The 55,285-nt window shown below is 63.5% G+C and carries 54 protein-coding genes (2 of these 54 cut by a window edge); 22 read left to right on the top strand and 32 right to left on the bottom strand.

Translation table 11 applies throughout. The features are described 5' to 3' along the window. A protein-coding gene (locus KOL99_RS07815; protein WP_216509904.1) for an Lrp/AsnC family transcriptional regulator crosses the window boundary here: on the bottom strand, positions 1–193 show its start. It extends 278 nt beyond the left edge of the window; the window shows 193 of its 471 coding nt (coding positions 1–193); it begins with the start codon at positions 191–193; the stop codon falls past the left edge of the window. A gap of 185 nt (positions 194–378) precedes the next feature. Here KOL99_RS07815 and KOL99_RS07810 point away from each other — a divergent pair, with 185 nt between their 5' ends. Next, entirely contained in the window at positions 379–840 is a 462-nt protein-coding gene (locus KOL99_RS07810) for a cupin domain-containing protein (protein ID WP_216509903.1), read from the top strand. Positions 841–913: 73 nt separating this feature from the next. Here KOL99_RS07810 and KOL99_RS07805 read toward each other — a convergent pair whose 3' ends face one another. Together KOL99_RS07805 and KOL99_RS07800 are read right to left on the bottom strand one after the other, a co-directional pair. Further along, positions 914–1,828 carry a lysophospholipid acyltransferase family protein gene (locus KOL99_RS07805; protein WP_216509902.1) on the bottom strand — a complete coding sequence of 305 codons (915 nt, stop codon included), beginning with the start codon at positions 1,826–1,828 and terminating at the stop codon, positions 914–916. A gap of 47 nt (positions 1,829–1,875) precedes the next feature. Beyond that, positions 1,876–2,034, bottom strand: a complete 159-nt coding sequence (locus tag KOL99_RS07800; protein WP_216509901.1) for a hypothetical protein — start codon at positions 2,032–2,034, stop codon at positions 1,876–1,878. A 356-nt stretch (positions 2,035–2,390) separates the two neighbouring features. Between KOL99_RS07800 and KOL99_RS07795 the strand changes: the two genes are divergently transcribed. Both KOL99_RS07795 and KOL99_RS07790 read left to right on the top strand, forming a co-directional pair. After that, entirely contained in the window at positions 2,391–2,591 is a 201-nt protein-coding gene (locus KOL99_RS07795) for a cold-shock protein (protein ID WP_199397015.1), read from the top strand. Between the two features lie 292 nt (positions 2,592–2,883). After that, entirely contained in the window at positions 2,884–3,153 is a 270-nt protein-coding gene (locus tag KOL99_RS07790) for a DUF3553 domain-containing protein (protein WP_216509900.1), read from the top strand. A gap of 97 nt (positions 3,154–3,250) precedes the next feature. Here the strand turns inward: KOL99_RS07790 and metE are convergent, their stop codons facing one another. Then, the gene (metE, locus tag KOL99_RS07785; protein ID WP_216509899.1) at positions 3,251–5,557 is read right to left on the bottom strand and encodes a 5-methyltetrahydropteroyltriglutamate--homocysteine S-methyltransferase; all 2,307 of its coding nucleotides are present in this window, start codon (positions 5,555–5,557) and stop codon (positions 3,251–3,253) included. A 303-nt stretch (positions 5,558–5,860) separates the two neighbouring features. On the opposite strand from metE, the gene KOL99_RS07780 reads away from it, so the two are divergent. Next, on the top strand, positions 5,861–7,264 hold the full coding sequence (locus tag KOL99_RS07780; protein WP_216509898.1) for a tetrathionate reductase family octaheme c-type cytochrome: 1,404 nt from the start codon (positions 5,861–5,863) through the stop codon (positions 7,262–7,264). A 139-nt stretch (positions 7,265–7,403) separates the two neighbouring features. Here KOL99_RS07780 and KOL99_RS07775 read toward each other — a convergent pair whose 3' ends face one another. Then, positions 7,404–8,039 (bottom strand): YkgJ family cysteine cluster protein, encoded by a 636-nt coding sequence (locus KOL99_RS07775; RefSeq protein WP_236025889.1) that lies wholly within the window; start codon positions 8,037–8,039, stop codon positions 7,404–7,406. 287 nt (positions 8,040–8,326) lie between these two features. Between KOL99_RS07775 and KOL99_RS21600 the strand changes: the two genes are divergently transcribed. Beyond that, positions 8,327–10,327, top strand: coding sequence for an SPOR domain-containing protein (locus KOL99_RS21600; protein WP_236025887.1), 2,001 nt, complete (start codon positions 8,327–8,329; stop codon positions 10,325–10,327). Between the two features lie 149 nt (positions 10,328–10,476). Here the strand turns inward: KOL99_RS21600 and KOL99_RS07760 are convergent, their stop codons facing one another. Together KOL99_RS07760 and KOL99_RS07755 are read right to left on the bottom strand one after the other, a co-directional pair. Next, positions 10,477–10,887: an SseB family protein gene (locus KOL99_RS07760; protein ID WP_216509896.1), complete on the bottom strand. Its 411-nt coding sequence runs from the start codon at positions 10,885–10,887 to the stop codon at positions 10,477–10,479. A 103-nt stretch (positions 10,888–10,990) separates the two neighbouring features. Continuing rightward, entirely contained in the window at positions 10,991–11,344 is a 354-nt protein-coding gene (locus KOL99_RS07755) for a DnaJ family domain-containing protein (protein WP_236025885.1), read from the bottom strand. A gap of 288 nt (positions 11,345–11,632) precedes the next feature. Between KOL99_RS07755 and KOL99_RS07750 the strand changes: the two genes are divergently transcribed. From KOL99_RS07750 to KOL99_RS07740, 3 genes are all read left to right on the top strand, one after another. Further along, the gene (locus KOL99_RS07750; protein ID WP_216509894.1) at positions 11,633–12,577 is read left to right on the top strand and encodes a diacylglycerol/lipid kinase family protein; all 945 of its coding nucleotides are present in this window, start codon (positions 11,633–11,635) and stop codon (positions 12,575–12,577) included. After that, a complete protein-coding gene (locus KOL99_RS07745; RefSeq protein ID WP_216509893.1) occupies positions 12,574–13,383 on the top strand; it encodes a metallophosphoesterase family protein in 810 nt (269 codons plus the stop codon). Before KOL99_RS07750 ends, KOL99_RS07745 begins: the two co-directional genes overlap by 4 nt. Before the next feature lie 124 nt (positions 13,384–13,507). Beyond that, on the top strand, positions 13,508–13,957 hold the full coding sequence (locus KOL99_RS07740) for a YbaN family protein (RefSeq protein WP_216509892.1): 450 nt from the start codon (positions 13,508–13,510) through the stop codon (positions 13,955–13,957). A gap of 18 nt (positions 13,958–13,975) precedes the next feature. On the opposite strand, the gene KOL99_RS21790 is transcribed toward KOL99_RS07740, so the two are convergent. The 5 genes from KOL99_RS21790 to KOL99_RS07720 form a co-directional block, all read right to left on the bottom strand. Further along, a complete protein-coding gene (locus KOL99_RS21790) occupies positions 13,976–14,104 on the bottom strand; it encodes a hypothetical protein (protein WP_268898913.1) in 129 nt (42 codons plus the stop codon). Between the two features lie 130 nt (positions 14,105–14,234). After that, positions 14,235–14,711 (bottom strand): SH3 domain-containing protein, encoded by a 477-nt coding sequence (locus KOL99_RS07735; RefSeq protein WP_216509891.1) that lies wholly within the window; start codon positions 14,709–14,711, stop codon positions 14,235–14,237. A gap of 140 nt (positions 14,712–14,851) precedes the next feature. Further along, positions 14,852–15,169 carry a hypothetical protein gene (locus KOL99_RS07730; protein ID WP_216509890.1) on the bottom strand — a complete coding sequence of 106 codons (318 nt, stop codon included), beginning with the start codon at positions 15,167–15,169 and terminating at the stop codon, positions 14,852–14,854. Positions 15,170–15,320: 151 nt separating this feature from the next. Continuing rightward, on the bottom strand, positions 15,321–18,620 hold the full coding sequence (locus KOL99_RS07725) for a cache domain-containing protein (RefSeq protein WP_216509889.1): 3,300 nt from the start codon (positions 18,618–18,620) through the stop codon (positions 15,321–15,323). 243 nt (positions 18,621–18,863) lie between these two features. Beyond that, positions 18,864–19,346 carry a PaaI family thioesterase gene (locus KOL99_RS07720; protein ID WP_216509888.1) on the bottom strand — a complete coding sequence of 161 codons (483 nt, stop codon included), beginning with the start codon at positions 19,344–19,346 and terminating at the stop codon, positions 18,864–18,866. A 241-nt stretch (positions 19,347–19,587) separates the two neighbouring features. On the opposite strand from KOL99_RS07720, the gene KOL99_RS07715 reads away from it, so the two are divergent. The 8 genes from KOL99_RS07715 (at position 19,588) to rtcA (ending at position 28,714) form a co-directional block, all read left to right on the top strand. Continuing rightward, positions 19,588–21,177 (top strand): sensor histidine kinase, encoded by a 1,590-nt coding sequence (locus KOL99_RS07715; protein WP_216509887.1) that lies wholly within the window; start codon positions 19,588–19,590, stop codon positions 21,175–21,177. A gap of 26 nt (positions 21,178–21,203) precedes the next feature. After that, entirely contained in the window at positions 21,204–22,373 is a 1,170-nt protein-coding gene (locus tag KOL99_RS07710; RefSeq protein ID WP_216509886.1) for a M24 family metallopeptidase, read from the top strand. A 230-nt stretch (positions 22,374–22,603) separates the two neighbouring features. After that, entirely contained in the window at positions 22,604–23,779 is a 1,176-nt protein-coding gene (locus tag KOL99_RS07705; protein ID WP_216509885.1) for a thiolase family protein, read from the top strand. Positions 23,780–23,980: 201 nt separating this feature from the next. Beyond that, entirely contained in the window at positions 23,981–24,451 is a 471-nt protein-coding gene (locus tag KOL99_RS07700; protein ID WP_216509884.1) for a DUF2889 domain-containing protein, read from the top strand. Beyond that, the gene (locus KOL99_RS07695; RefSeq protein ID WP_236025883.1) at positions 24,448–24,747 is read left to right on the top strand and encodes a hypothetical protein; all 300 of its coding nucleotides are present in this window, start codon (positions 24,448–24,450) and stop codon (positions 24,745–24,747) included. Before KOL99_RS07700 ends, KOL99_RS07695 begins: the two co-directional genes overlap by 4 nt. Positions 24,748–24,796: 49 nt before the next feature. Next, on the top strand, positions 24,797–26,392 hold the full coding sequence (locus KOL99_RS07690; protein ID WP_216509883.1) for a putative bifunctional diguanylate cyclase/phosphodiesterase: 1,596 nt from the start codon (positions 24,797–24,799) through the stop codon (positions 26,390–26,392). A gap of 95 nt (positions 26,393–26,487) precedes the next feature. After that, complete coding sequence (locus tag KOL99_RS07685; protein WP_216509882.1) at positions 26,488–27,660, top strand: 6-phosphofructokinase; 1,173 nt, start codon at positions 26,488–26,490, stop codon at positions 27,658–27,660. A gap of 13 nt (positions 27,661–27,673) precedes the next feature. Beyond that, positions 27,674–28,714, top strand: a complete 1,041-nt coding sequence (rtcA, locus tag KOL99_RS07680) for an RNA 3'-terminal phosphate cyclase (RefSeq protein ID WP_216509881.1) — start codon at positions 27,674–27,676, stop codon at positions 28,712–28,714. A 48-nt stretch (positions 28,715–28,762) separates the two neighbouring features. On the opposite strand, the gene KOL99_RS07675 is transcribed toward rtcA, so the two are convergent. The 9 genes from KOL99_RS07675 to KOL99_RS07635 all read right to left on the bottom strand — a co-directional run bounded on the left by KOL99_RS07675 (position 28,763) and on the right by KOL99_RS07635 (position 36,558). Then, positions 28,763–30,937, bottom strand: a complete 2,175-nt coding sequence (locus KOL99_RS07675; protein ID WP_216509880.1) for a HAMP domain-containing methyl-accepting chemotaxis protein — start codon at positions 30,935–30,937, stop codon at positions 28,763–28,765. Between the two features lie 274 nt (positions 30,938–31,211). Continuing rightward, positions 31,212–31,682, bottom strand: coding sequence for an NUDIX domain-containing protein (locus KOL99_RS07670; RefSeq protein WP_216509879.1), 471 nt, complete (start codon positions 31,680–31,682; stop codon positions 31,212–31,214). 3 nt (positions 31,683–31,685) lie between these two features. Beyond that, positions 31,686–32,303, bottom strand: coding sequence for a trimeric intracellular cation channel family protein (locus KOL99_RS07665; protein ID WP_216509878.1), 618 nt, complete (start codon positions 32,301–32,303; stop codon positions 31,686–31,688). A 37-nt stretch (positions 32,304–32,340) separates the two neighbouring features. After that, positions 32,341–34,014: a GTPase HflX gene (gene hflX / locus KOL99_RS07660; protein ID WP_216510290.1), complete on the bottom strand. Its 1,674-nt coding sequence runs from the start codon at positions 34,012–34,014 to the stop codon at positions 32,341–32,343. 42 nt (positions 34,015–34,056) lie between these two features. Next, the gene (locus tag KOL99_RS07655) at positions 34,057–34,827 is read right to left on the bottom strand and encodes an enoyl-ACP reductase FabI (protein WP_216509877.1); all 771 of its coding nucleotides are present in this window, start codon (positions 34,825–34,827) and stop codon (positions 34,057–34,059) included. Positions 34,828–35,022: 195 nt separating this feature from the next. Further along, positions 35,023–35,241: a hypothetical protein gene (locus KOL99_RS07650; protein ID WP_216509876.1), complete on the bottom strand. Its 219-nt coding sequence runs from the start codon at positions 35,239–35,241 to the stop codon at positions 35,023–35,025. Between the two features lie 11 nt (positions 35,242–35,252). Next, positions 35,253–35,510 (bottom strand): TIGR03905 family TSCPD domain-containing protein, encoded by a 258-nt coding sequence (locus tag KOL99_RS07645; protein ID WP_216509875.1) that lies wholly within the window; start codon positions 35,508–35,510, stop codon positions 35,253–35,255. A gap of 127 nt (positions 35,511–35,637) precedes the next feature. Then, the gene (locus tag KOL99_RS07640) at positions 35,638–36,150 is read right to left on the bottom strand and encodes a YkgJ family cysteine cluster protein (RefSeq protein ID WP_216509874.1); all 513 of its coding nucleotides are present in this window, start codon (positions 36,148–36,150) and stop codon (positions 35,638–35,640) included. Continuing rightward, positions 36,151–36,558: a response regulator gene (locus tag KOL99_RS07635; RefSeq protein ID WP_216509873.1), complete on the bottom strand. Its 408-nt coding sequence runs from the start codon at positions 36,556–36,558 to the stop codon at positions 36,151–36,153. Between the two features lie 127 nt (positions 36,559–36,685). Here KOL99_RS07635 and ybaK point away from each other — a divergent pair, with 127 nt between their 5' ends. The 6 genes from ybaK (at position 36,686) to KOL99_RS07605 (ending at position 42,631) form a co-directional block, all read left to right on the top strand. After that, positions 36,686–37,168, top strand: coding sequence for a Cys-tRNA(Pro) deacylase (gene ybaK, locus KOL99_RS07630; RefSeq protein WP_216509872.1), 483 nt, complete (start codon positions 36,686–36,688; stop codon positions 37,166–37,168). A 2-nt stretch (positions 37,169–37,170) separates the two neighbouring features. Next, entirely contained in the window at positions 37,171–38,010 is an 840-nt protein-coding gene (locus KOL99_RS07625) for an SIR2 family NAD-dependent protein deacylase (protein WP_216509871.1), read from the top strand. Positions 38,011–38,249: 239 nt separating this feature from the next. Further along, a complete protein-coding gene (dusB, locus tag KOL99_RS07620; RefSeq protein ID WP_216509870.1) occupies positions 38,250–39,215 on the top strand; it encodes a tRNA dihydrouridine synthase DusB in 966 nt (321 codons plus the stop codon). Beyond that, positions 39,208–40,293, top strand: a complete 1,086-nt coding sequence (locus KOL99_RS07615) for a two-component system sensor histidine kinase NtrB (RefSeq protein WP_216509869.1) — start codon at positions 39,208–39,210, stop codon at positions 40,291–40,293. Before dusB ends, KOL99_RS07615 begins: the two co-directional genes overlap by 8 nt. Positions 40,294–40,459: 166 nt before the next feature. After that, positions 40,460–41,896: a sigma-54-dependent transcriptional regulator gene (locus KOL99_RS07610; RefSeq protein ID WP_216509868.1), complete on the top strand. Its 1,437-nt coding sequence runs from the start codon at positions 40,460–40,462 to the stop codon at positions 41,894–41,896. Positions 41,897–42,067: 171 nt separating this feature from the next. Next, entirely contained in the window at positions 42,068–42,631 is a 564-nt protein-coding gene (locus KOL99_RS07605) for a hydrolase (protein WP_216509867.1), read from the top strand. Here the strand turns inward: KOL99_RS07605 and KOL99_RS07600 are convergent. The 11 genes from KOL99_RS07600 to KOL99_RS07550 form a co-directional block, all read right to left on the bottom strand. Beyond that, positions 42,615–43,325 carry a response regulator gene (locus tag KOL99_RS07600; RefSeq protein ID WP_216509866.1) on the bottom strand — a complete coding sequence of 237 codons (711 nt, stop codon included), beginning with the start codon at positions 43,323–43,325 and terminating at the stop codon, positions 42,615–42,617. The genes KOL99_RS07605 and KOL99_RS07600 overlap by 17 nt on opposite strands. Positions 43,326–43,391: 66 nt before the next feature. Beyond that, positions 43,392–44,675: an enoyl ACP reductase FabMG family protein gene (locus KOL99_RS07595; RefSeq protein WP_216509865.1), complete on the bottom strand. Its 1,284-nt coding sequence runs from the start codon at positions 44,673–44,675 to the stop codon at positions 43,392–43,394. A gap of 151 nt (positions 44,676–44,826) precedes the next feature. Beyond that, positions 44,827–46,176, bottom strand: a complete 1,350-nt coding sequence (gene dnaB / locus KOL99_RS07590; RefSeq protein ID WP_216509864.1) for a replicative DNA helicase — start codon at positions 46,174–46,176, stop codon at positions 44,827–44,829. A gap of 150 nt (positions 46,177–46,326) precedes the next feature. Next, positions 46,327–46,965 carry a DNA repair protein RecO gene (gene recO, locus KOL99_RS07585; RefSeq protein WP_216509863.1) on the bottom strand — a complete coding sequence of 213 codons (639 nt, stop codon included), beginning with the start codon at positions 46,963–46,965 and terminating at the stop codon, positions 46,327–46,329. A gap of 272 nt (positions 46,966–47,237) precedes the next feature. Further along, the gene (locus tag KOL99_RS07580) at positions 47,238–48,161 is read right to left on the bottom strand and encodes a dihydrofolate reductase (protein ID WP_216509862.1); all 924 of its coding nucleotides are present in this window, start codon (positions 48,159–48,161) and stop codon (positions 47,238–47,240) included. Between the two features lie 33 nt (positions 48,162–48,194). Beyond that, the gene (locus KOL99_RS07575; protein ID WP_216509861.1) at positions 48,195–50,540 is read right to left on the bottom strand and encodes an endonuclease MutS2; all 2,346 of its coding nucleotides are present in this window, start codon (positions 50,538–50,540) and stop codon (positions 48,195–48,197) included. A 65-nt stretch (positions 50,541–50,605) separates the two neighbouring features. Next, a complete protein-coding gene (locus KOL99_RS07570; RefSeq protein WP_216509860.1) occupies positions 50,606–51,793 on the bottom strand; it encodes a phospholipase D-like domain-containing protein in 1,188 nt (395 codons plus the stop codon). A gap of 86 nt (positions 51,794–51,879) precedes the next feature. Further along, on the bottom strand, positions 51,880–52,101 hold the full coding sequence (locus KOL99_RS07565) for a NifU family protein (protein WP_199390922.1): 222 nt from the start codon (positions 52,099–52,101) through the stop codon (positions 51,880–51,882). 147 nt (positions 52,102–52,248) lie between these two features. Beyond that, positions 52,249–53,649, bottom strand: coding sequence for an aspartate ammonia-lyase (locus KOL99_RS07560; protein WP_216509859.1), 1,401 nt, complete (start codon positions 53,647–53,649; stop codon positions 52,249–52,251). Positions 53,650–53,794: 145 nt separating this feature from the next. Continuing rightward, positions 53,795–54,403 (bottom strand): HAD family hydrolase, encoded by a 609-nt coding sequence (locus KOL99_RS07555; protein WP_236025881.1) that lies wholly within the window; start codon positions 54,401–54,403, stop codon positions 53,795–53,797. Further along, a protein-coding gene (locus KOL99_RS07550) for a class I SAM-dependent methyltransferase (RefSeq protein ID WP_216509857.1) crosses the window boundary here: on the bottom strand, positions 54,400–55,285 show its 3' portion. It continues 275 nt past the right edge of the window; 886 of the gene's 1,161 nt are visible here — the last part of the coding sequence; its start codon lies off the right edge, out of view — the gene reads right to left on this strand; it ends in the stop codon at positions 54,400–54,402. The genes KOL99_RS07555 and KOL99_RS07550 overlap by 4 nt, the downstream gene beginning before the upstream one ends.

The following is a 55,285-nucleotide window of genomic DNA, read 5'->3' as shown; positions in this document are numbered from 1 at the left end:
AGAGCCCCTGGTGGAAGCAGGCGGGGTTGAGCCTTACCTCGTACCCCTCGATGATGCCCCGCTCCTCGAGCTTGCGGATCCGCTCCAGTACCGCCGAAGGGGCCATGCCCACCTGCCGGGCGACCTCCGCGTTGGGGATCCTCGCCTTCTCCTGAAGAATCTCCAGTATGTGGATGTCTATTTCGTCAAACATTCTCGTTTACACCTTTTGGTGCGAATTTTATTCATATTGTCATACCTTGTAAAGAATTATTTTCGGAATGGTCCGGGGGCGGGAGATCGGGGGGGGATTTGTCTGGCATGGCGCGGCGGCGGGCCGTACAATAGGATACAGGCTGGTTGGAAAACCAGGATTTTTAGGCTGTTGAGGAGGCTGACATGAAAAGGACGATGCTGTTCCTGATGATGGTCTTTTTCTCCATGGCCGCCGTCGGAGTCGCGGCGGAGAAGAAGGTCGCCAAGGCTGCGGTGCAGCAGGTGATTACGGTACCAAACGACATACAGTGGCACGCCGGTCCGCCGGCGATACCCGGCGCGCAGATGGCCGTTTTGGAAGGGGACATGGCCAAGCCGGGCTTTTTCGTGGCGAGGCTCAAGCTCCCCGCCGGCGCCAGGATCGCGCCGCATTTCCATGACAACGTGGAACGGGTGACGGTAATTTCCGGGACCATCAAGCTCGCCATGGGCATGACCCAGGACAACCCGACCGTGCTTCCTGCGGGAAGCTACTTCGCGCTGCCGCCCAAGAAGGTGCATAACGCCTGGGTGGACGAGGAAACCGTGCTGCAGATAGCGACGCGCGGCCCCTGGAGCCTGCACCCCGTGAAGGGTGGCAAGTAGCGGAGCCCGGCATGCGCGGAGCGGGAAACGCAAAGGGACCAGCCCGAAGGCTGGTCCCTTTTTTGTCCCGGTTTCAGGCGCTCGCCTCTCCGGCCCGTTTCCAGCGCCGGTGCATCCAGTACCACTGGGTGGGATGGGCGGCGACGAAGTCCTCCACGTACCGCGAGAGCGCCTGGGTTTCCTTCTGGATGCCGTGGTCGCTCATGTCCCCGCTGAAACGGTGCTCGGGATGAAAGGTGATGACGTGGCTCTCCCCCTCGCGATGGATGAATACGGGGAGCAGCGGAGCCCCGCTTTTGCGGGCGATGAGCACCGGCGCCTTGGTCGCCCAGGCCCTGCGCCCCAGCATGCTGACCAGGACCCCGTCTTCGGGGCCGGCCGCCTGGTCAGCGAGGATGCCGACCAGTTCCCCGGACCTCAGCGCGGAGAGTATCCCCCTAAAGGCCCCCTTCTTGTAGATCACGCGGCTTCGGTAACTCATGCGCATCCGCTCCACCATCTGGTTGAAGAACGGGTTGTTCTGGCGCCTGGCCACCACGACGCCGTCACCGAACAAGCGGCTGAACGCGAGCGCCATCAGCTCCCAGTTGCCGCAGTGACCGCTGAAACAGATGATGCCTTTCCCCTTGGCCCGGGCCTTCTCGTAGTGCTCCAGGCCGCGCACCTCGAGAGCGGCAATGAGGTGGTCGCCGCGGCCATGATAGAGCTGGCAGATCTCGATCAGCGATTTTCCCAGGTTGCCGTAGTTCTCGAGGGCGATCGCCCCTGCTTCACCGTTGGAATTCTGCCAAAGCGGGTGTCCCTTCAGGTAGGGGAGGGCCTGCCGCAGGTTGTCGATCACGACGGCCCGGCGGGAGGGGAGCAGGCGCCAAAGGACGTGTCCTACCATGCCCCCGCAGCGCTTGAACAACGTGCTCGGTATCAGGGCGCCGGCCAGGGTGAGGCAGTAGAAGACCGCCGCCTGCAGCCTCCAGAATACTTGTCGCATAAGATACCTTATTTAACCTTGTCGCATCTGTCGCGCTCCGGGGGGAGCTACGGCTCGATCTCGCCGGACTGAGCATCCTGGCCGTCGGCCTCGTCGGCGAGGGGTTGGTCCGATTTTTCCTGTTTGCGCAGGGCCTTCTCCTGCTGTTTCTTTATGCGGTCCAGTTCCTTCTGGCGCTTTTGAAATTTGAAATTGGGTTGTGCCATCAGATCTCCTTGACAAAAAGCCGGCTTACTCGATGAGGTTCACGCGGCGTTACTTTTTTCGTTGGGTCGAAAATTCTACCAATGCTGAACCTCCACCATTTAAATAGCAACAATAATCCTCGAGCTTGGGGATTTATAATATTATTGTCGGGTAAGTAACTGAACATGTTACATAAACTCCATTTTCTAAAAGCTTGTTTCTTGCCACCAGTGACGCATAAAAAGCTAAAAAACGGGCATTGAAAGTATGTGGACCTTATTTAAATAGCTTGCTTTGTGAATACTAACCTGTTACCGTGGAAAAAGTTCCGGATTTCCGGACATATTCGCAACACACTTTTGGAGATTGAAAAGACATGGCAAACGGTACTGTAAAATGGTTCAACGACAGCAAGGGTTTTGGTTTTCTCGAGCAGGAGAACGGTGAGGACGTATTCTGCCACTTCTCCGCCATTAGCGGCGACGGCTTCAAATCCTTGGCTGAAGGTGATAGCGTGACTTTCGACGTGGTCAAAGGGCCCAAAGGCCTCCAGGCTGCCAACGTAAAAAGGGTGTAACTAGAAGCACCCGGCGGAGCGGCGGGTTCCGCCCGACGCGCCCCGAACAGTTTTACCTAAGGACGTGGCCCCCTTGAACCAACCTCGGGGGCCACATCTTTATCGACCCTCCCTGCCGATCACTGTTGCACCCGCACAACCCCGCTTCAAACGGCGCTGACCGCTAGGTTCGCCTGGCGCCGTACCTCCCGGCCTACGCCCTGGCAGGCTTGCGGGACCCTGTCCTGTCGCCCGCCCACCCGGTCATGCCGGTGTGCCACCTTTCATGTTGCCAACCAAGCAAGGGGATCATATGTCCATCAAACGAGGTGATGTAGTTAGCCACTGTGGAGCGAGCCAATGGGGTGTCGGTAAAGTCAACGAGATTTGCCCGACCTGGGTTGCCATTCATTTCAACGACGGGATCGTCAGGAAGATCGCCAGTTCCCACCTGGGTGACCTGCACCCGGCGGACCCTCGCGCGTTCCTGCCGGTAGCCGCTGTCGAGCAGAAGCCGGCGCAAAGGACGACCCTTCCCAAAGAGAAGAAGGCGCCCCGCAAGCGTGCGGTCAAAGCCGCGTAGCAACTGCCGCGGCCCGCGCCGCGTCCGCGCAAAAAAAGAGGGATGAGCCGAAGTCGGCTGATCCCTCTTTTGCGTTGGTGCCGGCGCCGCCGGAAAGCTAGCCGGGAGAACGTTGGCGCCTGACCTGCCGCGCCGCCTGCACCATGTTGGCCAGGGACGCCTCGATCTCGGGCCAGCCTCGGGTTTTCAGGCCGCAGTCAGGGTTCACCCAGAGCCGCTCCACCGGCAGGACCTCGGCCGCCAGCTGCAGGAGCGTCGTCATCTCCTCGACGGTGGGCACCCGCGGCGAGTGGATGTCGTAGATGCCGGGGCCGACGTCGTTGGGGTAGCCGTGCTGCCGGAAGTGGGACAGAAGCTCCATGCGCGAGCGCGAGGATTCTATGGAGAGGACGTCGGCGTCCATGGCGACGATCGCGGGGAGGATGTCGCCGAACTCCGAGTAGCACATGTGGGTGTGGATCTGGGTCTCGTCGGTCACCCCTGCGGTGGCCAGGCAGAAGGAGGCGACCGCCCATTCCAGGTACTCCGGCCAGTCGCGGCGACGCAGCGGCAGCCCCTCCCGGATCGCCGGCTCGTCCACCTGGATCATGGCGATGCCGGCCCGCTCCAGGTCGGCCACCTCGTCGCGCAGCGCGAGCGCGATCTGCCGGCAGGTCTCGGAGCGAGGCTGGTCGTTGCGGACGAAGGACCATTGCAGGATGGTGACCGGGCCGGTGAGCATCCCCTTCACCGGGCGCTTGCTGAGCGATTGGGCGAAGCCGCTCCATTCGACGGTCATGGGACGGGGACGGGTCACGTCGCCGTAGAGAACAGGAGGTTTGACGCAGCGCGACCCGTAGCTTTGCACCCAGCCGTTCTGGGTGAAGGCGAATCCCTCCAGTTGCTCCCCAAAATACTCCACCATGTCGGTGCGCTCGAATTCGCCGTGCACCAGCACGTCGAGACCGAGTTGCTCCTGCTTCTCGATGCAGCGCCTGATCTCGCCCTGCAGGAAGCCTTGATACCCTTCGCCGTCGAGCGTGCCGCCGCGCCACTTGGAACGCGCTTCGCGTACCTCCCTTGACTGCGGGAAGGAGCCGATGGTGGTGGTCGGCAGCAGGGGGAGGTCGAAACGCCGCTTCTGCTTGGCGCTTCGCTCGGCGAAGGGGGCGCCGCGCCTGGTCATGGCGTTGGTCACCTGTTCCGCGCGGCGCCGGACCAAGGGGTTCGCGACGGCCGCGGCCGCCCTGCGGCGGGCGAGCGCGGCGGCGGCCTGGTCGAACGCCGCACCTTGCGGTTCTTCCTGCTCAGCGGCGTCGGCCAGCAGGCGCACCTCGGCGACTTTCTGCGCCGCGAATGCCATCCAGCTCTTCAACTCCGGGTCGAGCCTGGTCTCGGCGTCGAGGTCGACGGGTACGTGCAGCAGCGAGCAGGAACTGGCGACCATGACCCGCTCGGCCCCCAAGGCGGTTACGGCCCGGCGCACCATGCGGTGGGTCTGCTCGAGGTCGGAGCGCCAGACGTTGCGTCCATCCACCACCCCGAGCGACAGCTTCATCCCCGCCGGCAGCGCCGCCAGCACGGCCTCGAGGTCCCCCGGGGCGCGCACCAGGTCCAGGTGCAACGCCTCGCAGCCGGAATCGGTGACCAGGCGCTGGTTGTCGCCGATCGAGCCGAAGTAGGCCGCGACCAGCAGGGTGGGGCGTTTAGCCGCATGCCCAAGGCGCGACAGGGCTTCGCGGTAGGCCTCCTCGCTGCGTGCATCGAGGTCGAAGCAGAGGCAGGGCTCGTCGAGCTGCAAAGAGGTGACGCCGTGGCCGGCGAGAAGCGCCAGCAACTCCTCGTAGACCGGTAGCAGGCGCGGCAGCAGCTCCAGGGGGTCCGTCCCGGCGGGGACGTCGTCGGCGTACTTGGACAGTTTCAGGAAGGTGACCGGCCCGGGGAACACCGGTCGAGGCGCGATGCCGAGGGCCTGCGCCTCGGCCAGTTCCGCCGCTATCTTGGTGGGGTTAAGGACGAACGACTGGTCGGCGCTCAATTCCGGGACGATGTAGTGGTAGTTGGTGTCGAACCACTTGGTCATTTCCAGGGGGGAGAGGTCTATGCCGGCGCCCCGGTCCTGGACGCCGCGAGCCATGGCGAAGTAGCGGTTCAGCGGATCGGCGATCCGCTGGAAGCGCGACGGTATGGCTCCTACCGTGACCGCCATGTCCAGCATGTGGTCGTAGAGGGAGAAGTCGTTGCAGGGGATCTGGTCCAGCCCCGCCTCCTTCATCATGGACCAGTGCCGGCTGCGGATCTCCTGCGCCGTCGCCAGAAGCGACTCGGCGGAGGTTGCGCCGCTCCAGTACGCCTCGAGTGCCTTCTTCAGATCTCTCGCGATACCAATTCGGGGGTGGCCTAATACTGTGGCAAGGACTGGCATAGTGCATCTCCTCCGCATGCTGTGGACGCCTGGAAACAAGTACGACACGCCGCTACGACAAGTTGACAATTGTAGCAGCTTCGATGGGATGTGCAGCAGATCCGTCACTTTAAGCACGCAGCCTTGCGCATGGTAAACGCCGTTCACTCCGGGGGCGTTAACCGTACGCAATTTGTCATTGACTAGACCAACCATCAAATATAATGTGTTGCCGGTGAAAAAGGGCCGGGTGCCCCGGCTGACATGCCGATCCCGCTCTGCACTGAACGTCTGCCCAAACATCCAGATCGCGAGGTCTCACACATGAGGAAATACCTGCTGTTATTTCTCGCCTTGGCCTGCGCCTCCACCTCGGACGCCGCCCTCAAGGGGACCCACCGTTTCATCACGGGGCCCTTTCAGAACGGGCCGGAGGTGACCAAGGCGTGTGCCGGGTGCCATGAGAAGCTGACCAACCAGATCACCCAGACCGTGCACTGGAACTGGGGCAAAAAACAGACGGTGAACGGCAAGATCGTCGACTACGGCAAGAAGAACGCGCTGGGCAACTCCTTTTGTCTCGCCGTCCCCTCCAATCTCCCCGGCTGCACCAGTTGCCACGCCGGTTACGGCTGGCAGGACGGTTCCTTCGATTTCACCAAGACCGAGAACATCGACTGCCTGGTCTGCCACGATACCAGCGGCACGTACAAGAAATTTCCCCTCGGGGCGGGCCACCCGGTTTACCCCGGGGAGCACAAGGAATACCCGGCCGGCAAGGTATGGGAGCCGGTGGACCTGGTCTTCGCCGCGCAGTCCATCTCGCGGCCGTCCCGCGCCGCCTGCGGCAACTGTCATTTCTACAGCGGCGGCGGCGAAAACTACAAGCACGGCGATCTCGACGCCAACCTTGCCAATCCTACCGGTGACTTCGACGTCCACATGGGAGCCAAGGGGCTCACCTGCGAGTCCTGCCACAAGGCGGCCAACCACGACGTGAAGGGGGAGGCGATCTCCGTGTCCCCCGGTTCCGGTCCGCGCGCCATGGGATGCACCGACTGCCATAAGGGGAACCTGCACAAGATCGCCATCCTCAACAAGCACATGAAAAGGGTCGCCTGCCAGACCTGCCACATCCCGACCTACGCCAAGGGAAGCCCCACCGTGCTCTCCTGGGACTGGTCCACGGCGGGCAGAGACCAGAAAGCCGAGGCGGCCAAACCGGACGCGCTGAAAATCTACGACAAGGCGCGGGGAGACCTGGTGCTCGGTAAGGACCTGGCGCCGACCTTGATGTGGTACAACGGCACCGTGGAACGCGTCCTCATGGGGGACAAGATAGACCCGACCAAGGTGGTCCGGCTTTCGGCCCCGCGCGGGGAGCGCGGCGACCCCGATGCGAGGATCTTCCCCTTCAAGGTGATGCAGGCCAAGCAGCCTTACGACCTGGAGAACCTTACCGTTGCCGTCCCCAACATCATCGGCCCCGCCGAAAGCGACAGCGCCTACTCCGTCAAGTTCGACTGGGACAAGGCCATCGCGGCGGGCATGAAGGCCGCCGGGCTTCCCTACAGCGGCAAGTACGGCTGGATCGAAACCACCACGGTATGGTCGCTGAACCACATGGTGGTGCCCATGGACAAGGCGTTGCGGTGCCAGAACTGCCACGGCGAGAACAGTCGCATCGACTGGAAGGGCCTTGGCTACACCAAGGACCCCCGGGGTTAGCCCAGGATCTGACAACTAGAAAAGGGATAAGCCAAAGAAAAGGGATCAGCCGCCAAGCTGATCCCTTCTTTTTTGAATCTATGGGAGGGCCGGAATACAGTTGCTTTCTCTCGCGAAGGAAGAGCCGACGCTATTACAACTACAACCAGAGCGCTTGTGGCAGCTTCTCGCCGGACAGGAAGCGCTCCACGAACTCGGGGTGTTCGAGGAAGGCGAGTACTCCGGTGCCGAGTTCGATGCTGCGGTCATCGAGGCCGACACGGCGCAGCGCCGAGGCGAGGGCGGTGAAGGTTGCGTCGAAGACCGCCTTACGGAGCAGGTCGATTGGCACCAGTCGATCATCATCCGTCACGGTGGGGGTGAGGGCTTCCCGGCAACTCTGGCTGTTCAGCGAGGTTATGGCGTGGCAGGCGAGGGGGCGCACGGGATGGACGCTGCAGCCGCCGTAAGCGTCAAGCAACGGGCAGGACATCTGCTTCAGGATTCGCTCCTCGTCATCCATCCAGCGGGCCCAGGAACGATGCGCGGCGAGGCACTTTTGCAACCCAGCCAGGTCGGCACCGTTAAGCTTTTCCCGCAGCCATAGCGCGATGGTCATCGCCTCGGGGAGCAGCGCGGCGACGTTGAGCACGCAACAATGAGCGCAACCTGGGCCGCAGGCGAAGGGACGATCCACACAGAACTCTTCCGCTGCATCCGCGCAGGTCCTTACGCTCCGTGCCACGATGGCGGCATCGGGGTTTGTGCCCAAGATCTCAAGTACCGTGGACGTCATCAGCGAGCGGTATTGCTCTTCATGCCAGGAATCGATGCTGTTCATACTGCAAGATTGTACTCAATGAAATGCGACTGTCACGTGGCGGAATTGCGCGGAGCAGCCGTGACGTCTTCGAGACTGTCATAGGGACATCGTGACACCATCCTTTCACTGAGATTTTCCTTAAATTATTCTTTGACATTGACCTTCATGTACACTAATCTTGCGACAATTTTAGAAAAGCTCTTCTCTACTGTCTCAAGCGCACCAATACTGTAGACTCTATTGAACATGTGAGGTTTTGAATGAGCACCATACGCATGCTGTTAGTGGCAATCGTACTGGCCTGTCTGATTGTTCCTTCCGTCTCATTCGCAGACTCCGACGAGGCGTCGATGTTTGCGCAGGCCAAAAACCACTACAAGGAGAACAGTTACTACTTCGCATCCACGTGGCTGGAAAGGATCCTGAAGAAGTTCCCGACCACGCCTCAGCGTGAGGAAGTGCTGGTGATGCTGGCCAAGTGCTATGCGGCGACATCGAGGGACGAGAAGGCGGTACGGACTCTTAAGACGCTGCTGAAGGATTTCCCGAAAGCGACCGAAAAGCTGGAGCCGGGCCTGCTGAAGCTGGTGCAGGATCCGACTCAGCAGGCGCCGCAGCTTGCTGAGCCTGAGGCCGCCGCACCCGCCGTGGCCGCACCCGCAGCTGTCGCACCCACTGTTGCCGCTTCGGTGGCTGTTGCCGATAAGGCTGAGAAAGTCGCTGCTGAACCAGCTGCCGCAGAGAAGGCCGCCGCTGAGAAGGCTGCCGCTGAGAAGGCTGCCGCTGAGAAGGCCGCCGCTGAGAAGGCTGCCGCAGAGAAGGCTGCCGCAGAGAAGGCTGCCGCAGAGAAGGCTGCCGCAGAGAAAGCTGCCGCTGAGAAAGCTGCCGCTGAGAAAGCTGCCGCTGAGAAAGCTGCCGCGGAGAAAGCTGCCGCGGAGAAAGCCGCCGCAGAGAAAGCCGCCGCAGAGAAGGCTGCCGCTGAGAAAGCTGCCGCTGAGAAGGCCGCCGCGGAGAAGGCCGCCGCGGAGAAGGCCGCTGCTGACAAAGCTATTGCTGACAAAGTGGCCGCTGACAGGGTGGCTGCTCAGAGAGTGGCTGCTGAAGACGCGGCTGCTGGCAAGGAGGCTGCTGACTTGGTACCTGCTCCGAAGGCGGCCACCGTCCGTCCGGCAACTATCGAGGAAGCCGTAGCTGAGAGAACGGCAGCCATAAAGGCTGCAGTCGAGAAAGCCGCCGTTGAGAAAGCAGCCGCAGCGAAGATTGCTGCCGAGAAAGCTGCCACCGAAGCCGCTGCAGACAAGGCTGCGGCCAGGAAAGCAGCTGCGGAAAAAGCCGCTGCGGACAAAGCCGCCGCCATGAAAGCGGCTTCAGAAAAAGCTGCAGCCGACAAAGCCGCTGCCAAAAAAGCTGCTGAGGACAAGGCTGCGGCCAAGAAAGCTGCTGCCGCAAAAGCCGCTGCGGACAAAGCGGCCGCCAGGAAAGCGGCTGCAGAGAAAGCCGCTGCCGACAAAGCGGCTGCCAAAAAAGCTGCTGAAGAGAAGGCCGCCGCCAAGAAAGCGGCCGCTGAAAAAGCCGCTGCCGACAAAGCCGCCGCCAAGAAAGCGGCTGCCGAAAAGGCCGCTGCCGACAAAGCCGCCGCCAGGAAAGCTGCTGAAGAGAAAGCCGTTGCGAAAGCGGCTGCCAAGGCTGCTGCGAAGACTACGAGTAACGAAACTGTCGCGGCGCCCGCCGCGGCATCCGTTGCGCCTGCCGTTGCGGCGCAGTCCCAGGCGCAGGCACCGGCCAGTGCAGCTTCTGCCGACGGCTATACCCTCGATTTCGGCAGTTTTGTATTGAAGTCTGATATGGTTGCGATCAAGAAGAAGATCAAAGCGGCCGGGATGAAGCCGGTAGTCGAGCCGGGCCCCAAAAAGAAAGAACAGATGAGCCGGATCCATGTCGGCGAGTACACGGATCAAAAAGCGGCCGAGAGCATGATGCAGAAGCTGCGCAAGGCCAAGGCCGAGCAATTCATGCTTCAAGACAAGACCGGGAAGTTCAACGTGTATGCCGGATCCTACTTCGATAAACTGGGGGCGGTGGACGAGCAGCTTCGATTGGCCGGTTTCGGCATCACCACCGAACTGAGGCCGATATCGGTTCAGGTCCCGACCTTCAACCTGACTGCCGGTTCTTTCCAGAGCGAGGACGCCGCCGCCCGGAAGGGAGCGGAGCTGGAAAAGCTAGGCGCGAAACCGACCGTGGTGCAACGCCACAAGTAAGGCGAGTCATAAACAGGTTCGTAAAGGGAAAGGGGCAGTCATAGCGGCTGCCCCTTTCTTATTGGGAGAGAGGGGCTTCCGACCTGGCAGCCCCTTCATCTAGTATTTTCAGCTTGTGTAAGGGGCGGAGACCCCGCCCGGGAAGATCATCACGCCTGCTGCGCGCCTGCTGCTGCCTCGGCGTTGCAATGCTCGACCGCCCCCCTGAGCCAGGCGATCTCCTCGGGGTGGAACTGCTTGGAGTAGTCGGTACCGACGTTGAGCGCCCAGTTGAGCGGATCCACCGTGCTCAGCGCGAGCAGGTGACCCGGAACTTCGATAAAGCGTGCAGCGGGGTCCCAAGCCTTCAGGCGCTCCACCGTGCTGAAAAGCATGAGGAAGTCTTTGCCATCCGCCTCGGTGATCACCGGCACCACGCCGCCGGCTTGCTCCTGCTCACCGTCTTCCAGGATGGGGACGAAAAAAGAGGAGTTGAGAAAGAGATCGTAGAACTCGCATTGCTTCTTGCCGTCCTGCATGTCCTGGCGCAGGTTTACCAGCGCCTCGTCTAATTTTTCCATGGGTTTCCTTTGGGATCTGTTTTAAGGCGGGGAAGTGGTGGCCTCCGTTGGCACCATACCGAACGGGGTCGATCATTTCAAGGGTAAAGATAAAGCAATATGGTCATCCCTGCAGCTTGTCGAGGAGTTTGCCCTGGTACTCGGGGAGCAGGTCCAGGGAAAGAGGGCGCTTGCGGGTCATTTCCAGCTTCATAAGCTTGAAGTTCAGTTCCCGCACCTTCCTCATCCTTTCTTCGCTCTCTTCCATGTCCAGGATCAGCCGCCGCAGCGAGGCAACCTCGTTGCTCAACTCCACCTCAGGAGGGACGCATCCTGCGTTTTTGAGCACCTTGTAGGCCATGCGCAATTCTTCGGGGACAGCCGAGAGGTCTTCCTGCACCAGCGGTTTGCCACGCCCGGGAAGGTTGTCGAACTCCCCGCGCTCCATGGCTTCCTTAATCCGTCTTTCTGCGATCAATGCGAATATTTCCATTCCGCGATTTTGGCAGAACCACCGACAGATAGTCAACTCCCGCGTGGAACCCATAGTTTGGATGGCGTTGCTGTTTTGGGAAGGTGTGAATGAAAATGGCGTGATTATGTCCATATTCCGGCGAGGAGGGCGAATGATTATTCGCCCGTGAAAAGGGGCGACATCCGTCGAAGTTGAGCCCGCAACCTCTTTTGTTACCCACGGCCGCGCGGTCCTTCCTCCATGTGCTAAACTCCTCCCCTTGTGTGGCCAATATCCGCTGGGAGTCACGTCATGTTCCCCAAAGCACCCTTCAACGCTCCCATTTTCATGGTGATGAACGCCGGTTCCGGTGATCGGGATGCCGACAGCCGGGCACAGGTGATTGACGAGGTGCTGTTACGCGCCGGCCGGACCTTCAGGATGTGGCGGGTCGCCAAAAGCGCGGGACTTGCCGACGCGGCGCGGGAGGCGGTGCGGGAAGCGCGGCAGCGGAACGGCATCGTGGTGGCGGCGGGGGGAGACGGAACGATCAACGCGGTGGCCCAGGAGGTTCTCGGCACGGGGTGCCCGTTCGGGGTGCTGCCGCAGGGCACCTTCAACTATTTCGGACGCAGCCACGGCATTCCCGTCGATACGGCGCAGGCCGCGGAGGTGCTGGTGCGCGGCACGTTGCGCCCGGTCCAGGTGGGACTGGTCAACGACAAGGTGTTCCTGGTGAACGCGAGCGTGGGGCTGTACCCCCGGATCCTGGAGAAGCGCGAGGTTCACAAGCGGAAGTTCGGCCGCACCAAGCTGGTGGCGCTGCTTTCAGCCTTCGTCACCCTCTTGACCCCGCCTCCCCAATTGGTGCTGACCCTGCAGGATGGTGAAACTCCTTCGATGCTGCACATTGCCACCCTGCTGGTGGAAAACAATCCGCTGCAACTGGAGCAGGTGGGACTGCCTGAAGCGGACGCGGTGCAAGGGGGAGAGCTGGCGGCGGTGGCGGTAAAGGCCAGGGGGGTGGTGCAGATGCTGGGCGTCTTGGCGTTGGCCGCGCTGAGGAGGCTTCGAGATTCGGAGATGGTGATCAGCTTCCCGTTCGCGCGGCTGACCGTGCAGCCGCTACGCCGAAGGCGCATCAAGGTCGCCACCGACGGGGAGATCACCTGGCAGGTCCCGCCGCTGGTTTTCAAGGCAGTGCCGCACGGGCTGCTCCTCATCGTGCCTGATAACGAAGGAGAGGGAGAGTCATGAGTTGCCTGCTGCACATCTCGGATACCCATTTTGGCACCGAACAGCCGGAGGTCGTGGTGGCCCTGCTCGCGCTGGCCCGGGATCACGCGCCGGATCTCCTGGTGCTTTCCGGCGATGTCACGCAGCGGGCGCGTCGCTGGCAGTTCCGCGCCGCCCGTGATTTCCTGGACGTCGTCCCCGCCTTGGCCACCTTGGTGCTGCCGGGTAACCACGACATCCCTCTGTTCAACCTTGCCGCCCGGGTCTTCGCCCCGTACCGCAACTACCTGGAGGTCCTGGCGGAGCCGCTCGAACCGGATTTCGAGTCGGACGAGCTGCTGGTGCTCGGCGTCAATACGACCCGTCCCCAACGCCACACGGTGGGGGAAGTGTCGCCCGGGCAGGTGGCCCGGGTGGCCGACAGGCTGCGCCAGGCCAGGTCGGGGCAGCTACGCATCGTCGTGGCGCACCAGCCGGTGAGGGCGACCAGGGACAGTGACCTGAAAAACCTGCTGCGCGGCCACGAAGCCGCGGTGCGCGCCTGGTCCGAGGCGGGCGCGGACCTGATCCTCGGGGGGCACATTCACCTGCCGCACCTACGACCGCTCCAGGAGGTGTTCCCCGACCTGCCGCGCCAGGTCTGGTCGGTCCTCGCGGGAACCGCCGTCTCCTCGCGGGTCCGCGGCGACGTCCCCAATTCGGTAAACCTGATCCACTACTGCGCCCAGGATGCCACCCCGTGCTGCACGGTCGAACGCTGGGACTTCGGCGCGACGGGACGCTTCCTGCTGGTGCAGCGAGAGATGCTCCCGCTGCAGCGCCCCTGAAACCCTTGACAAAATTCATATTAAAACCACGCCGCCTCGCTTACAATTAAGAGGACGATCCCGGAACTCATCCGGCGCTTGCACCCTGTGGGGCCGCGCCCTATGCCGTCTCAGTGGAGAGCAGATGCCGCATCACCATCTCAAAGTCAGGCTGGTCAAAAGTGAATGGCTGCGCTACCTGCTCATCGGGACCGGTGTGTGCGCCCTTGCCGCCGGCATGGTGGGGCTGTTCCTCCCCATCGTGCCGACCGTCCCCTTCCTCCTCGTGGCGGTCATCTGCTTCTCCCGCAGTTCCGTGCGCTTCCATACCTGGCTGGTGGAGCACAGGCATCTCGGCCCGATGCTGAAGGAGTACCTGGCGCACGGCTCCATCCCGCTCCGGGCCAAGTGCCTGGCTATCGTGGCTATCTGGATTTCCTTCCCGATGACCGCCTTCGTCGTGGTGGATGCCATGTGGCTGCGGATCCTCCTCCTCTCCATCGCCGCCTGCGTAACCCTCTACCTCATCGTCTTGCCGACCAATTCCACTTCCCGTCCGGTAAAGAAGCCCCGTTCGGGGGGGGGCGAGGCCTGACCGGTACGGCTTCTCTTCTCAGTCGATCCTGAGCTGACGCACCCTGGCCTGGAGCTGTACCGCATTCTGGCTCAGCAGGGTGGCCGCGTGCGCGGAATCGTGGGCGGCCCGGGTGGTCTGCTGCACCACGAAGCTGATCTGCTGCATGTTCCACTCGGATGGTGGAGTGCTGGATTGCAACGATGGATGACGAGGGGGTGGCGGAGGGAGAGGGAGAGGGAGAGGGAGACGACAGCAGGGGGAGGGGAATGGGGACCGTTTCCGGTCCCCAGCGTCGCTATTTCTTATGCTTCATCGCCACCTTGATCTTCTTTATGTCCTTGCGCATCATGGCCACGTCGCGCTCGACGTTGAGCACCTTGAGGCGCAGGTCGGTGATCTGCATGGCGAGTTTCTCGTTGCTTGGGACCTCTTTGGCAGCTTCGGCCGCCGGTGCTGCGGTTGAGGGGAGCGGCACCGGCTCGGTCGAGGCCACCATGACCGGAGCGGGCGAGGAGAGCGCCCAACCACCCACGTAACCGTTCAGCTTGCCGTCCGCGGAGGAGACCTTGACCCACCCGCCGGAGCAGCTTTGCGCCGTCACCTTGGCGTCTTTCTTGAGCACAGCGATCACCTTCGCTTTCTTGCTGGCGGTCTTGCGGAGGCGGATCTCGGGGGCGGTTACCGTGCAGTTGGTGCTTTCGGCCAAGGCCGGAACGGCGAATACTGCCACAGCAGCTGTAGCGAGGATGATGTTGCGGATCTTTTTGCTCATGGTGTCTCCTTTTTATGAGTAGTGCGACCAGATGGTCCAGGCTGAGGCGTTAGGGGGAGGTGGCTCCCGGAAGTATCGGCTCTAGATCCAGCGAAAAAAATAATACCGATACAATTAAAAATAATCAATAAAAAATCTGTTCAATTTTTCGCGATTGCTCTGACGGACAGCGTTCCGTTGTTGTGTGCGGTCATGCGACGAGCGTCCTTGAGCTTGATAACATCGACTGTCTGCATGATCTTGTTGTACTGAGACAGGTTGACCCGTTCTCCAGTCAGTTCACTAAGCGCCATGTCAGCGATCTCAGGGTAGCGTTGCATCGCGGCATGGAGTTGTGAGTATTGGTAGCTGGAGATTTCGCAGCGACCTTGCTGGCTTGCCTTGCGGATTCCGGGGTTCAACGCAAAAAGGGCTGTTATGGCGAGAAACAGCAGCACTACGAAGGGAGCTTTTTCCATGAATAGTGGCTGGCCCGGCTGAGCGGGCTTCCTTTCAGAAGTTCGAGCGACAATTCCTGTTATCGGCGCGGGTCGTGGTTACTGAAGATAAAAATTAAAAAAAGTACGGCAGCACCAGGTGTCGGTGCTGCCGTATTTTACTGCCAACCGGTTAGAATCTTTCGAAATCGGCGTCGTCCTGTTCCATCTCCAATGCCATCCCGCCCGCTGCGGTCTTGCGCTTGGTCACTAGCGGTGCCAGCGCCGCCGACTGTGTCAGGCTCTTCTTGCGCGTCACCGGCTTTGACTTATGGGCTTGCGGCTCCTGCTTGAGCCCGTGCATCGGAGGAAGTATCCTGGTGCCGCGTTCCGCCCCCTCGACCTTGAAGAAGGTGATGGATCCTTGCAACTGTTCAGCCTGGCTGGAGAGCTCCTCCGCGGTGGAAGACATCTCCTCCGCTGCCGACGCGTTTTGCTGGATGACCTGGTCCAGTTGCTGGATCGCCTTGTTGATCTGCTCGGCACCGGTATCCTGCTCGCGGCAGGCGGCGGAGATCTCCATGACCAGTTCCGCCGTCCTCTGGATGTCGGGGACCATCTGGGTCAGCATGCTGCCGGCACGTTCCGCGATCTCCACGCTGCTGGAGGAGAGCTGCGAGATCTCCGCAGCGGCCCTCTGGCTCCGCTCGGCGAGCTTTCTCACCTCGCTCGCCACCACCGCGAACCCCTTGCCGTGCTCTCCGGCGCGTGCGGCCTCGATGGCGGCGTTCAGAGCCAGGAGGTTGGTCTGGCGCGCGATTTCCTCGATGATCGAGATCTTGCCGGCGATCTCCTTCATGGCGCCCACGGTGTGCATGACCGCCTCGCCCCCTTCCTTGGCGTCCTTGGCCGATTTGGCCGCTATCTTCTCGGTCTGCAGCGCGTTGTCCGCGTTCTGCCTGATGTTCGATGTCATCTCTTCCATGGAGGAGGAGACCTCCTCCGCGGCTGCCGCCTGTTCGCTGGCCCCCTGGGACATCTGTTCCGAGCTGGAGGATAGTTCCTGGCTGCCGGACGCCACGTTGTCGGCGGCGCCCTTCACGTCGGTGACCACCTCGTTCAGCTTGGCCAGCATCGCCTTCAGCGCGATCATGAGCTGGTCTTCCGGCGAGCGCTCCACGATCTTGAGGGTCAGGTCGCCGCCCGCGATCTGCTGGGCAACCTGGGAGATGTCGCGGTTGGCCTTGGCGGAGCTGTTAACCGCCTGCGCCAGCGTGTCAAAGGTGTGCTTCACCTCGGAGGTGTCACTGTCGGCGGGGTCGGTGCTGAGCGAGATGTTCACATCGCCGAGTGCCAGCCGGCCCAGCCCCTCCACGAGCTTCTTGGTTTCGCGGTCCTGGTAGTCAGCGACCTTCTTGGCCTGACGCGCGGCCGTCTTCACTGAGGTGAGGTCGGTGACCACCTCGAAGGCGCCGATCACCTTTCCTTGCTTGTCCTTGATGGGGACGCCGGTGTAGCTGATGTCGAGGTCGAGGCCGGCCGAGGGGTGGGCGTCGGTCTCGTGGGTCGCTTCCAGCCCGGAGGTGATAGCTTGGGCGCAGGCGCAGTTGGACGTTCTGCAGTCGCCGGTTTTGAAGTGGTCGTAGCATTTGGTGCCGATGACCTGCGCCTGGCTTTTGCCGCCGACCTTGGCGCCCAACTGGTTCATGTACAGGACGTTGAACTCGTTGTCGATGATCATGGCGGGCGCGGGCATGTTGTCCATGAACCCGACCATGGTGGTGAGCGTGTCGTTCACACCCTGCACGATGTCGCGGTAGGCCCCCTGGTGTTTGTGCGCATCGGCGCGGGAGGTGAGCCTCCCTTCGAGCGCCGCCTGGGCCAGGTGCGCCGTGTCGGCGTTCAGGGTCTTGATCACATCGACGCAGCCGTTCACCGCGGTGGCGAGGGCGTCGAAGATCTGCTTCGCCTCGGTGGTATCGGCATCCGCCTCCGCGGTAGCGATGGAGAAGTCGACTTGTCCCTTGGCCAGTTTGTCCAGGCCGTGCACCAGTTTCCTGGTTTCCTGTCCCTGGTAGTCGCTGATCTTCTTGGCCAACCGGGCCGCCTGCTTGACCGCGGTCTGGTCGGTCACCACTTCGAAGGCCCCTATCACCCGGCCGCTGTCGTCGTGGATCGGCAGGCCCGTGTAGGCGATGTCGAGGTCAAGCCCCGCCGACGGGTGGGCGTCGGTCTCGGAATTCGCCATGGACCCGGTCTGCATCGCCTTGCCGCAGGCGCAGTTGGTGCTGCCGCAGTCGCTGGTCTTGAAGTGGTCGTAGCACTTGGTGCCGATGACCTGGGCCTGGGTCTTGCCCCCCACCTTGGCGCCGAGTTCGTTCATGTACATGACGCTGAAGTCCCGGTCGATGATCATGGCCGGCGCCGGCATGGCGTCCAGGAGCCCGACCAGGCGGGCGATGGTGGCGTTGACCCCCTCGATGATCCTGCGGTACTCGCCCTGGTGCCGGGTGGCGTCGGCGCGCTCGGTGATCCTCCCCTCCATGGCGGCCCTGGCAAGCATGTTGGCGTCGGCGGCCATGGCCTGAACCGCGGCGATGGTGACGTTGAGGTTTATGGCCAGAACATCCTTGTCGGACTTGGGTTGCAGTTTGACCGACAGATCGCCTGCTGCCACTTTCTCCGCCGCCCTGGCCGCCTCAGCGATGTTTTCGATCATCTTTCCGAAGGCATGGGCCAGGTTCCCGGCCTCGTCCCGCGAATCGCTCTCGATGACCAGGTCCACGTTGCCCAGCGCCAACTCGTCGGCGACCTTGATCAGCTTGTTGATGTTTCCGCTGATGCGCCTGGCGACCAGGTAACCCAGCAGCAGCACCACGACCGCGATCGCGAGGGTGATGCCCGCCATCTTCCAGCGCATCCCCGCGATCACCTGATGCAGGTCGTCCATATACAGGCCGGTGCCGACCACCCATCCCCAGGGCTTGTACAGCTTGACGTAGGAGAGCTTACCCACGGGGACCGTGGATCCCGGCTTGGGCCAGCGGTATTCGACCACCCCCCCTCCCTGGTTTTTGGCGACGTTGGCCATCTCGGCGAAGAGCTGCTTGCCGGTGGGGTCCTTGGTGGTGCTCTGGTCCTTGCCGTTTAGTTCCGGCTTGATGGGGTGCATGAGCATGACCGCGTTCAGGTCGTTGATCCAGAAGTACTCGTTATCCCCGTAGCGCATGTTCCTGATGCGCTCCATGGCGCGCTTCTTAGCCTCCTCCAGGGTGAACTCCCCTTTCTGGACCCGCTGGTCGTACTCCGCGATCAACTCGACCGGCAGGTCGACCACCGCTTTCAGGGTGTCCTCCCTTTCCGCCAGGATCCTGTCCTGCATCGTAGGCAACAAGTATAAGAAGTTCACTGCCGCTATGATGACCACGGTGGCGAGTGAGATGCTCAGTACTTTGGCCGCGATGCTCCAGTCTTTGAACCTTTTGATGCTCATTCCATTCTCCCTTTGCAGCCTGTCAGGTTGCGATCTGATAGAGTTGCCGATGTGCTATGACACCCTCGGAAAGATTTATCGGCAATCTGTGCGGAATATTGAATGGGAAATTGGAACGTTACTGTTGCGAAAAAGAGGGACGGTGCGGAGAGTCGTGCGCGGTAGCGGGAAGTGTGACCGCTGAACGGGAGGGGGGTCGGGAGGGGGTCCGCGGCGGCGTGCCGCCGCGGAGACGGAAGTTGCCTATTTACCGGGGATGGTGATGCACAGGCACTGGGCTTCGGCGAAGGTGGTGTCGCCGCGGAAGATGCGGCCGTGCACCATGATCTTTCTTCCCTCGACGGAAACCACCCTGCTTTCCACCGTCACCACCTTCCTGAGCGGCAGCATGTTGCGGAAGCTCACGTTGAGGTTGCCGACCACGATGGGGTAACCGGCGGCCCAGGCGGCGAGACCGAGGGCCTCGTCCATGATGGCCGCCACGGCGCCGCCGTGGGCATGTCCCGGAGGCCCCTCCGCCTCGGGCCCGAGCCAGAAACGGGCGTGCAGGTGCTGCTCCGCGTCACGGTAATAACGGGCACGGAATCGGTCGCCCCGGGAGTCGCCGGAAACAAAGCGCAGCGAGTCTCCCACCAGGGCCGGCGCGTCGAACGGAACCCAGTCTTCGGCCCCGCTCAGGTCTATCTCGGTCTGTTCACAAGCTTTCAGTACGGTTGCATTGGACACTCTGAATCTCCTCGTCTGGTTTACGTGCACGTAAAGCAGCAGCTACCTTAGCAGACTTTTTCCCGGAAATAAAGAGCGGGGTGCACCCTGTATACAAAAAAAGCGCTTGGACGCCGCGGCATGGTCGGCTGGTCTGGTTGCCTTGCAATTCCAGCCACTTTGCAGGGTGAATTCAGTTGACAGCTAGCCCGACAAGGCGTAAACAATCCAGACCAACGTTACGTCCAGTGCCGGAGTTGCTATGACAGACGAAGTGACAACCGGAGGCGACCTCCAGGCCGAGGTGGCCAGGCTGCGGGCCGAAAACGCGGACCTGCGCCGGGTGCTGGTGGCGCACCAGAAAGCCTTGGAGGGGCAGGACGAAAGCCAGCACTGCTTCCGTTGCCTCTACAACGACACCCCGGTCATGCTGCACTCCATCGACCGCGACGGCCTGCTGCTCGGGGTCAGCAACTACTGGACCGAGGTGCTGGGCTACAGCCGCGAGGAGGTGCTCGGCCGTCGCTCCAGCGACTTCCTGACCCCGGAGTCGCGGCGCCACGCCGTCGAGGTGGTGCTCCCTGAATTTTTCCGCACCGGCGTTTGCCGCAACGTCGAATACCAGCTGATCAAGAAGAACGGCGGGGTGATCGATGTCCTGCTGAGTGCCGGGGCGGAGCGGGACGCGGCCGGCAACATCGCCCGCTCTCTGGCCGTCATGGTCGACGTCACCGAGTGGAAGGCGGCCGAAAAGGCGCTCAAGGAGAGTGAGGCCCGCTTCCGGTTGATCGTGGAGACCTCCCAGGAATCGATCGTCGCCGCTGACCGCACCGGCTGCCTCACCTACCTGAACCTGCAGTTCGCCGAGATGCTGGGATACGAGGTGTCCGAGTTGATGGGGCGCTCCTTCCTGGAGTTCGTGGACAAGGCGCTGCACGACGAAACCGCCGCCCGCCAGAAAAGCCGCGAGAACGGCATCTCCGAGCAGTACGAAACCATCCTGGTGCGCAAGGACGGCTCCAGGGTCTGGGCCAGCGTCTCGGCCAAGCCGATCCACGACGCCAGCGGCGTATTCCAGGGCTCTTTCGCCATGATCTCCGACGTCACCCGCAGGAAGCAGGCGGCGGAGGAGATCGAGGTGCTGCACACCCATCTCTCCGCGCGCGCCATGGAACTCGAGACCGCCAACGAGGAGCTGGAGGCGTTCAACTACACGGTGTCCCACGACCTGAGGCGCCCGCTGACCGCCGTCAACGGCTTCGCCCAAGTGATCATGGAGCTCTACGGGCAGCAGCTCGAACCGCAATGCAGGGAGTACGTGCAGGAGATCATCAACGGCAGCATCAAGATGAACCACCTGATCGACACCCTGCTCAACTTTTCGCGCCGCTACAGCGTTTCGCTGAACCGGGAGCAGGTGGACGTGAGCGAGCTGGCCCAGGAGATCCTCGCCGAGCTCAGGCTCTCCGACCCGCAGCGCCGCGCTGAGTGCGTGGTCCAGCCGGGGGTACGCGCGGACGCCGACCCGCAACTGCTGCGGGTGGTGCTGGACAACCTCCTGGGCAACGCCTGGAAGTACTCGGCCAAAAAGCAGGAGACCCGGTTGGAGTTCGGTACCGTCCAACACCAGGGGAGGGAGGCCTTCTTCGTGCGGGACAACGGCGCCGGGTTCGACATGAGCCGTGCCGGGAGCCTGTTCAAGCCGTTCCAGCGCCTGCACGACTCCGATGACTTCAAGGGGACCGGCATCGGGCTGGCCAGCGTGCAGCGTATCATCCAGCGCCACGGCGGCCACATCTGGGCCGAGGCCGCGCCCGGCAAGGGCGCCACTTTTTTCTTCACGCTCGGCTAAGGCCGGCACACGGCAGGGGAGGACGGATGCTGACCAGGGAGGAATCGCGACACAGGATCGCCAGGCTGCAAGAGGCGCTGCGGGAAAAGGATATCGACGGCGCGCTGTTCATCTACCCGATCGACGTCTACTACTTTTCCGGCACCCGGCAGAACTCGACCCTCTGGGTCCCGGCTGCCGGAGAGCCGCGCCTTTGGGTCCGGAAGAGCTTCGCCCGGGGGAAGCAGGAAAGCTGCATCGAAGACACCCGCCCCTTTCCTTCCAGCAAGGAGTTCCCCGGTGAGTTCGAGGAGGGGGTGCGCACGGTCGGCTTCACCTTCGACGTGGCACCGGTACAGCAGTACAACTACTACCTGAAGCTCCTTCCCGGCCGCGACTTCGTCGACGTCTCCGCCATCAACCGCGAGATCAGGTCGGTCAAGTCGGAGTGGGAACTGGAGCAGATCCGCTACTGCGGACAGCAGTTGTCCGGCGTCTTCCGCGAAGTCCCCGGCTTTCTGAGGGCCGGCATGCGCGAAATCGACCTGGCCGCCGAGTTCGAGTGCCGGCTGAGAAAGGCGGGGGGAGAGGGGTACGTGCGCATGCGCGCCTTCAACCAGGAGCTGTTCCAGGGACTGGCGGTCTCCTCGGCCACCGCCGGCGACACCGGCTTCTTCGACGGCGCGGTCACCGGGCAGGGGATGTCCAGCGCCTCGCCGCACGGGGCCTCCGCCGCCCTCATCCCCGACAACGCCCCGATCCTCATCGACTACACCGGCGTCTTCAACGGCTACATCATCGACATGACCAGGTTCTTCGTGATCGGCACGCTCGACCCGGAGCTTGAGCGGGCCTTCCAGACCGCGCTCGCCATCCAGGAGTACCTGGCGCAGAACCTGAAGCCGGGGGCGATCTGCGAGGAGCTCTTCCTAAAGGCCGCCGAGATGGCGCAGCAGGCCGGTCTCTCCGACCACTTCATGGGGGCGCCCGGCGAGAACGCGCGCTTCGTCGGCCACGGGGTGGGGCTGGAGCTGGACGAATTCCCGGTACTGGCACAAGGATTCAAGGTGGCGCTCAAAGCCGGCCAGACCTTGGCCATAGAGCCGAAGTTCGTCTTTCCGGGCAAGGGTGTCATCGGCATAGAGAACACCTTCGCCGTCACTGAGCGCGGTGGTGTCAGGTTGAGCGACCTCCCCGACGACATCGTCTACCTGTGACGCTATATACTTGACCTCGTCCACCAAAGGCAGCCCGACCGGGCTGCCTTTTTTTTGCCTGCGGCACAGCTGTTTTGCCAGTCGCGGCTGGAGATGTGCCGAAAAACGGGTACATTGTATTCGCTTACGTGACTTGGCCGGATCTTCTGTCGCATCCCTCCACATCCCCTCCGTTGGAAAGGGGCAGGGCGAGGGGCGGTTGCGGCGAGGGGCAGTCCGGGGGAGGTGGCATGAAAGAGGTATTCGTGGTCGAGGCTTTGAGAACTCCTTTCGGTTCCTTCGGCGGAGCGCTTGCCGACCTGGAGGCGCCGGCCCTGGCGGCCCCGGTGCTGCAGGCCCTTTTAGAGCGCGGCGGGGTCGCCCCGGAAACGGTGGACGAGGTTATCGTCGGCCAGGTCCTTTCCGGCGGCTGCGGCCAGGCGCCGGCGCGCCAGGCGATGCGGCGGGCCGGCATCCCGGATACCACCCACGCCATGACCATCAACAAGGTCTGCGGCAGCGGGTTAAAGGCCGTCATGCTGGGTGCCGGGGCCATCGCCCTCGGTGACGCGGAGATCGTTTTGGCAGGCGGCATGGAGAGCATGTCCCAGGCCCCCTTCCTCCTCAAGAAGGCGCGCTACGGATACCGCATGGGGCACGGGCAGCTCTTGGACCTGATGCTGTACGACGGCCTGCAGGACCCGTACTCGGGGCGGCACATGGGGGAGATCGCCGAGGAGGCCGTGAAACGGCACGCGCTCGGGCGCGAAGCGCAGGACGAATTCGCGCTGCGCTCCTACCGGCTGGCGCAGGAGGCGGTGAGCGAGGGGATCTTCGCCGACGAGATCGTACCGGTCGTTAAAAAGGGGCGCCACGGCAAGGAGGTGGTCGGCGAGGACGAGGAACCGTTCCGCTCGGACATGGCGCGGCTGGCGGACCTTAAACCGGCCTTCGGCCACGAGGGGACCATCACCGCCGGCAACGCCTCCACCATCAACGACGGCGCCGCCTTCGCCCTTCTTGCCGGCGCGGAGGCCGTCGAGCGTCTCGGGCTCGCCCCGAAGGCACGGCTGGTCGCCTACGCCACCTGGAGCATGCACCCCGACCACTACACCGACGCCCCGGTCGGCGCCATCAAGGCGGTCTGCGCCAGGGCGGGCCTCGACCTCGAACAGGTGGAGCTCTTCGAGATCAACGAGGCCTTCGCCGCGGTACCCCTCATCGCGATCAGGGAATTGGGACTCGACGCCCGCAAGGTGAACGTCAACGGCGGAGCCTGCGCCATCGGGCATCCCATCGGTGCCAGCGGCGGCCGGCTCATCGCCACGGTGCTGCGTGAGTTGAGACGCAGCCGGAAGCGCTACGGCCTGGTCTCCCTCTGCATCGGCGGCGGCGAGGCGGTGGCCGCGATCTTCGAGAGGGTGTAGCGGCCGCATCGCCCGCGCCCATCCCAGGCTGCGCCGGATTTCTCCCCCGGGTTTCGCTTGACATATCCCGCCCAAGCGGCGAAACTCTCCCCCCGACCGGGCCGCTGTCACGGCTTCCGATCTCCGATATGACTCAGTCAGCCAACTCCCCCCCGCTCCGAGAGCGGCGGGGCGAGAGGCGGCGCAGAAAGGTAATTGTCGATGCAACTGAACACCATGGAAGATTTCCAGAGGGACATCTCGTACCGCCTGTTGAAGCAGTCCGACGGCACGGCGCTGCTCACCGCCACCATGAAGGACCGCTTCCACGACGTGCTCCTGATGGTGCGGGTCGAGGTCGCCACCATGAAGATCGTCTCGGCCGAGGCCGATTTCCGCAGGTCCCCCACCCCGGATTGCCGCAACGTCTCCGCGAAGATGGCGGGGCTGACCGGATTCGTCATCGGGCGGGGCCTGCAGCGCAAGGTTTCCGCTGTGCTTGGGGGGGCCACGGGGTGCGGCAACATGCGCAACCTGCTGTTGGGACTCTTGCCGCTCGCCCTGAACCTGGGCGCCGCCGCCGGGATCACCGACGAGGCGGAGATGCTCGACGCGATCCACGAGAAACTGGTCGGCACCTGCGCCGGCTACGTCACGCCTCCGGGCGAGAAGAAGACGGGGGAGGCCGTATGAGCATGCAGTGGCACCATCTTTCGCTGAGCGCCGGCGAGGTCGCCGCGGGAAGGTCGACCGCGATCCAGAAGGGTTTCACCGCGCTCTTCCGCTCGGCCGGCGGTCCCCGCACCATGGCCCTGTTCCGCAAGGAGGCAGGGGAAGGGGGACTCGACCTCTACTTCACCCCGGAGTGCCAGCTGCACGCCTGGCCCCTGTTGCAGGAGGTGGGAGCGACTCCCTGCGCTCCACCGCCCCTCTCCGGGCTTGAGCTTCTGGTCGGGCACAACGAGATCACCTACTACCTCACCACCTGAAAGACGCTATACTGAGACGGTCATTTCACCGGCTGGACCTGGAGCGACCATGGACAGCGGCATGTTGGGCAAACTGCGCGACTGGGTCGGGCGCCTCTCGCCGGCGACCGTCGCCTGCATCTACATCTTCGCCAGCGTCTGCTGGCTGTTGATGGCCCACCTCCTCTTCGGTCTGCTGCTCGCCGGCCATCCCCGTATCAGGCACTTCGCCTCCGGCGCCCTGGAACTCCTGGGCGTCCTCACCATGGCGGCCATCATCTACCTGCTGACCGCGAAAATCGAGGCGCGCCACCGCGCCAGCGAGCTGCGCATCACGGAACAGGCGGTGCGCGACGGTCTCACCGGTCTGTACAACCGTCAGGCCTTCGACGACTTCCTGGCCCAATCGATCGAATTCGCCAGGAGACGGCGCGAGAGCGTGGTGCTGCTCTTTCTCGACCTGGACCGCTTCAAGCTGATCAACGACCGGCGCGGGCACTTCGCCGGGGACGCCCTGCTCGCCGAGACCGGGCGCCGCCTGACCCGCTGCGCCCTGCGCGGCGAGGACATCGTGGCGCGGGTGGGAGGGGACGAGTTCGCCATGCTGCTGCGCCATCCCGAGATGCCGGAGGGACCGGCGCTGATGGCCCGGCGCGTGCTGGAGGCGTTGTCGGAACCGGTCGAGGTGGAGGGGGAGACCCTGAAAACCAGCGCCAGCATCGGTATCGCCCTCTTCCCCTCCGACGCCGACGATCCCGGGCAGCTCTTCAAGATGGCCGACCTGGCGCTCGGGCAGGCCAAGCAGCAGGGACGCTCGACCTTCTGCCTGTACGGCGGCGAGTGGCGCGAGGAGCGTGACCACAGGATCCAGCTGGAGCACGGCCTGTTGCGTGCCATCAACCGCGACGAACTGTTCCTGGTCTACCAGCCCAAGCTCGACACCGCCACCATGCGCGTGGTCGGGGTCGAGGCGCTGGTGCGCTGGCGCCATCCGCACCTGGGGGAACTGGGACCGGCGAGTTTCGTGCCCTTGGCCGAGAAGGGGGGGCTCATCTGGCCCCTTACCGAGTGGGTGCTCAGGGAGGCGTGCCGGCAGGCGGCGCGCTGGTACCGCGACGAGGCGCTGGACCTGAACGTGGCGGTGAACATGTCCCCGACCGTCTTCGCCCACGAGGAGCTGGAGCGGGCGATCGAGGCGGCGCTGCACGACAGCGGTCTACCCCCGGACCGGCTTACCCTGGAGATCACCGAGCAGTCGCTCATGGTCTACGAGAGCGAGGCCGTGGGCGTCCTGGAGCGGCTGCAGCGTATGGGGGTCAACGTCCAGATCGACGATTTCGGCACCGGCTACTCCTCCCTTTCCTCCCTCAGGCACTACCATTTCCAGGCCCTGAAGATCGACAAGTCCTTCGTGAACGACGTGGTCACCTCCTCCGAGGACGCCGCCATCGCCACCACCATCATGTTCATGTCCAAGTGCCTCGACATGGAGGCGATCGCGGAGGGGGTGGAGAACGAGGCGCAGAAGGAGTTCCTCACCTCGATCGACTGCCGGCTCATGCAGGGCTTCTACTTCGCCCGTCCCATGCTCCCCTCCGAGATGGCCCGCTTCATCTCCCGGCTCACCCCGGCAAAGAGTGGTCAGGATGATGAAATTCCGGAATAACTTTGGCAAAATGGGAATCCGCGCCGCCTTGAAATGAAAGTCCGCTCCGGTATAATGTGAAAGTTTTTTAATGCTGATCATTAAAGGAGATTGCCATGGCAGACAGGCAGAAGACCATAGGCGTTCTGACCGGCGGCGGCGATGTGCCGGGGCTCAACCCGGCCCTGAAGACCCTGGTGGCGCGCGCCTCCGAAAGCGGCTACCGCGTGGTCGGCATCCGGCGCGGCTGGGGAGGGCTTTTGGGCTACAACCGGGACGATCCGGACACCTGGGACAACGCCGTGATGCCGCTGGACCGCCACACGGTACGCACCGTCGACCGCTCCGGGGGGACCTTCCTGCACACCAGCCGCACCAACCCCGGCAAGGTCGCCGCCGCCGACGTCCCCATCTTCCTGCGCGGCGCCGACTTCGATCCGGGCGCGTCGGACCACCACGACTTCACCTCGCACATCCTCGCCAACCTGGAGCACCTGGGTATCGACGTGCTGATCCCGATCGGCGGTGACGACACCCTGAGCTACGCCGAACGCCTGAACCGCGAGGGGGTCCCCATCGTGGCCATCCCGAAGACCATGGACAACGACGTCTTCGGCACCGACTACTGCATCGGCTTCTCCACGGCGGTCACGAGGAGCGTCAACTTCATCCACAACCTTCGCACCAGCGCCGGCTCTCACGAGCGGATCGCGGTGGTAGAACTCTTCGGCAGAAACTCCGGGGAAACCTCGCTCATCTCCGCCTACCTGGCGGGGGTGGACCGCGCGCTCATCTCCGAGGTCCCCTTCGACGTCGAGAAGCTCTCGCTGCTTTTGCAGGAAGACAAGAAGGGGAACCGCAGCAACTACGCCATGGTGACCATATCGGAAGGGGCGTCCATGGTGGGTGGGCAGATCGTCGAGTACGGCCAGGAGGACGCCTACGGCCACAAGAAGCTGGGGGGGATCGGCGTGGTGCTGAGCGAGGCGGTGAAGCAGCTGACCGGCTCCCACATCATCTACCAGCAGCTCTCCTACCTCATGCGCAGCGGCGCACCCGATTCGCTGGACCTGATGGTGGCCTACAACTACGCCAACATGACCATGGACCTGATCACCGAAGGGATGTCGGGGCGCATGGTCGCCATGCAGGGTGGCACCTACCGGCACATCCCGATCAGCACCATCATGCAGGGGGAGAAGCGCGTGGACGTGGCCGAGCTGTACGACGCCAGCGAGTACCGGCCCAAGGTGCGCCACGTACTCGGCAAGCCGATGTTCCTGTACTGAAAGCGGTGCGACCATGATCGAGATCGACGGCAGCGTTGGCGAGGGGGGAGGGCAGGTGCTGCGCAGCGCCTTGAGCCTCTCCTGCCTGACCGGCCAGGCCTTCCACATCTACAACATCAGGAAGAACCGCTCCAAGTCGGGCCTGATGCGCCAGCACCTGATGGCCGTGCAGGCGGCGGCAGCCATCGCGTCGGCCAACGTGGTCGGGGACCGGCTCGGCTCGCCGGAATTGAGCTTCCTTCCCGACGGCATCACCCCCGGAGAGTACAGCTTCGATATCGGCACCGCCGGGTCCGCCACCCTGGTGCTCCAGACCGTGATCCCCCCGCTGCTCGCCGCCCGCAAGGCGAGCCGGGTCACCGTGATCGGCGGCACCCATGTCCCCTTCAGCCCTTCCTGGAACTACTTCGAGGAGATCTTCTGGCCCAGCGTAGCCCGACTCGGGGTGCGCGGCGAAACCGCCGCGCGCTCCTTCGGTTTCTATCCCAAGGGGGGAGGGAGAGTCGCCTGCACGGTTGAGCCGGCCGAGGTCCTCGCCCCCTGCCTGGTCCGGGAAAGGGGACGGCTCACCCGGCTGCGCATCGTCTCCGCCGTGGGGAACCTCCCGAAGGCCATCGCCGATCGGCAGCTCCAGTCGGCCCTTTCGGGGCTCAAGGGGAGGCTCGAGCGCGGCCTGCCGATGGACATCGAGACGCGGGAACTGGCGATCCACGGGCAGGGGACCTTCATCTTCATCAAGGGGGAGTACGAGCATGCCGTGGCGGGATTCACCGCCCTGGGGGAGCGGGGCAAACCCGCGGAAACGGTCGGGGCCGAGGTGGCGCGCGAGTTTCTCGAGCACCACGAGAGCGGCGAGCCGATCGATCCCCACCTGGCCGACCAGCTGGTGCTCTACCTCGCCCGCGGCACGGGAAGCTCCCTCTTTCGCACCTCGCGCGTCACGAGCCACCTTGAGACCAACCTCATGGTTGCGGGGTACTTCTTGAAGCTCGCCAGCCGGGTGGAAGGTGAGGAGGGGGGACCCGGCACCGTGATGATCACGCCGCAGCCATAAAAAAGGCGGCCCCCGGGCCGCCTTTCTCGTCACGCGATCCATGATCCGCTAGTACCTTTCGAATCCCGCCTGCAAGAGAACCTCCTCGCTGTTATTCAGGTTCAGCTCGACCCCGGCAAAGTCGGGCAGCGCCGCCGACCTGGTCAGCTTCTGGTGTCCCCGTTTTTGCGTTGCCGCCGCGCTCTTCGTGGGGCGTCTTTGTTCTACGGCGGGCGCGTCGACCTTGAAGAAGGCGATGGTCCCCTGCAACTGTTCGGCCTGCGAGGCGAGCTCCTCCGCCGTGGAGGCCATCTCCTCGGACGCACTCGCGTTTTGCTGGATCACCTGGTCCAGCTGCTGGATGGCCCGGTTGATCTGCTCGGCGCCGGTATCCTGCTCCTTGCACGCGGCGGAGATCTCCTGCACCAGCTCCGCAGTCTTGTGGATATCGGGGACCAGCATCTCCAGCAGGGTCCCGGCGTGCTCCGCCACCTCGACCGAGGTGAGGGAGAGGTCGCCGATCTCGCCGGCCGCTTTTTGGCTCCGCTCCGCGAGCTTTCTCACCTCGGAGGCCACCACCGCGAAACCCTTGCCGTGCTCTCCCGCCCGCGCCGCCTCGATGGCAGCGTTCAGGGCCAGGAGGTTGGTCTGGCGCGCGATCTCCTCGATGATCGAGGTCTTGGAGGCGATCTCCTTCATGGCCGCGACCGTCCTCGCCACCGCCTCGCCGCTTTCGCTGGCGTCGGTGGCGGATTTGACCGCGATCTTCTCGGTCTGCATCGAGTTGTCCGCGTTCTGCCTGATGTTGGAGGTCATCTGCTCCATCGACGAGCTCGCCTCCTCCGCCGAGGCCGCCTGCTCGCTCGCCCCCTGGGACATCTCCTCGGAGGTGGAGCTGAGCGCCTGGCTTCCGGAGGTGACGTTGTCGGCGGCGATCTTAACGTCGGAGACCACCCGGGTCAGGTTCTGCACCATGCTGGAGAGCGCTTGCATCAGCCCGTCGTTTTCCGAGCGCTGCTTCACCTCGAGGAGCAGGTTCCCCCCCGCGATCTCCTGGGCGAGCCTGGTGGCGTCGTTGTTGGCGTCGATCAGCAGGTTGAGGCTGTTGATGATGTCGTTGAAGTCGCCGTAGTAGGTGTCGGTGATCCTGCCGGGGATGTCCCCCTTGGAAATGCGGGCCAGGTAGCGTGAGGTGACGTCGATGGGCTGCACGAACGCCTCGATCAGGCGGTTCTGCCCGGTGAGGAGTTCACCCCAGGCACCCTGGAAGGCCGCCGCGTCGCCGCGTACGCTGAGTTTACCCTCCCCGATCGACTTGATCAGCCCGTTCATCTCGGTGCTCAGCCTACCGATGGTGGCGATCATGGTCGAGAGGTTGTTGCCCATCAGGTCCCGCTCCGATTTGGGGGTGACCTGGACCGAGAGGTCGCCGTGGGCGACCCTTTCCGCCGCGAGCGAGGCTTCCTTGATGTTGTCGGCCATGTTCTTGAAGGAGCGCGCCAGCAGGGCGATTTCGTCCTTCCCCTCGGTGTCGATCTGCACCTCGACGTCCCCGAGCGCGAGCTTATCCGCGCAGGCGGAGAGGGCGCTCACCGGACGGCTGATGCTGCGGGTGATGACGTAGCCGATCACGGCGCCGACCGCGATGGCGAAGAGGGCCAGGGAGAGCGCGATGACGCGGGAGCGCGAGGAGAGGGCGGCGGCGTCGCTGTAGCGCTCCTCGATTCCCTGTTCCTGGTACTGCACCAGTCCCCTGAACGCCGAGTCGATGGCGGCGCACAGCGGTTCCGCCTCCTTTTCGAATATGGTCGCGGCCCTGGCGCTGTTGCCCGCCATGGCCAGTTCGATGGCCTGGTTGTTCGCCTTGCGCGCGTTGTCGAGCGACAGCTTCGCTTTCCCGATCAGCTCCTTACCTTTCTCGGTGCTCTCCAGTTTTTCGAGTTTATCCATGGCCGCCTTGTACTGCTGCCGCGCCTGGTCGATCTTCTTGTTTTCTTCGCGCCTGGCGGCCGGATCGGACTCGATGACCATCGACTTGATGCTGGAGACGATGGCCGAGACGTTGTCGGCGCTCTCGTTGGCCAGCTTGATCTTGGCGTAATCTTTCTTCACGATGGTTTCCAGCCCCTGGTCGATCTTGAGCATACTGAAAACGCTAATGGCACCGATGACAAGGAGCAATAGCAGGATGATGCCGAACCCAACGCTGAGCCGCGTACCGATCTTCATGTCCTGAATTTTCATCTTCCCCCCTGGTTCATTCGTAGTCGTGCCGCGCCTGCCATAGTGGTCGGCTCTGCTATCGCAGCGACGCTATCTATCCCCTTCGTCATCACTTTCGCAGACTTAAACGTATACGAGAAAAAAAGTAGGGTACAGAAGCCCCCAAAAGTGGAGGGGACGGGGATGCCGGTTCCAGGCTGGTCCGTAACGTGACGAAGTAGCGAAGGAAAGGGGGGAGGGAGAATCGGGCGGATAACGTGGCGGGAAAAAACGAAGGGGGCTGTGGGAATTGTCCTTACCTGCCGGCGTCCTGCAGCAGGCTCGTGACCTGATCGATGAGGGGGATCTGGCTGGGGAGGATCCTCTCCCGGGCCTGCGCGACGGTGAACCAGGCGGCGCGGTCCACCTCGGGAAACTCAGCCTGGCGCCCGGACCGGGGCGGCCACTCCATGGTGAAGCTGTTGCTGGTGAGCCCGGCGGGGTCCCAGTCGCCGGCGAAGGCCCACGCTTTTACCCGCTTGCCCCCCGCCTGCCTGATCTCGGAGAGTTCCTGGAACTCCCCCTCCGGCGCCAGTCCCGTTTCCTCGCGAAACTCGCGCCGCGCCACCTGGAACGGGTCCTCCCCCGGAAGGTATTCCCCCTTCGGGATCGACCAGGCACCGAGGTCCTTTTGGGCCCAGAACGGCCCGCCCGGGTGCACCAGCAGGAGCTCCGGTTCACCGTTCATGACGCGGTACATGATGAGCCCCGCGCTCTGTTTGGGCATGGTTTACAGCGCCTGGCCGCGCGGCAGCTGCCACCCCTTGACGATGGCGGTGCAGCGGATGGCGATCACGGTCAGGGCGGAGACGGTGAGGTTCACCTGGGAGGGGAGGGTGGTCTGGTGCAGGAAGAAGAACAGTGCGCCCCCAACGACGCAGGCCGAGGCGTAGATCTCGCGCTGCAGGATGAGGGGGATCTCGTTGGAGAGGAGGTCGCGCACCAGGCCGCCGCAGGTCGCGGTCATCACCCCCATGATGATGGCGCCCATGAGCCCCAGGTTGAACTGGAGCGCCTTGGAGGTACCGATCACCAGGAAGGTCCCCAATCCCAGGGCGTCCAGAAGGAGCATGGCACGGTTCATCCGCTCGAAGCTGCGCGGGGTGAGAAAGACCACCACCGAGGCGGCGACGGCGAGGTAGAGGTAGAGCTCGTTTTTGAAGCAGAAGGGAGGGGTGTCGTTCAAGAGGACGTCGCGGATAACGCCCCCGCCGGTGGCGGTGACGATGCCGAGCACGATGATGCCCAGGAGATCCATGCCGCGGCGCACGCCGGCCAGGGCCCCCGATGCGGCGAAGGCGACGGTGCCCAGGAGGTCGAGGGCATAGATGATGGCTTGCTGGTCCATGAAAAAGATCGTTCCTTTGCTGGCGGATTGGGCCCGGCTACTCCTCGAACTCCTCGTGGTTCTCTCCCGGCGCGCGGTAATCCTCGACGTCGTGCCAGAAGCGCTGCTGCAGCTCCTTCATGAGCGGATCCAGGCTCTTGCGATCCGCGGCGCTGATGGTGATGGCGCCGTACTTGCGGGTCAGCTGGCGCACCTTCATGAAGGCCAAGGGATCGCTCTTTTTGAGGTCGGGGAGCAGGTCCATCTTGTTGAACACCAGGAGGGTCGGCTTCTGCGACAATTCCAGCTCGGCCAGGATGGCGTTCACCTGGTTGATCTGCTCCTCAAGGCGCGGGTTGCCGCAGTCGACCAGGTGGATCAGGAGATCAGCGTCCTTCAGCTCCTCCAGGGTGGCCTTGAAGGCTCCGAGGAGCGACTTGGGGAGGCTCCTGATGAAACCGACCGTGTCGGTGATGATCACCTCGCGGTCCATGGGGAAGCGCAGCCGCCGCGACGAGGTGTCCAGCGTGGCGAAGAGGAGGTCCTCGGTGAACACCTCGCTCTTGGTCATGGTGTTCAGCAGGGTGGACTTGCCGGCGTTGGTGTACCCGACGATGGAGATGATGGGAATGCCGGCCTTGACGCGCTTCTGGCGGCGCTGGTAGCGGCCGTTGGAAAGCTCCTTCAGCTCCCTTTCCAGGTGGGCGATCCGGTCCCTGATGCGGCGCCGGTCGACCTCGAGCTTGGTTTCGCCGGGGCCGCGCCCGCCGATACCCCCCATGAGCCGCGACATCTGGACGCCGCGCCCGGAGAGCCGGGGCATCAGGTACTTCAACTGGGCCAGCTCCACCTGCACCTTGCCGTCCTGGGTGGTGGCGCGCCGGGCGAAGATGTCCAGGATCAGCTGGCTGCGGTCGATGACCTTCAGCTCGGTCAACTCGGAGATGGAGCGCACCTGCGCCGGCGACAATTCCTGGTCGAAGACCAGCATGGTGGCGCCGTACTGCAGCGCCTTGATCACCACCTCGCGGATCTTCCCCTCGCCCAGAAGGTAGCGCGGGTTGAACTCCTTGGGGCGCTGGATCACGGTGTCGAGCACCCCGACGCCGGCGGTGCGGGCGAGCTCCTTCAGCTCCTCGATGGAATCGACCGCCTCCTCCATGGGACGCTGGGTCACCGAGATCAGGATGCCGCGCTCCTGGCCGCTGGCGACGACCTTTCCCTCCTTGAGGCCGCGCTCCATGGTCTGTTCCAGGGTTTCCACGAACCCCTTGAAGTCGAGGTCGTATTTTTGGAAGGGGACCGATGGCTCGACCTGGTAGGGGAGGTGCCCCCCGTCAGGCGGGACCAGGGCGGCGGTCTGGATCGAGAAGCGGTCCGGGTTCTGGGTGAGCTGCAGTGCGGCGATCAGGTCCAGGCGCAACAGCGACAGGTCGGTCAGATCGTCGTCGGAGAGGACCTCGCCCTTCAGGTGGGTGTGCACCAGGCGCACGCCGCGCAAAAGCCTCTTGCCCAGCGGGTAATCCTCCAGCGCCGGGATCATGATGCCGCGCTCGTCCCCCACCACCACGTAGGCGATCTCGCCGATGCGGCTCACCAGGATGCCGATCTGGCGCCGGATCTCCAGCGAGATGTCGGCGAGTTCCCGGGCGAGTTCCAGGGAAATGACCTCCGCGGGTTTCACCCGGCGGCGGTACAGCCTTTCCAGCCTGTTCACCTGGCTTGCTTTCAGCCCTGTCAGATTACCGTGCAGTCCTTTGATGGCGCGCCTCCGCTACAGTCCGATGATGTTGTAGCCGCAGTCAACGAAGTGGATCTCGCCGGTCACGCCGCTTGCCAGCGGGCTGGCGAGGTAGAGGGCGGCGTTGCCGACCTCCTCCTGCGAGATGTTGCGCCGAAGCGGCGCCTTCTCGGCGACGTGTCCGGCGATCTGGCCGAAGCCGCCGATGCCGGCGGAGGCAAGCGTCCTCAAGGGGCCGGCGGAGATGGCGTTGACCCGGGTCCCCTCGGGCCCCAGCGCCTCGGCCAGGTAGCGCACGCTTGCCTCGAGCGCCGCCTTGGCGATCCCCATGACGTTGTAGTTCGGAAACACCTTCTGGGCGCCGTAGTAGGTCATGGCGATCACGCTGCCGTCGCGGCCCTGCATGAGCGGCGCGGCCTCCCGCGCCATGGCGATCAGGGAGTAGGCGCTGATGTCGAGCGCGGTCGCGAACCCCTCGCGGGTGGTGTTCAGGAAGGAGCCCTTCAGTTCCTCCTTGTTGGCGAAGGCGACCGAGTGCACCAGGATGTCGAGCCCTCCCCATGCCTCGCGCACGTCGGCGAACAGGCGCGCGATCTCCTCGTCGCTTCTCACGTCGCACGGCAACACCAGTTCACAGCCGATGCTCTCAGCAAGCGGCATCACCCTCTTGGCGACCGCCTCGCCCGCATAGGCCAGGGCCACCTCGGCCCCTTCGCGATGAAACGCCTCGGCCGTGGCCCAGGCGATGCTTTTATCGTTAGCTACGCCGAAAATGACGGCTTTTTTCCCTTCCAGTAAACCCATGACTTCTCCTTGCCCTCGACTGTGGCAGATTAGTGCTCTTTAGTCTGCCGGCGGGCACATAGCGGCACATGATAATGAAAAACGCGGGGGTTGGCAAGGGATATGACAGCACGTTAAGGTGGGGGAGGAAGGGGGAAACCCTCCCCACCGCGGGTGGAGGGGAGGGCTCGATGCGAAGATCCAAGGGGCGGCTGGCTACAGCGGCGGGTCGAGCGGGCGCGGTTCCTCGACCTCTCGTTCCTGCAGGAGACGCTCGATATGCTTCAGGCGCTGGTCCATCTCCTCCAGCATCGCCGCGGAGCGGTCCACGCGCCCCTTGATGTTGAAGATCACGAAGGGGAGGATGAACCAGATCACCACCAGGAAGAAGCCGATGATGCTCATCATCATCATGAACCCGCCGAAGATTTCCATAATGCCCCCGTTTAGGAAGGTCTGGTGCTGCATTGCGACTGCTCCAGTGCTCTGGCCAGTTGGTCCGGACAGGAGGTGTCGCCCTGGCAGGCGATCCCCTTCAGGCGCCTGATCGCCTCGCTGACCTCCATGCCGCGCACCAGGGCCGCGACCGCCTGGGTGTTGCCGGCACAGCCGTCCACGAACTTGGTGGCGACGATGACGCCGTTCTCGATCTCTATCTCGATGCGGGAGGCGCAGCTCCCGGATGTGTTGTAGCTTACCTTCATCGTGTAGCCTCTCCTTTGCCAGCAGTAAAGTATATGCGCACAAACCGCCCGCGCCAGCGTCAGGTTCACGCACGACGGCGCGACGCGAATGTCGCCCCGGCCATATACCCCGAAGTCGAGGGAAAAGTCAATCGGTGAGAGTGAGCGCCTGGGCTATGGTGAGCCGCTCGGGCCCCGGGAAGGCCTGCAGGTACAGCGCGTTGATGGTGGCGAGCATCATGTTGAGCCGCTCCAGGTCGATGACGGCGCTGCCGGGGATGCTGGGAATGCCCTGGAAGTTCTCCGGGCAAAAGTCGACGGTCCTTTCCCCCTCGCGCAGCAGCAGAAGCGGCAGGCCGTGGGTGCGGCAGATGATGGGGCGGGCCTGGTAGAGCAGGCAGAGGCCGTCATGGAGCAGCGGGCAGGGGGAATCTTCGCGCGCCTCCCGGGCCTTGGAGCGGACCAGTTCGGCCTGCCCGGCCGGGAGCTCCGCGAGCGCGTTTCTGAGTGCGGCGGCTTCCACGGCGAAGATGGAGAGGTGGCGGCAGCAGGCGTCGCAGCCGGCACGGCAGGTGATGTGTGTGCTGAAGGCTTCCGAGGTACGCCGGCAGATCTCGTCGACGCGGGCCAGGAGGGCCAGGTAGTTTTCCAAACCGCTCATCTACTCGCCACGCAGGGATTTGCTGAACTCTTCCATGAGCTGCTTGTTCAGGTAGAAATACGGCTTTTCGATGGTGCCGCTGAAGCCGAAGGTCTGGTAGTTCGTCATGACCGGGTCGTCGGTGCGTCCGCTGGAGACATACCCCTTGGCGGCGGGATCGATCTCGAGCAGGCGTTTCATCGCCTCCTGACCTCCCATCCCCCCCGGGATGTTCAGGTCCAGGATGACGGCGGCGAAGCCGTCGCCCGCTTCGTGCCGCTCGCGGTAGATCTCCACGGCCTGGCTGCCGTCGTTGGCGAACTCCACCTCGAAACCGTAGCGCTTCAAGGTCTCGCCGGCGACGAAGCGGACCATCTCGTCGTCGTCCATGACCAGCACTTTTGCCGGTCGCTGGTTCTCATTTCCCATAAGAAGTTACCCTAGTTACGCGGTTGTTAAGCTGCTGAAGACGTGCTATTAATCTATAGCCGGTATGTCCGCGCCTGGCAAGCGACTTTTTTACTAGTGAAATCAAATCTGTTCAAGGAGAACTGCGATGGCCAAGGTGAAATCGCCGGTCACGGCTGCCATTCGGGTACTGCGGCAGGCCGGGGTGAGCTTCGGCGAGCATCCCTATCAATACGAGGAGAAAGGCGGCACCGCCGTTTCGGCGCGGGAGTTGGGTGTCGACGAGCACAGCGTCATCAAGACCCTGATCATGGAGGACGAGACCCGCGCGCCGCTGGTGGTGCTGATGCACGGAGACCTCCAGGTTTCCACCAAGGAACTGGCCCGGGCCATCGGCGTCAAGAGCGTCGCCCCCTGCACCCCGGATACCGCCAACCGCCACTCCGGCTACATGGTGGGAGGGACGTCCCCCTTCGGCACGAGGAAGCAGATGCCCGTCTACATCGAAGAGAGCATCCTCGACCTGCCGCTCATCTATATCAACGGCGGCAGCCGCGGCTTCCTGGTCTCCCTGACTCCCGCCGAGCTGCAACGGGTACTGAAGCCGGTCCCGGTCAAGGTGGGGATCTAGGGATGGCGGCCGATCTCGCCCCGGTTTTCATGGCGGCGGCCGAGGCGCTCGCCGGCGCGCAGGCGCTGGTGGTGACCGCCGGGGCCGGCATGGGGGTGGACTCCGGCCTCCCCGACTTCCGGGGCGACACCGGCTTCTGGCGCGCGTATCCGCTGTACCAGCGTCTCGGCATCAGCTTCGTCGACGCGGCCAATCCCGGACACTTCGAGCACGACCCCGCCTTCGGCTGGGGCTTCTACGGCCACCGTAGCAACCTCTACCGCGCCACCGTCCCCCACGCCGGCTTCGCGCTGCTGCTCGACTGGGCGGCGCGCTACCACCTGGACCTGTTCGTCGCCACCTCCAACGTGGACGGCCAGTTCCAGAAGGCGGGCTTCCCGGAACAGGGCATCCTCGAGTTCCACGGCTCGATCCACCACCTGCAATGCACCGGCCCCTGCTGCGACCGGATCTGGGACAACCGCGAACAGTTCCAGATCGACGAGGAGACCATGCGCGCCGACCACGTGCCGCTTTGTCCCAGCTGCGGCCGGGCGGCGCGCCCCAACATCCTCATGTTCGGGGACTACGCCTGGATCGACGAGCGCACCGCGCGGCAGCGGGAACGCTTCAGCCAGTTTCTCTCCTGCCACTCCGGCAGGCGCATCGTGGTGATCGAGCTGGGCGCCGGGACCGCGATCCCCACCGTGCGCGCCGCCAGCGAGCGGATCGGCTCCCTCTCCGGCGCGCGCGTCATCCGCATCAATCCCCGCGAGCCGCAGATCCGCGCGCCGCACCTCTCCCTTCCCTGCGGCGCCCTGGAGGGGCTCTCGGGCATCGAGGAGATGCTGCGGCGGGATTAGCCGGAGAGGGCGAATGATTATTCGCCCCTACAGTGGCAGACGATTGCGGGGTTTTGTAGGGGCGAACATCTATTCGCCCTAACAAACGGGATCGTCCTTCGAATTTTCCCTCTCCCATGTCCGATTTTCCTGATGCATTCCCCTCTTTTCCGTATACGCCCGCCATAAAAAACCCTTGCGTTTTAAATTCTTAGTTGCTAGTATGCACATTTTTTAGGCAGATAAGGACGTTATCACCTATGCACACTACCGTGGCCATCGGCTCCCTTACCCTGAGGAATCGGGTATTTCTGGCCCCTATGGCCGGCATCACCAACCTTCCCATGCGCATCATCGCCCGCGAGGGAGGGGCTTCCCTGACCTTCACCGAGATGGTGAGCGTGAACGGCCTGACCAGGGAGGGGCGCAAGAGTTTCGATCTGCTGAAGACCACCCCGGAGGACCGCCCCATCGGCATGCAGCTCTTCGGCGACGAGCCGGAGATGCTGGCCGAGGCGGCGCGGCTGGTCGAGGGGTACGGCGAGCTGATCGACATCAACATGGGTTGTCCGGTGAAGAAGGTGGTGGGGACCGGTGCCGGCAGCGCGCTGATGAAGGACCCGGCCAAGGTAGGCCGCATCATCCGCTGCGTGCGCAAGGCGACTACGCTCCCCTTCACCGTCAAGATCCGTACCGGCTGGGTCTGCGGCGACGACACTTTTCTCGAGGTGGGGCGCATCGCGCAGGAGGAAGGGTGCGACGCCATTACCCTGCATCCCCGGAGCCGGGCCCAGATGTTCGAGGGGAAGGCGAACTGGTCCAAGCTGGCTGAACTGAAGAGTGCGCTCAAGATCCCGGTGATCGGCAGCGGCGACCTCTTCACCGCGGACGACGTGGTCCGCATGTTCCGGGAAACCGGTTGCGACGCGGTGATGGTGGCCCGCGGCGCGATGGGGAATCCCTGGCTGTTCCGGGAGGCGCTCGCCATTTTGGCCGGCGAGACCCCGGTACCGCCGACGGTGGCGGAACGGCTTGCGGTCGCCCGCAGGCACTTCGAGCTCTTCACCGAGTTCGAAGGGGGCAGAGTGGCCCTGATGGAGATGCGCAAGCATCTGGCATGGTACTCCAAGGGGCTTCCGGGAGCCGCGCAGTTTCGTGCCGCGGTGAACCGGATCGAGCACGCTGCCGAGCTGGTCGGGGCGATGGAGGAGTTCTTTGATGGCTGACCGCCTGGAAAGTTATTACGCGAATGTGGTCGACAGCGTGGGTGACGGTGTCATCGTGCTGGACAACACCGGAGCCGTGACGCTGGTGAACCCGGCCGCCGAGGAACTGGCCGGCGTGTCCAGGCGCCAGGCGCTCGGGCATCTCTTTAGCGAGATCTTCAAGGATGATCGCGCCCTGAACGAGCTGGTGGCGAAGACCGTCAGCACCGGGATGTCCGTCTCCGACCACGAGAACATCGTGATCAAGAGGGGGAGCCGCATCACGCCTGTGGGGACCAGCACCTCGCCCCTTCTAAGTTCGTGCGGCGAGCGGATCGGCACCATCGTGCTGCTGCGCGACCTCACCAACGTGCGTGAGCTCGAGAGCGCCGTGCGCCAGGCCGACCGGCTCTCCTCGCTGGGGGCGCTCGCCGCCGGCTTGGCCCACGAGATCAAGAACCCGCTTGGCGGCATCAAGGGAGCGGCCCAGCTTCTGGAGATGGAGTTTCCCGACAACGAGGAACTCAGGGAATACGTGCGGGTCATGCTGAAGGAAGTGCAGCGGGTCAACGTCATCGTCGAGGAGCTCCTGGGGCTCGCCTCGCCGGGGCGCCTGAAGCTCGGCAAGGTGAACCTGCACCGTGTCCTCTCCGACATCGTCCTCTTGCAGAGGAACGCCTGCGAAGGGAAAGAGGTCTACCTGCAGCAGTATTTCGACCCCAGCATCCCTCCCATCCTGGCGGACGAGGCGCTCCTGACCCAGCTTTTCCTGAACCTGATCAAGAACGCGATGGAGGCTGTCGGTACCGGCGGCGTGGTCAAGGTGACCAGCCGGGTCTTGGCCGATTACGCCTTGACCCAAAAGGGTGAGCGGCGCGCCCGCATGGTCGCCATCGACATCTCCGACAACGGCCCCGGCATCCCCGAGGACGTGCTGGAGAACATGTTCACCCCGTTTTTCACCACCAAGTCCCAGGGCACGGGGCTCGGGCTGGCAATCTGCCAGAAGATCGTGTCCGAGCACCGCGGCATGATCCGCGTCGATTCCGATCCATCCCGCGGCACCGTCTTCACCGTCATGCTGCCGCTGGTGCAATAACTTACAACTGTTCAACGTTCTACGTTCAAGGTTCGATCGCGCCGCTTACGTGGCGCCGTCATCCTGGCCTGACCTGCAGCGTCGCAAGTCAAGGCGTAGAGTCCAAAGGCGGATGACCGCATCGAACGTTGAACATCGAACATTGACAGTTTTTTTAGGAGCATTTATGTCGATCAACAACATACTCGTGGCGGATGACGAAGAGAGCATGCGCTGGGTCCTTTCCAAGGCCCTCAAGAAAAAAGGATTCAACGTCGAGCTGGCCAAGGACGGCAACGAGGCGCTCAAGCTCATCAAGGAAAACGTCTACGACCTGGCGCTTTTGGACATCAAGATGCCGGGCGTCACGGGACTGGAGCTTTTGGACCGGGTCAAGGAGGAGCGCGCGGACCTCATGGTGGTGATCATGACCGCCGAGGCGAGCATGAAGAACGCCGTCGAGGCCATGAAGCGCGGCGCCTACGACTACCTGACCAAGCCCTTCGACCTGGGCGTCATCGACGCGGTGGTGGAGAAGGTGAGCCGGGCGCGCGAGATGACCTCGCAGGTGTCGCTCCTGAAGGAGGAGCTGGCCGACCGGTACCAGCTCGAGAAGACCATCATCGGCAACTCCCCCGCCATGCGCGAGGTCTACAAGACCATCGGCAAGGTGGCGCCTTCCGACGTCACCGTCCTGGTGCAGGGGGAGTCCGGCACCGGCAAGGAGCTGATCGCCCGCGCCATCCACTACAACTCCAAGCGTCTGGGCAAGCCGTTCATCCCGCTCAACTGCGCCGCCATCCCCAAGGAGCTCCTGGAGAGCGAGCTGTTCGGCTTCGAGAAGGGTGCCTTCACCGGTGCCACCGAGAGGAAACTGGGCAAGTTCGAGCAGGCAAACGGCGGCACCATCTTCCTGGATGAGATCGGCGACATGCCCATCGACCTGCAGGCCAAGATCCTGAGGGTGCTCCAGGAGCGCGAGATCACCCGGACCGGCGGCAACCAGAGCATCCCGGTCGACGTCAGGGTGGTGGCCGCCACCAACCAGGACCTCGAGGAGTCCGTGCGCAACAAGCAGTTCCGCGAGGACCTCTACTACCGGCTCAACGTGATCCCGATCCAGCTGGTGCCGCTGCGCGACCGCAAGGAGGACATTCCGCTGCTGGTGCAGTACTTCCTGGGCAAGATCTGCGCGGAGCTCGAGGTGCCGCTCAAGCGGACCTCCGCCGACGCCGTGAAGCTCCTCTCCAACTACAACTGGCCCGGCAACATCCGCGAACTGGAGAACACCATCAAGAGGGCCGTGATCCTGTCACCCGACCCGCTCCTGGTCGCCTCCGATTTTCCCGGTCTCAGGAGCCGCCAGAGCGAAGGGAAGGGGGAGGAACTGTCGCTGGAGGGGATCGTCGATCTCAAGCTGCGCGGCTGCTTTTCGAACATGGAGAAGATGGAGAGCGGCGACGTGCACGCCATGGTGCTGGAGCAGGTCGAGCGTCCGCTGATCCGTTTCGTCCTCGAGAAGACCCGCGGCAACCAGGTGCGCGCCGCCGACATCCTGGGCATCAACCGCAACACCTTGAGGAAGAAGATCACCGAACTGGGGATCGAACTCCGCAAGGAGTAAGAGAACGGCAAATGTTAAAACCCACACGACCATTGACCACGGAGACAATCTGAGAACATCGGAGAAACCCTTTTCCGGTTTTACCCCAGATTGTCGGTTTTCTCGGATTTCCTCAGAAGTTCTCCGTGGCTAATGGTTTTTGTTATTTCACCTGCTTTTAAGGAGGCTCCCATGACCCTGCTGGAACGGTTTTTCCTGGACAAAGAGAATGCGCAACTGGTGGTGGTCGACGTGCAGGACAAGCTTTGCCGCGCCATGGACGAAAAGGTGCTGGGGAAGCTGACCAACAACATCTCCATCCTGCTCGATGCGGCGGCCGAACTGGGGATCCCGGCGCTCGCCACCGAGCAGTACGTCAAGGGGTTGGGTGAGACGGTGCCCGCTTTGAAGGAGAAGCTCTGCACGCCGAGCCTGGAGAAGATGACCTTCAGCTGCTGCGGTGGGGAAGGTTTCCTGGAGACGCTGGAGAAAAACGGCCGGCGCCAGGTGATCCTGACCGGGATGGAGACCCACGTCTGCGTGCTGCAGACCGCCCTGGAGCTTCTCTCGCGCGGTTACGTGGTGCACCTGGTGGTCGATGCGGTGATGAGCCGTAAGAAGCACAACTGGGAGATCGCGTTGCAGACCATGACCCAGGCCGGCGCGGTGATGACCTCGACGGAGTCGGTGCTGTTCCAGCTCCTGCGCGTCGCCGGCACCGAGGAGTTCAAGAAGCTTTCTAAGCTCGTGAGGTAGGGGAAAGGGTGCTGACGTAGCGGTCGATCTGCTCCCGGTCGAGGTCGGAGATCCCGATGAACTGGATGCCGAAGCCTTCCGGGAGTGCGCTCTTTCTGCGGGCCTTGCTGGTGTTGAGCCAGGCGATGCGCCCCTTGGTCTGGATGATGGCGCCCACCGGTTCGGGGAGGGCGAAGAGCAGTTCCAGCTCGGTCCCTTCGTTCAGGTCCACATCGGCGGCGAGGTAGAGACCGTTTTGGCTCAAGTTGACGCTGAAGCCCGAGAGGGTGAGGCCGAAGGCCCGGAACTTCACGTTGAAGCGGCAGCTTCCCCTCCGGTCGCGCCGGTCCACGGCGGGGAGGAGCTTGCGGGCCGCCTCCAGAAAAATGACGCGATCGAGCGGTTTGAAGAGCATATCGTCGCAGCCTGCTTCCAGGCAGAGCCGGCGATCGGCCTCCTTCCCTTCAGAGGTGACAAGGATCACCGGGCTGGAGAGATGGGGGTCTTTTTTTATGGCGCGGCAGCAGTCCGCGCCGTCCATGACCGGCATATGCAGGTCCATGATCACGAGGTCCGGGCGTTGTTCCCGGCAGATGCGCAGCGCCTCTTCACCGTTGCGTGCGGTGAAGATATCGAGCGCCGACAGGGAGAGGAAATCCTTTTCCAGTTCCAGGAACATGCTCACGTCATCGACCAGCAGGACCTTGTGTGCCACGTTTACTCCTACTTCTTCGGTAAAAAAAAGGGGCGAAAACACGTTTCGCCCCTTTACTGTTGCCGATTACCCTTTAGCGAGCGTCTTGGCGATCACGTCATGGTTCAGCCAGAACACCGGCGCCTGAGGGTTCCAGGAGCTGTTGAACATGAGGCTGCCCACGCCCTGGAATACGGCGCGGGAGAGCACGGCGCAGACGATATCCTTCTGGTCCGCGTTCATGCTGATCAGCTCCGCCGAGGTGTTCAGCATGTACTCCTGCTGCTCCGGCTTGTTGTGCTGCGGCCAGCTATCGAAATCGCGGGTGCTGGTGATGAGTTCCGAGGTGAGGTAGGTGTTGGCGATCTTCAGCAGATCGTCGATGGTGGTCCCTTCGCGCAGCAGCGCCTGGCATTCGTCGAGCACCGACTGCACACCCTCGGCCCGCAGCGAGCCCATGAGGGGGTAGAGGGAGTTCTCGACGCCGAGGAAGAGCGCGCTCGAGTTGGTCAGGATCTCGGGGCAGTTGTACACGGTGGCCTTGATTCCCTTGCCCCACGCCTCGATGGCGATGTCTTCCAGGCGGATCTTGGCCCACCCCTGCAGGTACGGCGTGTAGGACTGCCAGGTGATGGCGCCGTCGATCAGCACGGCGGTACCGTGGTAGCCGTAGGCGGCATAGTGGGTTTCGTGCTTGTCGCGGAGTCCGGCGGTGGCGTCGATCAGGTAGCGGAAGGTGTCGGCGGTCACCTCGTTGAAGCTCGTCTCGCACAGCTTGCCCATGTCGGAGTTCCAGAAGGCCTCCGAGGAGAGGAAGCGGTCGCCCTGGCCCTTGAAGAGCTTGTTCAGAATCGGCATGAAGACGCGGGCGCGCGGAATGCCGCCGGCCATGGTGTGGACCACGAGCAGCTTGCTGCCGGCCGGAATCATCTTCTCCAGTTCCGCCACCACGGCCGCGAGGTTCTTGCAGAACCGCTCGGTGCCGCGCTGTTTCGAGTACTCGACCTCTGCCGCGTCCAACTCGACCGAAGCCCAGTCGTCCGGCTTAACGCCCTTGAAGCGGTCCACCGGGGCGACGCCGTCTTTGCCGGGCTCCATGTCGAAACCGGCCTCCAGCGGGATGTTGATGATCTTGCCGCCCAGCCCCGCCTCGGCGGTGGCGAGCTCTTCCTCGTTGAGCGGGCGCAGCGTGCCGTCGTTGTCGCGCCTCCCCACGGTGGCGCCGATGACGGTCATCCCCTTGGCCCTGGCCTCGTCCACGATACCGTTGGCGTAGCCGCGGCCGAACAGTTCGCCGCAGAGAAACAGCACGTCCCCTTCCTTATATCCGGCGGTAGCCGGCACTTCCGTCATTGCATGGTATCTGCTCATCAAAATTCCTTTCTGTGTTGGATTGCTCCTCCCCTTGGACCGGGGAGGGTGGGGGCGAATGATTATTCGCCCCTACGGTGGACCCGTGCGAGGCACATGTAGGGGCGAATAATCATTCGCCCAGCACGTTTGCCGGTCACGAGTGGCGCATCTAATATTCGTCCCTGTTGCTGAGGTTTTCGAACCGGGTGAACTCGCCTCTGAAGGCGAGATCGACGGTGCCGATGGGACCGCTTCTGTGCTTGCCGATGATGACCTCCGCCTTCCCCTTGAGGTCCTCGTTCTCCTTGTCGTACACCTCGCCGCGGTAAACGAACATGATGATGTCGGCGTCCTGCTCGATTGCCCCGGATTCACGCAAGTCGCTCATCATCGGGCGCTTGTCGGTTCTCTGCTCCAAGCTTCGGTTCAGCTGTGACAGGGCGATCACCGGGATGCTCAGCTCCTTGGCCAGCGCCTTCAGCGAGCGCGAGATCTCCGAGATCTCCTGCTGGCGCGATTCGCTGTTGGCGCCGCCGCGCATGAGCTGGAGGTAGTCGATGACGATGATGCCGATGTCGTGCTCGGCCTTGAGGCGCCTCGCCTTGGAGCGAAGTTCCATCACCGTGATCGAGGGGGTGTCGTCGATGAAGATCTTGGAGCTGTGCAAAAGCCCGGCGCCCTTGATCAGCTTGGGCCAGTCGTTTTCCTGCAGGTGTCCCGAGCGCAGGCGAGTCAGGTCGACCCGGGAGGCGGAGCAGAGAAGCCTCTCCACCAGCTGCTCCTTGGGCATCTCCAGCGAGAAGATGGCGGCCGGGAACTTCTTGTCCGAGTCGACCGCGGCATACTGGGCCACGTTGAGCGCGAAGGTGGTCTTACCCATCGCAGGACGTCCCGCGATGATCACCAGGTCGCCGGCATGAAAGCCAGCGGTCAGCTTGTCGAGGTCGGTATAGCCCGTGGGAACGCCGGTCACCAGCTCCTTTTTCTCGTAGAGGAGCTCGATGTTCTTGATGGTGTCCTTCAGGATGTCGCTGACCTTGTAGTAGGAGGGGCGGAGCTTGTTTTCCGAGATCTCGAAGATCACCTTCTGCGCCGAGTCGAGCAGTTCCTCGACCTCCACCTTGTCCTCGAAACCGTGGCTGACGATGTCGGTGGCGGCGGAGATGAGCTTCCTGGTGATGTACTTCTCCTTCACGATCTTGCAGTAATAGGAGATGTTCGCCGCCATCGGGACGAAGTCGACCAGGGTCGCCAGGTAGGCGCCGCCACCCACCTCGTCCAGCTCGCCCTTCTTGCGCAGGATGGTGGTCATGGTGATCAGGTCGCAGGGCTCGCCGCGCTCGTTCAACTCGATCATGGCGCGCATGATCTTTCTGTGGCTCTCCCGGTACATCTCCTCCGGCGTAAGGACCTCAAGCACGCGGTTGATCGCCTCGTTGTCGACCAGGATACCCCCCAGGATCGACATCTCCGCTTCAATGCTTTGCGGTGGCAGTTTTCTCATGTCCGCTTGGTTCATGCAGTTCCTCAAAAACAAAAAGCTGCGCCTGGGCGCGGCGGTGCCTGACGGTTTTACTGAAGCGTCGAATAGTACCTGTTACCGGCGCCGTGGTCAACAAAATTGACGGTTTGTGACAGAAAGTTGGGGGCTTGCGGCGCGGCTTCGGGCCTAGACGCCGCACTCCCTGAGGAAGGCCAGCGACTTCAGTTCCCGGTCCAGGTGGAGGTCGATGGCGGGGTTTAAGAGGAGGTCCGCCTCGCGCAGCAGTTCATCGGGAAAGACCACGGCGCCGAAGCGTCCGGTCTGCATGGCGCGGGCGAGCAGCGATGCCGTTTCCTCGGAGACGCCGCGTACCTGCAGCTCGGGCTGGTACCCCAGTATCTTCAGGAGGTTGACCGCGAAGAAGCGGCGGTCGGAGGGTGAGGCGGGGGCGTCGTTGAGACGTTCCAGGTAGCAGTACAGGAGGCGGAACAGGCGGGGGCTCGGCTCGTCCTCGGGGGTGAGCCGTTCGACCAGTTCGCAGGCGTAGGCGGCGCAGCCGATCTTGGCGAGGTCGGCGCGGATGCCGGGGAAGATGCCGACGATGTCGGCGCTCGACAGGGTGGCGAGGCCGCTGCCGAGGTGCAGTTGCAGCTTCAAGTGCGCAAACGGTTCCAGCGCGCCGGCGAAACGTTTCTTGCTCCGCTTGGCGCCGCGCGCCGCCCCCTGCAGTTTTCCCTGTTCCAGGGTGAACAAGGTGACGATGCGGTCCGCCTCCCCGAAGTCGGCCAGCCGCAGCACTATCCCTTCAACTTCGGCGTTTTTCATGCGGTGAAAGGTAGCACTGCGGCGGGGGGTGAGTCAACAACCATGCGGTGCAGTGTGCGATGCGAATGGCGGTGAAGGGGCGAATAATCATTCGCCCAGCGCTGGTGCCGCCGGGGTGCCGTTGGCCCGCAGCGCCCGCCCCCACGATGTCGGTACCGGCTGCAGGTGCGTCCAAAAGCCGGGGGGAGGTGGAATCGCCTCAAAAGGCTCGGGCGAATGATTATTCGCCCCTACAGTGGAGACCATGGCGTATTGGGCATGCCCGGACCTCGCTAGCCCCGAATGTTCAACCTGTGCATCAAGATCCCCAAATACCGGTTCAGCGGATGGCTTCGGGGCAGGGACTTGATGGGTGGGGTCCCCCTGGTGCCGCACTTGGCCAGCTCGGTATAGAACTCCTGCCCGCCCCCCAACTGCACCCCCTTGCGCAGCGTCTCCAGCCCTTTGCCCTTTTCGCCGTAAAGCACCTGGATGCGCCCCAGGTTCAATCGGATGCGCAGGTTGCCCGGATCGTCGCGGAAGGCTCTCTCCGCAAGCTTCAGGGCTTCGCCTACGTCGCCTCCGCTTTTGGCCTGGCTATAGGCGAGGTCGGATGCCGTTTCCGGGGAATCCTCCAGGGCCTGGGCCTGCCCGAAGCAGCAGCGGGCCAAGAAGTAGAGTTGGCGGTTCAACGCCTCCACCCCCTTCTCCCTGAGCTCGAACATGTCGCTCCCGGGCTGGATCTGGTCCACCTTCTCAAGCACGACATACGAGGTGGGGGGGGAGGTCTGCAGGAATTCCTCCCGGTGCATTTCCGTGAACGAGCAGGGGGGCTGAGGGAAATGGACGTCCCCCTCGTAGTGGCCGTGCACCACGGTGAGGTAGATCCTCTGACACAAGGGGAGGGCCTCCCGGAACACCTCTTCCCCGCCGCAGATGAAGAGTTCCTCGTCCCCCTCGGCGGCCGCGATCCCTTCCTGGAGGGTCCGGGCAACGATGATCCCGTCCGTCCTCCCCATGCTCTTGCTGAGCACGATGTTCTTGCGCCCGTCCAGCGGGTGGCCGATCGACTCGAAGGTTTTTCTCCCCATCAACACCGCATGTCCCATGGTGAGGCTTCGGAAACGAGCCAGGTCGGCGGGAATGTCCCAGGGAAGTTTCCCGTGCGCGCCTATCACCCTGTTGTCGGACATGGCAGCTACGATGGAGATGATCATAAGGCCTCCGCAGTCATCTGAGATTGCAACACACTAGCGCAGCGTCACCACCGTCACGCCGTCGCCGCCTTCGAAGCGCTCGCCGGTGCGGAATTCCGCCACCAGCGGATGCCCGGTCAGGTAGCTCCGTACCCCCTTCATCAGGGCGCCGGTCCCCTTGCCGTGCACCACGCGCACCTCGGAGATCCGATCCAGCGACGCGTGGTTCAAGAAGGGCTCCAGCACGCCGATGGCTTCCTCCACCCGCATTCCGAGCAGGTTGATGCTGCTTGCGGGTTCCTGGGCGCTGGTCTCGACCTCCTGCTGCCGGGCGCGCTGTTTACGTACTTTCTTCGGCTCTTTCCCCTTGGGCTTTAACAGCGATATGAGCGCGACGTCCAGTTCCATGCTGCCGGCGCGCACCCGGGCCCGGCCGGCGCGGCGATCGACCGAGAGGATGGTGGCGTCGCAGTTGAGCGGTTTCACGAAAAGGACGTCCCCGGCGGCGACCTGGTCCGGGTCGACGTTCTCCTCCGGGTGCAGTCCGTCCAGCTCCGCTTCGACCTCGCGCGCCGCCTGGTCAAGCTTCTCCTTGGCCTCGCGCGCCTTCTCGCGCTTGGCCTCGTCGATCATGGCCGCCACCTCGCGGCGCGCCTTGGCGATGATCTGCTGCGCTTCCAGGAGACCCTTCTCGCGGGCGTCCCGCACCAGGGCCGCCGCCTCGTCGCGACGGTCCACCAGGCTATGCTCCGCGCGTTCCAGTTTCTCCTCGCGCTCTGAAAGTTCGGCCAAGGTGCGGTCCAACTGCTCGCGCTTCTCCTTCAGGTCGCGCAGCAGGGCATGGAAGTCGGCCTCCATGGTGCCGATCATGCTCCGTGCGAAGCTCACCACCCGCTCGGGGAGCCCGTAGCGGCTGGCGATCTCGAGGGCGTGCGACTCGCCCGGCTCGCCAACCACCAGCCGGTACAGGGGCGCCAGCTTCTGCCGGTCGAAGGCCATGGCCGCGTTCACCATCCCGGCCTCGCGCTGCACGAAGCCGATGATCTCGGTCAGGTGCGTGGTCGCCACCACCAGGGCCCCTTTGTCCTGCAACTCCTTCAGCACCGCGCAGGCGATGGCCGCCCCCTGTCCCGGTTCAGTGCCGGTGCCGAGCTCGTCCAGGAGCACCAGCGCGCCGTTGTCGGCACGCTTGATGATGCTGGAGATCTGGGAGATGTGGGCCGAGAAGGTGGACAGGCTCTCCTCGATGGACTGATCGTCGCCGATGTCCACCAGGATGCTTCGCACCAGCGGCAGCACGGTGCCGGGGAGGGCGGGGACCGGCATGCCGCACAGCGCCATCACCGAGAGGAGTCCGGCGTTCTTGATGGCAATGGTCTTGCCGCCGGTGTTCGGGCCGGTGACCACCATGACGCGGTTCTCCGCGGCCAGTTCCAGGTCCAGGGGGACCACGTCCTTCCCCATCAGGGTGAGGATCGGGTGGCGCGCCCCCTTGAGAAGAATGGTCGGGGTGTCGGCGATGACCGGTGTCTCGCTCTTCAGGCGATCGCTCAGGGTGGCGATGCAGTTCAGGATGTCGAGCTGCACCAGCGCTTCGAACTGCTGCAGGATCGCCTCGGCGTCCTCCCTGATCCAGTCGCAGATCTGCCGGACGATGCGGATCTCCTCGGCACGCTCGTCGGCCACCAGGTTCTCCAACTCGTTGGCGAGGCCGATGATCTCCAGGGGCTCCATGAACGCGGTCTCCCCCGAATTGGAGACGTCGTGCACCACGCCGGGGACCATCCCCTTGGAGTCCATGCGCACCGGGATCACCCAGCGCCCGGACCTCTGGGTGATGAAATCGTCCTGCAGGAAGATCGCGGTGTGCCGCTCGCGCACGATCTCCTCCAGCCGCTTCTTGATGCGGGTGGTGAGTCCCTTCTTCCTGCCGCGGATGTCGGCCAGAAGGCGCGAGGCGGTATCGAGGATCTCTCCCTCCTCGTTCACGGTGTGCTCGAGCGGGTTCAAAAGGTCGGGGAAGCCGGTGACGACGCCGGCCTCGGCCACGAGCAGCGGGACGTCGCTGCGGAAGGAGAGCTGCGCCGCCACCGCGGCCATGACGCGCAGGGTCGGGATGAAGCGCTGCAACGCGATCGGGGCGATGACCGCGCCCTTGGGGCGGACCGCCTTAACCTGCGGGGTGATGTCCTCGAAGGGGGCGAGCTTCAGCGCGATGCCGAGCCGGGTCAGCTTGCGTATCTCGTCGACGAGCCCCAGGCGCAGTTCCATCTCCTGGCGGCTTTGCAGAGGTGCTATGGCGAGGGCCCCGTCGTGGGAAGCCTCGCAGTGGGCGAAGGTTGCGGCGGTTTCCAGGATCTTGTCGAATTCCAGCCGCTTCAGGGTGTCCTTGTCGATCATGTAGATAACTCCGGGGGAAGAAACAGGCAAAAGCCAAGGGGGAGGATTTTAGCGAACCTGTCGTATTACAAAAACCAGGCGACCGGGCTGAACAGGCGCTCCAAAAAGCGCACCGGCCAGCCCCGTTTCTCGTGCTCGTGCAGCACGATGCGCCGGGTGCCGGCGAAGTCGGCTTCCAGCATGTCGGCGACCTGGGCGCCGAAATCGTGGCTGTCCACCACCACGTTCAGCTCGTAGTTGCGATGGAAGCTCCTCAGGTCCATGTTGGCGGAGCCGACCATGGTCCAGTTGCCGTCGATGAGGAGCACCTTGGCGTGCAGGACGGCGCGGTCCATCTCGTGGATCTCCACGCCGTTTCTCAAGAGCTGCCCGTAGTAGGTCCGGCTTACCAGGCGCACCAGCGGGACGTCGCTCTTGTAGGGGAGCAGGAGCCTGACCCGCACCCCGCGTCCCGCGGCCCGCAGCAGCGACCGGATCACCCGCGGTCCCGGTATGAAATAGGGACTGGCGATGGTGACGCTCTCGGAGGCCCCGGCGATGGCGACCCTGAAGGCGCTCCTGATGAAGCTCCGCTTCAAGTGCGGTCCGCCGTTCACTACCATGACCTTGGCATCGCCGTCAAGTTCCGGCAGCGGGGCAGGATCGGTTCCCACCGGTGGCACCCCGACCTCCTCGGTCCAGGTCTCCTGGAACAGGCGCAATAACTCGAGGCCCGCCTCGCCCTCGATCCGTAGTCCCACGTCGCGCCAGTTGGTCTTTTTCTTGCCGAAGCCGGAGTAGACGTCGGCGATGTTCATGCCGCCGGTGAAGATGCGCCAGCCGTCGATGATGACGATCTTGCGGTGATCGCGCTTGTCGAACCAGGCGATCCCCCGGCGGAAGGGGGGCGGGTTGAAGGGGGCGCAATTGACGCCTCCCTTGGCGAGCCTCTTGAAGTAAGCGGCGGGGGTGTCGAAACAGCCGATGTAGTCGTAGAGCACGTAGACCCGTACCCCGCGCGAGGCGGCGGCGAGGAGGGCGTCGGCCACAATGCGCCCGGTCTCGTCGTCGGCGATGGTGTAGAACTCCAGGCAGATGCTTTCCTTGGCCTGGGGCAGCGCCTCCAAGAGGGCGGTGAAGAACTCGGAGCCGTAGCGGTACAGCGTGGCGCGGTTGCCCATGAAGGTGACGGCCTCGGTGTTCCTCCTGAAAAAGTCGAAGAACTTCGCCGTCTGAAACAGCAACTGCTTTCTTTTTCGCCGCATGCTGGTCATAGGCCGAATCCAAAAGCGAAAAGCGCGGAAATAACGTCAACCAGTTACTTCCGCGCTTCGGGTGATATGACTAAGGGGGGTACCCGTTAGACAGAAACAACTTCCTTGATGCCGGGGATCTTTTCTTTGATGGTTCTTTCGATACCCATCTTGAGGGTCATGGTGGACATCGGGCAGTGGCCGCATGCCCCCACCAGACGCACCTTGACAATCCCGTCGTCGGTTACTTCTACGAGTTCAACATCGCCGCCGTCCGCCTGAAGCGCCGGCCTGATGTTCTCCAGTATGGCTTTTACTTCTTCAGTCATGTACTCCTCCAGTGAGCTTTGGTTTGGAACAGGTATGAGTCTATAGGATTTTTACAATAATTGCAAAGCCATCGACGCGGCCCGCTGGCCTTTCCCGTCCCTGCCTGCCAGCGGAACCGGGTTACATCCCCGCAAGGGAGCCGCCTCCTAATCCTTGCCGTGCACGCCGGGGGTGGTGAGCGGGTAGGGGGCCAGCACCTCTTCGAGTTCCTCCTCGGTCAGGATTGCCCGCTCCAGGATCACCTCGCGAATACTCTTGCCGCTCTTGGCCGATTCCTTGGCCACCTCGGCCGCGGCGGCGTAGCCGATGCTGGGCGCAAGCACCGTAGCGAGCCCCACGGACTGATCCAGGAAGTTGCGGCAGCGCTCCTCGTTGGCGGTGATCCCGGTGACGCAGAGCGAGGTCAGCTGGTGCAGGCAGTTCTTCAGGATCTCCATGGAGAAGAGCAGGTTGAAGGCGATCACCGGCATCATCACGTTCAGTTCCAGCTGCCCGGCCTGGGCCGCCAGGCTAACGGTGAGGTCGCACCCCATGACCTGGAAGCAGACCATGTTGGTCACCTCCGGGAGCACCGGGTTCACCTTGCCCGGCATGATCGACGAGCCGGGCTGCATGGCGGGAAGGTTGATCTCCCCCAGGCCGGTGCGGGGGCCGGAGGAGAGCAGGCGCAGGTCGTTGGCCAGCTTGATCAGGTTGACGGCGGCCCCCTTGACGCTGGAGGAGAGGGCGACGAAGGGATCCATGTTCTGCATCCGCTCGACGAGGCTTTCGCCCCGGGTCAGCTCCTGCCCGGTTTCGCGCGCGAGTCCCTCGACGATCAGGTCGATGAAGGCCTGCTCGGCGTTCAGTCCGGTCCCGACCGCGGTGCCGCCGATACCCAGTTCGCGCAGCCCCGGGAAGGCGCGCTCGAGACCGGAGCGGTTGTTGGCGATGGCGATGGACCATGCGGAGAACTCCTGCCCCAGGCGGATCGGCACCGCGTCCTGCAGGTGGGTGCGCCCCGATTTCAGGATGTGGTCGAACTCGATCCCCTTGCGCGCCAGCGCGTCGGAAAGGTCGCGCAACTCGTTGTCCAGTTCCTGGGCCAGTTCCAGCGCCGCCAGCCGCATCGCGGTCGGAAAGACGTCGTTGGTGGACTGGGCCATGTTGACATGGTCGTTGGCGTTGACCCGGGCGTACTCGCCGATCGCGCCGCCGAGGATCTCGTTGGCGCGGTTGGCCAGCACCTCATTCACGTTCATGTTGTGCGACGTCCCCGCGCCGGCCTGGAACGGGTCGACCACGAACTGGTCGGCGAACTGCCCCGCGAGCGCCTCGTCGGCGGCCTTGACGATGGCCTCGCCCAGCTCCCTGGGGAGCCTGTGCGTGGTCATGTTGGCGATGGCCGCGCATTTCTTGATCCGTACCGTGGAGCGCACCAGCGCCTGGTGCGGCTTTAGGCCGGAGATGGGGAAGTTGTTGACTGCGCGCTGCGTCTGGGCGCCGTAGTAGGCGCCTTCCGGAACCTCGACGGTCCCCATGGTGTCTTTTTCCAACCGGTGTGCCATGACGAGCTCCTCGGAAAACAAGTTTCTTGGCATGCTGTCGATCAAAACACCCTGCACTGGCTTTATGCTGTCAGCCGTGCATCTCCACGTCTCTTTCTGATAGCGCGCGGAGAATCGGGCCGAGTTTTGTCTCAGCACGGCGCTATCAGTGTACCAGATCTGCCAGTGTCAGCAGCTCTTCAGTCGTTTTCATCTCGAAGACGGCGCACCCCATCGATTCTGGTAGTGCCAGATCGACGCGGTAGCGGTCCCCGACAAAGAGTGTCTCCTGTGGACGGCAGCCGATCTTTGTCAGTATGTCCTCGATGATGCGGCGATCCGGCTTGGGGATCCAGTAATCCTCGATGGTGAACACCCGGTCCAGCAGGTCGCTCACCGCTATCTGCTTCATGATCCGGCTGGAGAGGTCGCGGTTGTTGTTGGTGTAGAGGTGCAGTTGGAAGCGGGTGGCCAGAAGCTGCAGCAGCTCCCGGACGCGGTGGTCGGGCTTGAGCAGCCTTTCGGGATGGCAATCGGCGGCGAACCTTCGGTGCATCTCCGGCAGGGTTCCCCCAAGGGCCACGACGGCGCGACTGAGCGTGCCGCCGGCGCCGTCGGCGGTGCGGGTCGCCTCCAGGATGGCTTCCGCCTCCGCCGGCGCGACCCCCTTCAGGTCGGCGACGTAATGGATGGCGCTCTGGTTGACCTCCTCTCCGAGGCGGTCCTCCTGGTACAGCGTCCCGTCCAGGTCGAACACGATGGCCTTGAGGGTCAAAGCCCCATCCCCCATTTCCTCATGCAGAGAAGCTGCGGGTTTGGTACCCCCTTGGCCTGGATCAGCACCTTGAAGGTGTCGCCCATCCCCCCTTCGGGCATCATCAGCTTCTTGATGGCGAGCCGGTGCTTGAGGCTTTCCTGCTCGTCCTTGGCCTGGGCCACGAGCTTCATCAGCTCCTCCATGAGACCCACGCCCAAAAGGAAGCGGTACTGCTCGCCGTACCAGACCGCGACCAGGTTCTCCTCCTTGCCCGCCTCGATCAGCGAGCTGAAGTTGATGTGGGTAGTGATGTCCTGCTCGCCCACCAGCTGGTACGGGTCCTCGTTGGTGCTGTGCTTGTGGTAGCAGAGCAGGGTGCCGTTGCGCCGTTGGGGAGTGTAGAGCTCCTCGGAGAGGTAGCCGTAATCGATGGTGAGGACGAACCCGCGCTCCAGGGTCGTGGCGGCGCGGGCGATCCAGGCGGGCGCGGCGAGGTTGATCTCGGCACGCTGGCCCGGCATGAGCCGTACCTCGAACTTCGCCAGGTAGGCCGCGAGTTCCGGTGTGGACGGGGGGAGGAGCTTTTCGCGGAAGCCGTTGGCGTCCGCCGAGACGAAGACCTCCTTGAGGCCGTCCTCCGCCATTTCGACGAGGTGCACGGGCATGGCGTCGAACAGCTCGTTGGAGATGATGCAGCCGGTGAACCTGAGCGCGCCGTCGGAAAGCTCCTGCGGCGAGCTCCAGGCGAGGTGATCCGCGTGCTGTGCGAGCCGCGCTGCCTGGGCCTCCTGGAGGGACGGCTCCTTTTCGATCAGGCGGTAGGTGAGGGCGGCGTAGAGGCTCGGGTTCTCCTCGGCGATGGCGTCGAGGATGTCCTGCGCCAGTTGACCGCCCCCCGCG

It is taken from the genome of Geomonas azotofigens (assembly GCF_018919395.1).
Lineage (GTDB): Bacteria > Desulfobacterota > Desulfuromonadia > Geobacterales > Geobacteraceae > Geomonas > Geomonas azotofigens.
Note: the sequence above shows the minus strand (reverse complement) of the source record. Positions and strands in the feature narration are given on the sequence as shown.

What these genes read in the sequence shown, in the direction of transcription:
- KOL99_RS07610 (WP_216509868.1), top strand. Translation starts at nt 40,460, where the DNA reads ATGTCGATCAACAACATACTCGTGGCGGATGACGAAGAGAGCATGCGC.
- KOL99_RS07795 (WP_199397015.1), top strand. Translation starts at nt 2,391, where the DNA reads ATGGCAAACGGTACTGTAAAATGGTTCAACGACAGCAAGGGTTTTGGT.
- KOL99_RS07645 (WP_216509875.1), bottom strand. Translation starts at nt 35,510, where the DNA reads ATGAAGGTAAGCTACAACACATCCGGGAGCTGCGCCTCCCGCATCGAG.
- KOL99_RS07730 (WP_216509890.1), bottom strand. Translation starts at nt 15,169, where the DNA reads ATGGAAAAAGCTCCCTTCGTAGTGCTGCTGTTTCTCGCCATAACAGCC.
- rtcA (WP_216509881.1), top strand. Translation starts at nt 27,674, where the DNA reads ATGATCGAGATCGACGGCAGCGTTGGCGAGGGGGGAGGGCAGGTGCTG.
- KOL99_RS07775 (WP_236025889.1), bottom strand. Translation starts at nt 8,039, where the DNA reads ATGACGTCCACGGTACTTGAGATCTTGGGCACAAACCCCGATGCCGCC.
- KOL99_RS07715 (WP_216509887.1), top strand. Translation starts at nt 19,588, where the DNA reads ATGACAGACGAAGTGACAACCGGAGGCGACCTCCAGGCCGAGGTGGCC.
- KOL99_RS07570 (WP_216509860.1), bottom strand. Translation starts at nt 51,793, where the DNA reads ATGACCAGCATGCGGCGAAAAAGAAAGCAGTTGCTGTTTCAGACGGCG.
- KOL99_RS07790 (WP_216509900.1), top strand. Translation starts at nt 2,884, where the DNA reads ATGTCCATCAAACGAGGTGATGTAGTTAGCCACTGTGGAGCGAGCCAA.
- KOL99_RS07805 (WP_216509902.1), bottom strand. Translation starts at nt 1,828, where the DNA reads ATGCGACAAGTATTCTGGAGGCTGCAGGCGGCGGTCTTCTACTGCCTC.
- KOL99_RS07810 (WP_216509903.1), top strand. Translation starts at nt 379, where the DNA reads ATGAAAAGGACGATGCTGTTCCTGATGATGGTCTTTTTCTCCATGGCC.
- KOL99_RS07560 (WP_216509859.1), bottom strand. Translation starts at nt 53,649, where the DNA reads ATGGCACACCGGTTGGAAAAAGACACCATGGGGACCGTCGAGGTTCCG.
- KOL99_RS07690 (WP_216509883.1), top strand. Translation starts at nt 24,797, where the DNA reads ATGGACAGCGGCATGTTGGGCAAACTGCGCGACTGGGTCGGGCGCCTC.
- KOL99_RS07640 (WP_216509874.1), bottom strand. Translation starts at nt 36,150, where the DNA reads ATGAGCGGTTTGGAAAACTACCTGGCCCTCCTGGCCCGCGTCGACGAG.
- KOL99_RS07670 (WP_216509879.1), bottom strand. Translation starts at nt 31,682, where the DNA reads ATGCCCAAACAGAGCGCGGGGCTCATCATGTACCGCGTCATGAACGGT.
- KOL99_RS21790 (WP_268898913.1), bottom strand. Translation starts at nt 14,104, where the DNA reads ATGCAGCAGATCAGCTTCGTGGTGCAGCAGACCACCCGGGCCGCCCAC.
- metE (WP_216509899.1), bottom strand. Translation starts at nt 5,557, where the DNA reads ATGCCAGTCCTTGCCACAGTATTAGGCCACCCCCGAATTGGTATCGCG.
- dusB (WP_216509870.1), top strand. Translation starts at nt 38,250, where the DNA reads ATGCACACTACCGTGGCCATCGGCTCCCTTACCCTGAGGAATCGGGTA.
- KOL99_RS07780 (WP_216509898.1), top strand. Translation starts at nt 5,861, where the DNA reads ATGAGGAAATACCTGCTGTTATTTCTCGCCTTGGCCTGCGCCTCCACC.
- KOL99_RS07695 (WP_236025883.1), top strand. Translation starts at nt 24,448, where the DNA reads ATGAGCATGCAGTGGCACCATCTTTCGCTGAGCGCCGGCGAGGTCGCC.
- KOL99_RS07665 (WP_216509878.1), bottom strand. Translation starts at nt 32,303, where the DNA reads ATGGACCAGCAAGCCATCATCTATGCCCTCGACCTCCTGGGCACCGTC.
- KOL99_RS07760 (WP_216509896.1), bottom strand. Translation starts at nt 10,887, where the DNA reads ATGGAAAAATTAGACGAGGCGCTGGTAAACCTGCGCCAGGACATGCAG.
- KOL99_RS07700 (WP_216509884.1), top strand. Translation starts at nt 23,981, where the DNA reads ATGCAACTGAACACCATGGAAGATTTCCAGAGGGACATCTCGTACCGC.
- KOL99_RS07800 (WP_216509901.1), bottom strand. Translation starts at nt 2,034, where the DNA reads ATGGCACAACCCAATTTCAAATTTCAAAAGCGCCAGAAGGAACTGGAC.
- KOL99_RS07650 (WP_216509876.1), bottom strand. Translation starts at nt 35,241, where the DNA reads ATGGAAATCTTCGGCGGGTTCATGATGATGATGAGCATCATCGGCTTC.
- KOL99_RS07625 (WP_216509871.1), top strand. Translation starts at nt 37,171, where the DNA reads ATGGCGGCCGATCTCGCCCCGGTTTTCATGGCGGCGGCCGAGGCGCTC.
- KOL99_RS07735 (WP_216509891.1), bottom strand. Translation starts at nt 14,711, where the DNA reads ATGAGCAAAAAGATCCGCAACATCATCCTCGCTACAGCTGCTGTGGCA.
- KOL99_RS21600 (WP_236025887.1), top strand. Translation starts at nt 8,327, where the DNA reads ATGAGCACCATACGCATGCTGTTAGTGGCAATCGTACTGGCCTGTCTG.
- KOL99_RS07575 (WP_216509861.1), bottom strand. Translation starts at nt 50,540, where the DNA reads ATGATCGACAAGGACACCCTGAAGCGGCTGGAATTCGACAAGATCCTG.
- ybaK (WP_216509872.1), top strand. Translation starts at nt 36,686, where the DNA reads ATGGCCAAGGTGAAATCGCCGGTCACGGCTGCCATTCGGGTACTGCGG.
- dnaB (WP_216509864.1), bottom strand. Translation starts at nt 46,176, where the DNA reads ATGAACCAAGCGGACATGAGAAAACTGCCACCGCAAAGCATTGAAGCG.
- KOL99_RS07750 (WP_216509894.1), top strand. Translation starts at nt 11,633, where the DNA reads ATGTTCCCCAAAGCACCCTTCAACGCTCCCATTTTCATGGTGATGAAC.
- KOL99_RS07595 (WP_216509865.1), bottom strand. Translation starts at nt 44,675, where the DNA reads ATGAGCAGATACCATGCAATGACGGAAGTGCCGGCTACCGCCGGATAT.
- KOL99_RS07685 (WP_216509882.1), top strand. Translation starts at nt 26,488, where the DNA reads ATGGCAGACAGGCAGAAGACCATAGGCGTTCTGACCGGCGGCGGCGAT.
- KOL99_RS07725 (WP_216509889.1), bottom strand. Translation starts at nt 18,620, where the DNA reads ATGAGCATCAAAAGGTTCAAAGACTGGAGCATCGCGGCCAAAGTACTG.
- KOL99_RS07635 (WP_216509873.1), bottom strand. Translation starts at nt 36,558, where the DNA reads ATGGGAAATGAGAACCAGCGACCGGCAAAAGTGCTGGTCATGGACGAC.
- KOL99_RS07740 (WP_216509892.1), top strand. Translation starts at nt 13,508, where the DNA reads ATGCCGCATCACCATCTCAAAGTCAGGCTGGTCAAAAGTGAATGGCTG.
- KOL99_RS07565 (WP_199390922.1), bottom strand. Translation starts at nt 52,101, where the DNA reads ATGACTGAAGAAGTAAAAGCCATACTGGAGAACATCAGGCCGGCGCTT.
- KOL99_RS07615 (WP_216509869.1), top strand. Translation starts at nt 39,208, where the DNA reads ATGGCTGACCGCCTGGAAAGTTATTACGCGAATGTGGTCGACAGCGTG.
- recO (WP_216509863.1), bottom strand. Translation starts at nt 46,965, where the DNA reads ATGAAAAACGCCGAAGTTGAAGGGATAGTGCTGCGGCTGGCCGACTTC.
- KOL99_RS07705 (WP_216509885.1), top strand. Translation starts at nt 22,604, where the DNA reads ATGAAAGAGGTATTCGTGGTCGAGGCTTTGAGAACTCCTTTCGGTTCC.
- KOL99_RS07745 (WP_216509893.1), top strand. Translation starts at nt 12,574, where the DNA reads ATGAGTTGCCTGCTGCACATCTCGGATACCCATTTTGGCACCGAACAG.
- KOL99_RS07605 (WP_216509867.1), top strand. Translation starts at nt 42,068, where the DNA reads ATGACCCTGCTGGAACGGTTTTTCCTGGACAAAGAGAATGCGCAACTG.
- KOL99_RS07655 (WP_216509877.1), bottom strand. Translation starts at nt 34,827, where the DNA reads ATGGGTTTACTGGAAGGGAAAAAAGCCGTCATTTTCGGCGTAGCTAAC.
- KOL99_RS07580 (WP_216509862.1), bottom strand. Translation starts at nt 48,161, where the DNA reads ATGATCATCTCCATCGTAGCTGCCATGTCCGACAACAGGGTGATAGGC.
- KOL99_RS07710 (WP_216509886.1), top strand. Translation starts at nt 21,204, where the DNA reads ATGCTGACCAGGGAGGAATCGCGACACAGGATCGCCAGGCTGCAAGAG.
- KOL99_RS07675 (WP_216509880.1), bottom strand. Translation starts at nt 30,937, where the DNA reads ATGAAAATTCAGGACATGAAGATCGGTACGCGGCTCAGCGTTGGGTTC.